This window comes from Micromonospora sp. NPDC049257, from assembly GCF_040678915.1.
GTDB classification, from domain to species: Bacteria; Actinomycetota; Actinomycetes; order Mycobacteriales; family Micromonosporaceae; genus Micromonospora; species Micromonospora antibiotica.
Map to the genome: position 1 here is coordinate 306017 of NZ_JBFAQU010000005.1, position 47482 is coordinate 353498.

The window sequence follows — 47482 nt, forward strand, 5'->3', positions numbered from 1 at the left end:
CAGCGGCAGGTAGAGCAGTTGCCAGGTGACCAGGGCCAGCAGGAAACTGGACAGCACGAACCAGGCCGGGGTGAGATCCGCCCAGCGGACGAAGAGCGGGCGGCGGACGGTGGGCGGCATCCGTTCGACGCTGACCCGCAGCACCGCGCCGAGGGCGAAGACCGCGACCAGGCTGGTGGAGAGCAGCCGGGCGGCGGTGGTCAGGAAGCCGGCCAGCAGGTTGACCGGCCCGACGTTCGCCACCAGCAACAACGTGGTCTGGAGTTCGCCGCCCGCCTCGACGCCGAGGCGCAGCACGGAGAAGATGGCGGGGACGCCCACCACCGCCGTCCAGAACGACTGGCTGGCCCGTGTCCGCCGCTCCACCGCCGGGTCCCAGCCGTCGCGTACCGGGACGGTGGTGGCGCCCAGATCCTGCGGTACGGCCGGGGCGGTCACCGCGTCGGCGCCTTGTCGTCGAAGTCGACCAGCGCCGGCACGTTGAGCGGTTGGGGCTGTGCCTTCTCCGCTTTCAGATACGGTGCGAGGGACCTGGTGTAGGCGGTGATCCACGGACTGCTGATCCCGTTGCGACCCTGGAGGTAGCTCTTCTGCAGGGCGAAGGCGACCAGGTCGCGCAGGGCGGGGTCGCCGATCGGCACCCCGATGCCGAGCAGTTCGCTGGTGCCGAAGGGCATGTCGACGATCTCGAACTCGGTCGGATAGAGGGAGAGGAAGCCGGCGAGGATCGTCTCGTCGGAGCTGACCGCGTCGTAACGACCTTCCCGGATGCCCTTGACGCAGTCGCCGACCTCCTTGACCACGAGCACCTTGACGTCGTGTTTGGCCAGCTCGGCCTCGGTGGTGGAGCCACCACTGGTGCAGACCTTGTAGGCCGGTTCACGGAGGTCCTCGATGGTGCGGATCTTGTCCCTGAGCCGGGTCGGCACCATCACCTCCTGGGTGGTGACGAAGTACGGCCCGGCGAAGCTGACCAGCTTCTCCCGCTCCTCGGTGATGGAGAAGCTGGAGACCACCAGGTCGACCACGCCACCCTGGAGGGCGGGGATGCGATCCTCGGTGGTCACCGAGACCCACTCGATGCGCTGGTCGCCCTCGTAGCCGAGGTAGGAGGCGACGTAGCGGGCGATCTCCACGTCGAAGCCGGAGTGCTTGCCGTTGCGCAGCTCGCCCATCAGCGGCTCGGTGGTGGCCACCCCGATCTTGATCTTCGCCTGACCGTCGATGTGCGACTCGCGCAGCTTGTCGCGGACCGAGGGCAGCGAGGGTTCGCGGCGGTTCTCGCAGCCGGCGGCGGCGGCCAGGGTGAGGGTCAGGGCCACCGCCAGGGTGGTGGTGACCGAACGGACCCGGTGGCGGGCGGACGTGTCGTTCATCGGCGCACCTCGCTGACGGACAGCCTGGGGGACACCGAGGGTAGCCGTTCCGGTCCATCTCGGTCGCGCCGCACCGGTGGCGGGTCGTCCGCCGCGACACCCGCCCGACCGGAAGGCGGGAGCAGGGCGGAGGGCGGGGACCGTCTTCCGGCGTTTCGTCACTCTAGGCAGAACGGTCAACCACACCGAGCCGTATGGTTTGACAGCGCGCCCGTTCAGGCCATGCTTGTCAGGTGAGCCGATTCCTGAAGCCGGACGCGCGGACCGTGGCGGTGGTCGCGGGGCTGGCGACCGGCGCGGTGCTGGTGGCGTTGGTGTTCCGGCATCCCGCCGGCATCCTGACGGTGGGGCTGGCCCTGCTCGGGGTCCTCTTCGCGACGGTGACCGGCACCGCGCTGGCCGCGTTGCGCGAACGCGACCACGAGGAGACACCGGCCGTGCCGCCCTCGCCGGGGCACCTGGAACCGGGATCGTTCCTCGACGCGGACACCCTCGACGCGTTGGACAGCGCGGCGGTGCTGAGCCGGCTGCACCGGATGCGCGAGGTCAGCGACCAGTGAGGGTGGGGGCGACCAGGGCGTCGACCCCCCGGCCGGCGAGGCAGCGGTAGGTCCGGTCGAGATCCGTCTCGCCGGGCGGCAGCACCTCCAGCCGCCAGCCGTTGGCGTAGTCGATCCCACTGGTCAGCCGGAACGTGCGGGCGTTGCACACCGACCGGACTGTCGGGTCCGCGCTGATCGTGGCGTGTCCGGCCCCGGCCAGCGCGGCCGGCAACTGGCCCTCCACGTACGTTTCCCAGGTGTGCCGCCCCTCGCAGGAGACCTGCGGCGCCTCCGCCCGGTCGCCGCGTAGCCGTACCGGGCCGAAGCACTCCAGCACGGGGGCGCACCGGGCACCGGGCGGCAGGGTCGCGGCCGTGCCGTCGGCCGCGCAGCCGGGCAGGGTGCCCCAGCGGGCGGCCGGGCTGGACGAGCCCACGGTCGACGGGGCGGCGGTCGGCCCGGCCACCGGTGGCGCACCGCCGGCGACCCACGCCCCGGCGCTCGCCGAGGCGGCCAGGGCGAGCACCCCGGCCCCGCCGAAGAACCAGCGTCGCCGCCGCCGCTCGCCGTGCGGAACGGTCGGATGGTCGTCCTGGGCCGGCGGGCGGGGGGCGGGCTGGCCGGTGATCCGCCCCGGTTGACCGGTGGTCCACCCGAGGGTGTACGGCCCGGTGCCGCCGGACCCGCCGGTGGAGGGCCCGCCGGAGACCGGCGCACCGCTGACCGGGGCGGGGGCCGGGTCGACGGGCAGCGCGGTGAGCAGGTCGCGCAGTTCGAGCGCGGAGGGGCGGGCGTCGGGGTCGTTGGACATCCCGGCGCGGAGCACGTCGACCAGTTCGGTGGGCACCCCGGGCAGGTCGGGGATCGGGTGGTGGAACAACTCCAGCACGGTGACCAGGCTCGGGTTGCGCTCGGACTGCCAGCGTGGGGGCCGGCCGGTCATCACCGCGTAGAGGGTGGCGCAGAGGGCGTACACGTCGACGGCAGGTGACGGCGGGCTGTGGTTGAACATCTCCGGCGGCGCGTAGGCCGGGGTGAGCACCTCCAGGGTGACCGAGGCGTCCCGCGCCTCGGCCAGCACGGCCAGCCCGAAGTCGGCCAGCACCGCCGAGTTGAAGTGCGAGTGCAGGATGTTGGCCGGCTTGACGTCGCGGTGCAGCACCCCGGCCGCGTGCGAGTGGGCCAACGCGTCGGCGATCTTGATGCCGAGGTCACGGGTCTCGGACGCGTCGAGCGGCGAGGTCCGCATCCGTTCGGCGTACGACCCGTCGCACAGCTCCATGATCAGGTAGGGGTGCTGGTCGACGGTCACCCCGACGTCGAAGAGGTCCACCACGTGCGGATGGGAGGACATCCGGCCGGCGGCCCGCGCCTCGCGCAGGAACCGGGCCTGGTCTCGTTCGTTGTCCAGGGTGCGGTTCTCCACCTTGACGGCGACCTCCCGACCGACGGAGATCTGGGTGGCCCGGTAGACGGTGGCGTAGCCGCCCCGGGCAAAGACCTGCAAGTCGGTCAGACCGGGCACATTGGGCAGCCGGGAGGCGCCGGGCGGGGTCTCGGTCACGGCTCGAAAATACCCGTTCCGCCGGGGCGCTCAGCGGTCCGTACCGGCGGCAGCGGCCGGGCCGGCGGCGACCGACCCGCTCGACGCACCCCCGGAGACCCCACTGACCTGGGACACTGTCGAGATGGGAGCGTTTCCGCCCGCACCAGCGGATCGACGGGCGTCCCAGCGCAGGCCGAGCGCCGTCGCCACCGCACCCACCCCCTCCCACAGCGCCACCCCGATGAACCGGTCCGGAGCCACGTCGGCCAGCACGGTCAGCGTGAAGACGGTGAAGGTGACCAGCCGGAAGACCACCGTGAACCGGTAGAACGCCCGCCACTCGGTCGCCACCGCCAGCAGGTAGTAGACGCCCATGTTGAACGACGCCATCGAGGACGCGGTGAGGAACGTGCCCGTGTAGTCGCCGGCCGCCCGGGTCTGCGGCACCTCGAAGCCGAGCATCCGCAACTGCGCCTCCGGCCACACCAGCCCGAACGCGCCGAGCAGCACCGCCAGCACACCGAAGACCGCGATCGTCCAACCGGCGCCCGAACGCGGCAACCTCATCTAGATCCCCCACCTGACGGCGCGACCGGCACCGAGGGGCGGTCGCGTGAAGTGACACGCTAACCGTCCCCGCCGATGCGCGCACATCCCCGTAACCGACAGACCTACCGTTTCGACGCCGGACCCCGCCGCCGACGGCGCGACGCGGGGCCGGTCAGACCCCGCCGGCCAGCCGGGCCGCCAGGGCGTCGGCGCTGGCCCGCTCGCTGCGCTGCTCGGTCGCGTACGCCAGCCGGACCGCCTCCTGCGCGCTGGCCGCCGCCTCCACCGGGTGCCCGCAGGCCGCCAACGCCTCGGCCAGCACCCCCGCGCCGATCACCTGACTGCGGACGTCCTCCGCCGGTGCGGCGACCGCCCGCCGGGCCCAGTCCAACGCCTGCTCCGACTGACCGTGGGCGAGCAGCGCGGAAGCGTACCGGGCCAGGGTCTGCCGGCGGGAGAAGAGCAGCGTCGGTGTCTTCGCGGCGGTCGTCGCCACCGGGGCGAGCAACCCGACCGCGGTGGCCGGGTCCCCGGCGGCGAGCCGGGCGGTGGCGAGCAGCACCCGGGGCGCGGCCTGCGCCGGGGCCTGCGGGTTGTGCGGTTCGACGGCGGTCAGCACCGCACGGGCGTCCCGCTCGGCGGTCTCGCAGTCGCCCATGTCCAACGCCACGAACCCGCGCAGCGTGCCGGCCATCCCGGTCAGCAGCGGATGCGACGTCCGACCGGCGTACGCCAGGGCGTCGGTGAACAGGTCGGCGGCGTGCTCCGGCTCGCCCAGCCCCCGCGCCACCACCCCCCGGACGACCAGCGCGAACCCGCGCCCCCAGTCGTCGGATACCGCCGCGAAGTCCCGGTATGCCCGGCGGGCCGACCGGTCCGCCTCGGCAACCTCGCCCAACTCGGCCGCAGCGAACGCCTCGACCGCGCGCAACGTGCCCACCGCCCACGCCTCACCGACGCGTTCCCCGAACGGCAGGAAGATCCCGGCCAGCCGGCAGGCTTCCCCCAACCGGCCGGCCAGCAGCCGGGCGAAGGCGGTGGTGCCGCGCAGCCAGGCCCGCCCGTACGGGTCCTTCAACTCGGCGAAGAGCCGGGCGGCCCGACCGAGCACCGCGTCGGTGCCGGCGAAGTCCCCCCGGGTGGTGGTGACCCAGGCCAGGTTCTGCAACGCCCAGGCCTGCCCCCGCAGGTCCTTCGCGGCGAGGCTGATCTGGTAGGACGCGGCGAGCCGGCTGCTCGCCTGACCGAGTCGACCGGCGACGAAGTCGGCCATCCCGAGCCGGCGCATGGCCGAGGCCCGCAGGTTGGTCACCTCCCCGGCGGTGGCCACCTGCAACGCCTCCTCCCAGCAGGCCACCGCGCGCCCCTGGTCGCCCTGCGTCTGGTGGGCCTGGCCGGCGAGCAGCAGGGCGCTGGCCCGGGTGCCGGCGTCGTCACCGGCGTTGGCGGCGATCTTCTCGGCGAAGGCCAGCGCGTCGCCGACCCGGCCGACCTGGAGCAGCGCCCGGGCGTGCGCGACCCGGTCGGCCGGGGGCACCCCCTCGCGGGCCAGGTCGGTGGCGCGTTCGGCGTGTTCGACGGCCAGTGCCGGCTCACCGGCCTGCAACGCCCGGCGGGCGGCCCGGCCCAGCGCGGCCACCCCCAGCCCGGCGACCGTCCGGGCCGGCGAGTCGGGGCGGAGCTTGACCGCGTCGGCGAGGGCGGCGGCCCGCTCGACCTGCTCGGCCACGAAGTCGTCCCGGGCGGCGTCGGTGAACCCGCCGGGTGCGGCGACCGACGCCGCCGGGTCACCGGTGGCCCAGCGGGCCAGTGCGGCGTGCCGTTCGGCCAGCTCCGCCTTGCTCACCCCGGCGTAGGCGGCCTCGCGCATCAGCGGGGTGGCGAACGCGAAACCGGTCCGGGTGCGGTGCAGCATCCGGCGTTGCAGCAACTCCTCGACGGCCCGTTCCAGCTCGACGGCGGCCACCGCGGCGGGCCGGCCGTCCCGCCCGGCCCGCTGCTCGCGCAGCGCCTCCAACGCGCCGGTGGGCACCGCGTCACCGACCACGGCGGCGTCGCGCAGCGCCGAACGGGCCTCCGGTGGGAGGGCGTCGATGCGGGCGGCGAGCACGGCGGCGAGGTCCCGGGAGAGCAGCCGGCTGCCCAGCGAGCCGGGCACCAACCGCCAGCCGCCGTCCGGGCCTGCGGTCAGCGCTCCCCGCTCCCGCAGCAGGGTGACCAGTTCGGCCAGGTAGAAGGCGTTGCCCTGGGCGGTGGCGAGCAACCGGTCGGCGTCGGACTGGGGCAGCCTGCCGCCGTTGAGATAGCTGGTGAGCAGGCGGGAGGCGTCCGCGCCGCGCAGCGGCGGCAACGGTTGCACCTCGGCGTCGGCGATCCAGGTCAACGTCCCGGCGGTCCGGACCAGCTCCGGTCGACCCAGCAGCATCACCAGCACCGGGCCGGTGAGCCGGGACAGGGTCGCGCCGAGGGCGGCGATCGTCTCGCCGGTGGCGTCGTGCAGGTCGTCGACCACGATCACCAGCGGCGCCTCGGCGGCCAGCGCGCTGAGCAGCCCGGCCACCGCGACCGGCACCGCCTCGGCGTCGGCGGCCGGCGGGGTCGCCCCCCAGCCGCCCTGGTCACCCGCGTTGCCGGGCAGTTCGGCGTAACCCAGCAGCGCCAGCAGCTGGTCAGCGGCGATCGGCGGTACCTCGGTACGCAGCCGGCCGAGCCGTTGACCGAGCCGGCGCAGCCGCTCCTCGACGGCCGGCCGGGTGAGCGCGGTGGAGGTGTCGCTGGGCAGGCCGACGGCGGCCCGGACCAGGTCGGCCAGCGGGGCCAGCCGACGCCGCTCACCGAAGGCGGCGCAGCGGACCGAGAGCACCCGGGCCCCGCTGTGCGCGGCGTACCGGCCGGCGCCGACGTCGTAGCCGGCGGCGAGGCGTTCCACCTCGGCGGCGAACCGGGACTTGCCGATCCCCGCCTCGGCGGTCATCAGCAGCACCCGGGGTTCGCCCCGGTCGATCACCTCGGCGAGCCGGCCGGCGACCCGGCCGATCTCGGTCTCCCGCCCGACGAAGGGGGCCTCGTCGCCCAGCCCCGACCGGGTGCCCGGGGCGTCCAGCAGACCCAGCAGCTCGTACGCCTCGACCGGCTCGCGCTTGCCCTTGAGCCGCAGCGGGCGCAGCACCCGCCAGGAGGCGACGTGCCGGGTGGCCGAGGACGTCCGGGCACCGGCGTAGATCGCGCCGACGGCGGCGGCGTCGGCGAGCCGGGCGGCGGTGTTCACCGTGTCCCCGATGACCGTGTACTCGATGGCGGCCTGGATGCCGGCGATCACGTCGCCGGTGTTCAGCCCGACCCGCAGGCCGAGCGGTGCGCCGCCGCCGCGTTCGTCGTCGAGGACCCGGCGCACGGCCCGCTGCATCGACAGGGCCGCCCGGACGGCCCGCTCGGCGTCGTCCTCGTGGGCCACCGGGGCACCGAAGACCGCCATGATCCCGTCGCCGGTGAGTTTGTCGACGTGCCCACCGAACGTCTTCACCGCACCGGCGAGCGCGGCCAGCACCCGGTCGGTGACGGCACCGACACGTTCCGGGTCGAGGTCCTCCGACCACGAGGTGAACTCGGACAGGTCACCGAAGAGCACGGTGACCACCCGGCGCTCGGCGGTCGGCAGGGTGGCGGCGGCCGGCAGTGCCGCCCCGCAGTTGTGGCAGAACCGCGCGCCCGGGACGGCGAGCGTGCCGCACACCGGGCAGGTCACGGCTGCTCCACTCCGAGGTGTTCGAGTTGCGCGCGGACCGACCACTCGGCGGCCCACCACAGCGACCGGTCCACGTCGGCGTAGACCGTCGCCACCACCTCGGCCGCGGTGCGCGCGCCCGCGTCGACGGCGGCCCGCACCTGGTCGAGGCGGGCCTGGCGGTGGGCCAGGTAGAAGTCGGCCGCCGCACCGCAGTCGGCCAGCGCCGGGCCGTGCCCGGGCAGCGCCGGGATCCCCTGGTACGCCGAGAGCCGCTCCAGGCTGGTCAGGTAGTCGCCGAGGTGGCCGTCGGGGTGGGCGACGACGGTGGTGCCCCGGCCGAGGATGGTGTCCCCGGTCAGCACCACCTGCTCGGTGCCGTACGACACCCGGAAGCAGACCGAGTCGGCGGTGTGCCCGGGGGTGTCGACCAGGTCGATGTCCAGCCCGGTCCCGCCGAGCTGCGTACCCGCCCCGGTCAGTGGCGGGCCGCCGATGGTGTGCGCGGGGTCGACGGCGAGCACGGGTGCCCCGCCGAGCAGTTCACTCAGCCGGGGGGCGCCCTCGGTGTGGTCGGGGTGCCCGTGGGTGATCAGCACGAACCCGATCGGTCCCGACGCCGCCACGGCGGCCAGGTGCGCCTCGTCGGCCGGGCCGGGGTCGACGACGACCGCGTGCGGCGCACCCGGGGCGCGTAGCACCCAGGTGTTGGTGCCCTCCAGGGTCATCGGCCCAGGGTTGGGGGCGCGCAGCAACGTCACCCAGTCCGGCAGCCGGTCGGCCAGCGCGGCCGGTGGTGCCGTCACATGCCCGGTCATGGCTGCGATCGTACGACCCCGCGCGCCACTCCCCACGATCTTGCGGAACCGGCGTACCCGGTTCGTGGCCGTTCGCGGCTTTCCGCCGGCCGACCGGCCCGGATCGTGGTGCGCGCCGGGCCGGCGGGCGGCGGTGGGGCGGTGCGGTCAGCCGACCTCGACGATCAGTTCGACCTCGACCGGGGAGTCCAGCGGCAGCTCCGCCACCCCGACGGCGGAGCGGGCGTGCCGGCCGGCCTCCCCGAAGACCGCGCCGAGCAGGTCGGAGGCCCCGTTGATCACGGCCGGCTGGCCGTGGAAGCCCGGTGCCGAGGCCACGAAGCCGGTCAGCTTCACGATCTTGACGATGTTCTCCAGGCCGACCAGCGAATCGACGGCGGCGAGGGCGTTCAGCGCGCACCGCTCGGCGAGATCCTTGGCCTGCTCGGGCGAGACACCCGCGCCGACCTGGCCGGTGGCGAGCAGCTTGCCCTCGACCACCGGCAGCTGACCGGAGACGTAGACGTGCTGGCCGGACTGCACCGCCGGGACGTAACTGGCCACCGGCGGCACCACGTCGGGCAGGGCCAGGCCCAGCTCGGCGAGCTTGGCGTGGGGTCCGTTGCTCATCGTCGGGCCCTCAGCCCTTGGGGCGCTTGAGGTACGCGACCAACTGGTCCGGGTTCGGGCCGGGGATCACGGCGACGAGTTCCCAGCCGTCCTCACCCCAGTTGTCGAGGATCTGCTTGGTCGCGTGGACCAGCAGCGGGACCGTGGCGTATTCCCACTTCTGCATCGGTGGAAGGCTCCCTTGCCTGACGTGGATGTTCCGCCGACAGCCTACGGTCCGGGTGCGGGTCGGGGCGCGGGACGCTGCTCCGGGGCGGCGGGCAGCTCGCCGCACTGCCCGGTGTGGTCGTACGGCTGGGGGCAGCGCGACCGGTCGGGCAGCAGCAGGTCGCAGAAGACCCGGTGCCGGTTGTTCTGGTCGTCGACGGTGGAGACGGTGGTCTCGCCGGCGTCCAGTTCGACCAGGAAGCCGAGCGAGGTGGCCACGGTGCCGGCCAGGGCGGTGGCCGCCGTCAGGTCGGCCACCCGGATCGGCAGGTGGATGACGTAGCCGGGCTCCTCGTCGTCCCGGCCCCGGTCACCGGGGCGGCCGAGGATCCGCAGCACCTCGGACGGTTCGGCGCAGCGCCGGTAGGACCGCTCGTTCATCGGCAGTGAACCACCCGACCCGTCCGCGTCTCCGGGCGAACCGCCCCGCCTCCCCCGGTCTCCTGGTGAGAAGTGGGCCCGGGAGATGTTCTCCGCGTCGCGCATGTACCTGCCTCCGGCCTCGTACCGTGAATGACCGCCGTCCGGACCGGGCGCCGACCCGAACCGCTCCCCCACACCCGGACGAACGTAGGACCCGGCCGGGGCGGGGGACAACGGGACGCGCGCAATCGCTCACCCAAAGTCACATATGCGACAGACGCTTGGTCTGAAAGGTGATCGCGACCCACCGCAGGTCGTGAGCAGTCCGCCACGCGCCGCCCATCGACCGTTACCCTTGCGCCTCGGACGGGCGATCAGGGGTCGCCCGCCGCGCCCGTACCCGCGTCGTCGCCAGGGGCGGCGACGGCGCCCCATCCCCCGGGGGACCACATGACCCATCCACCGTTCGGTGGCGCGAGCGGATCGCCGGGCGTGCCGACGCCACGGCAGGACCAACCCGACCCGGGCGGTACCACCGCCCCCGGCACCTCCACGCCCGGCACCTCCCCGTCCGGCGCCGCCACGCCGTCACCGGCGGGCTACCCGGCGTACCGGACACCGGCCCCCACGCGACGGCGGGGCGTGCTGGTCGCCTCGCTCGCGCTGCTCGCGGCCGTCGTGCTCTGCGGTGGTGGCGGAACGCTCGCCTACCTGACCCTGCGCGACGCCGAGGGCGGCGAGGGCGCCCGGGAGCCGACGGTGGCGGTGGACGGTTTCCTCACCGCCGTCTACCAGGACCGGGACGCCGGCAGGGCGGCCAACTTCGTCTGCGCGGAGTCGCGCGACCAACAGAAGATCAGCGCGAAGGTCGCCGAGGTGCAGAAGTACGCCACCCTCTACACCAACCCACGGTTCCGCTGGTCCAGCCCGACCGTCGACAGCCAGAACGGTGACCGGGCCACCGTCTCCACCAAGCTCACCCTGACCACCGCCGACGAGAAGATCGCCGAGCAGCCGTTGCGGTTCACGGTGGTACGGAAGACGGGTTGGTGGGTCTGCGAGGTCGGCTGACCACGTGGGGTGGATAGGCTCGACCGGTGCGAGCAGCTGAGCGGCCGGCCGACCCGGCCGGCACCGGATGGCCGTCCCGCCTGCACGTGGTGACCGGCAAGGGCGGCACGGGCAAGACGAGCGTGGCGGCGGCGCTGGCGCTCGCCCTGGCCGCCGGGGGCCGACGCACCCTGCTGGTCGAGGTGGAGGGCCGGCAGGGCATCGCCCAGCTCTTCGGCGTCGATCCCCTCCCGTACACCGAGCGGCACCTCGCCGACGCCCCGGGCGGCGGCGAGGTGCGCGCCCTGGCGGTGGACGCCGAGGAGGCGTTGCTGGAGTACCTCGACATGTTCTACAAGCTCGGCGCGGCCGGCCGGGCGCTGCGCAAGCTCGGCGCGATCGACTTCGCCACCACCATCGCCCCCGGCCTGCGTGACGTGCTGCTCACCGGCAAGGTCAAGGAGGCCACCACCCGCACCGCCGGGCAACGCCGGGTGTACGACGCGGTGGTGCTGGACGCCCCGCCGACCGGCCGGATCGGCCGCTTCCTCAACGTCACCGCCGAGACCGCCCGGCTGGCGAAGGTCGGCCCGATCAAGACCCAGAGCGAGGGGGTCTCGGCGCTGCTGCGCTCCCCGATGACCGCGGTGCACGTGGTGACGCTGTTGGAGGAGATGCCGGTCCAGGAGACGGTGGACGCGATCACCGAGCTGACCCAGCTCGGCTTCCCGGTGGGCCGGGTGATCGTCAACGCCGCCCGCCCGCCGCTGGCCACCGGCCGGGAGTTGACCCGGGCGGAGCTGAAGCGGGGGCTGGCCGCCGCCGGCTTGCCCACCGACGCGGCGACCGTGGCCGGGCTGGCCGGCGAGGCCCGGGACCAGCAGGTACGCCGGGAGCTGGAGGATTCGCTGCGGACCGACCTGGCGGAGCTGGGGCGACCGGTGACCGAGCTGCCGTTGCTGCCCGACGGGGTGGACCCGGCAGGGCTGGCGGCGTTCGCCGAGCTGCTCCGCCGGGCGGATTGACGCGCAGCTCACGTCGGCCCGGGCGCACGGACCCCACCGGCCCGATACGCTCGAATGGTGCCTTCCGAAGACGCGGCGCCCGTGCTGGACGTCGACCAGATCCTCGCCGACCCCGGCGTGCGCATCGTGGTCTGCTGTGGCGCCGGTGGGGTCGGCAAGACGACCACCGCGGCGGCGCTGGCGCTGCGGGCGGCCGAGCGGCACGGCCGGCGCACGGTGGTGCTCACCATCGACCCGGCCCGCCGGTTGGCCCAGTCGCTCGGCCTGACCGAGCTGGACAACACCCCCCGCCGGGTCAAGGGGATCGACGTCGAGGCCGGTGGCGGTGAGCTGCACGCCATGATGCTGGACATGAAGCGCACCTTCGACGACGTGGTGCTCCAGCACACCGACCCGGCGAAGGCGGCAGAGATCTTCGCCAACCCGTTCTACCAGGCCATGAGCTCCACCTTCGCCGGCACCCAGGAGTACATGGCGATGGAGAAGCTGGGCCAGCTGCACGCCCGGGGCGAGTGGGACCTGATCGTGGTGGACACCCCGCCGTCCCGCTCCGCGCTGGACTTCCTCGACGCCCCGGCCCGGCTGTCCCGCTTCCTGGACGGCCGGATGCTGCGGTTGCTGCTCGCCCCGGCGCGCAGCGGGGGCCGGAGCATGTTCAGCTTCGTCACCGCGAGCTTCGGGATGTTCTCCCGGGTCGTGCAGAAGGTGCTCGGGGCGCAACTGTTGACCGATCTCTCCGGCTTCGTCGCCGCCCTCGACTCGATGTTCGGCGGGTTCCGGCAGCGGGCCGAGCAGACCTACCGGATCCTGCAGGCAGGGGAGACGGCGTTCCTGCTGGTGGCGACACCGGAGCCGGACGCGGTCCGGGAGGCGGCCTACTTCGCCGGGCGGTTGGGTGAGGAGCGGATGCCGCTGGCCGGGCTGGTGCTCAACCGGGTGCACCGGCCGGCGGTGGCCCTGGGCGCGGTGCAGAGCCGGGCGGCGGCCGACCGGCTGGCCGACCTGGGTGGGCACGACGCCACGGTCGACGTGCTGCGCGCGCACGCCGCGCTGGCGCAGCAGGCGGTCCGCGAGGAGCAGGTCGCCCGGCGGTTCACCGAGGCGTTCCCGGCGGTGCCGACGGTGTCGGTCACGGCGCAGCCCGCCGACGTGCACGACGTCGACGGGCTCCGGACGATCGGGGCGGCGATCAGCCGTCCCTGACCGGCGTCAGCCGGCGGCGGTGACCAGGATCTTGTCCTTGCCGGTGCGGTCCTTGGCGTTCTTCTTCATCGCCGCCTCGAACATCTTGCGCCAGCTCGCCACCTGCGGGTGCCGGCGCAGCAGGGCACGGCGTTCCCGCTCGGTCATGCCACCCCACACGCCGAACTCGATGCGGTTGTCGAGCGCGTCGGCCAGGCACTCGTAGCGCACCGGGCAGCTGCGGCAGATCCGCTTGGCCACGTTCTGCTCGGCGCCCTGTACGAACAACGCGTCCGGGTCCCCGTTCTGACACGCCGCCAGCGACGGCCAGTCAGTGATCATCCCCATCTGTACACGTCCCCCCTTGCAGTACCTACCGACCTCGTGCGACCAGCCGTCGTTCCCCCGGTCGTCCGGCCCGTTCCTTCCCCCAGGGGGCACGGACGACGTGTGGCTCGGGTCGCCGCCACCATCATGCTCTGTAGTCGCATGATTACGCAACGTTGTCGGCGAAATCCAGCATTACGGACAGTCCCGGCTTACCGGGCCTTCGATCGCCGCTTACCCCGCCGGAGTACGTGAAAACGCTGCGCGGGCTCCACCGATCGGTGGAGACTCGGCGCGGGTCACACGCAACCCCACACCGGGGGTCGTGCGTTTAGCACAACGAGGTCGGCGCGCGCAGGAAATGGGGAAAGAACGCCCCGGCGCCCCTCGTTCCCTACTCGCGTACCCTGTCGAGGTGACCTGGATGCGGAAACGTGACCACAATGTCTTCACCAACGCCGCATCGCTACTGATCTGCGGCCTGCTGGCCGGTGTGGTGGTGGCGGCGGCGGCCTTCCCCGCGGTGGCGATGTCCGGCCTGGCGGCCAAGGCCGGAGCCGAGACCTTCGGGGCGTTGCCCAAGGAGCTGACGGTGGCCCGCGCGCCACAGATCAGTTACCTGCTCGCCAGCGACGGCAAGACCCCCCTGGCGACCATGTACGACGAGAACCGGCGCGACGTCAAGCTCGCGGACATCTCCCCGTACATGCAGAAGGCGATCATCGCCGCCGAGGACCACGACTTCTACAAGCACAACGGCGTGGACATCAACGGCGTGGCCCGGGCGTTCGTCAACAACCAGTCCGGCACCAACTCCCAGCAGGGCGCCTCCACCCTGACCATGCAGTACGTCCGGCTGGCCATCGCCTACTCGGCCACCCACCCGGCCGACGTGGTCGCCGCGACCGAGGACACCAGCGCCCGCAAGCTCCGCGAGATGCGGCTGGCCCTCCAGGTCGACAAGGAGTTCTCGAAGGACGAGATCCTCACCCGCTACCTGAACCTCGCCTCCTTCGGCAACGGCGCGTACGGCGTGTTCGCCGCCAGCCAGGTGTACTTCGGCAAGTCGCCCAAGAACCTCAAGATCGAGGAGGCGGCGCTGCTGGCCGGCATGGTCAAGGCGCCCACCACCAACGACCCGACCACCCGCAGCGGCTACCCGCTCGCGCTCGACCGGCGTAACTACGTCATCGACAACATGGTCAAGACGAAGGCCATCACCCAGCAGGAGGCGGACGCCGCCAAGGCGGTCAAGCTGGCGGTGAAGGACAAGCGCACCCCGAACGGCTGCGTCGCCACCAACCAGAAGGACTGGGGCTTCTTCTGCGACTACTTCTACCGCTGGTGGCTCGGGCAGGAGACCTTCGGCTCCACCACGTACGACCGGGAGCGGCGGCTCAAGAGCGGTGGCTACACCATCACCACCACGCTCGACGTGCAGGCGCAGAACGGTGCCGACCGGGCCGTCCGCAAGAACCTCGGGGTGAACAGCAAGGCCGCCCGGATGGTCGCCGCGATCGAGCCGGGCACCGGCCGGGTACGCGCACTGTCGGTGAACCGGAACTTCAAGATCGATGACCCGAAGAAGCCGCAGAACAAGTACTCCAGCGACCCCAAGAAGGCCAAGAAGAAGATCCGGGGCAACTACCCCAACACGGTGAACCCGCTGCTCAGCGGCGGCCAGGGCATCACCGGCTACCAGGCCGGCTCGACGTTCAAGATGTTCACCCTCGTGGCCGCGCTGGAGAAGGGCATCCCGCTCGCCTACCAGATCAACTCGCCGCCGGTGTTCAAGTCGGAGTACATCGTCCAGCAGAACTCCCCGGCCGCCTGCTCGGGGACGCACTTCTACTGCCCCAAGAACGCCTCGGCGAGCATGGCCGGCGTGCACAACATGTGGACGGCGTTCGGCAGCTCGGTCAACACCTACTTCGTCCCGCTGGAGCAGCAGGTCGGCGCGGAGAACGTGATCAAGGCGGCGCAGAAGCTCGGCATCACCTTCCGCAGCAGCGACGACGCCCGCCGGGCCACCAAGGAGGGCGGCGCCAACCAGTGGGGCGCCTTCACCCTGGGTGTCTCCTCGACCACCCCGCTGGAGCTGGCCAACGCCTACGCCACCCTGGCGGCCGACGGGAAGTTCTGCGAGCCGATCCCGGTGCAGCAGATCAAGGACCCGGAGGGCAACAAGCTCGACGTCGCCAACCCGCGCTGCGAGCAACGGATCAGCACCGAGGTGGCCCGGGCCGCCGTGGACGCGGCCCGCTGCCCGGTCGGTGACCGGTCGTCGGTCTCCAAGTGTGTCGGGGCGACCGCCCGCAACGTCCGGGGCATCGTCGGCAAGCCGGTGGCCGGCAAGTCCGGCACCACCGACGGTGACAAGACCTCGGCCCTGGTGGCGATGACCAAGCAGTTCGCGGTAGCCGGCATCATGGCCGACCCGGACTGGCCGCAGACCAACCAGAAGATGGGGCACGACGAGACGCCGACCGGCATCAACCCGGCGGTCTACCAGACGCTGCGCGACGCCATGAAGGGCAAGCCCGGCATCGAGTTCACCCCACCCAACGGCAAGATCATCAATGGTGACCAGCGGTCCATCCCGAACGTGAAGTGCCAGTCGGTGGACAGCGCCCGGAGCAGGCTCAAGGACGCCGGCTTCTCCGTCGTCGTCTCCGACAACAAGATCGCCTCGGACTGCCCGGCCGGCTCCGTCGCCGGCACCAGCCCCGACGGCCGCACCATCAAGGGCGGCGTGGTCACCATCGAGGTGAGCAGCGGCGGCGGCAGCACCCCCAACCAGGCCGGTAACACGCCGGGTAACACCGGCAACACACCGGGCCGTCCACCCGGCAACAACTGACGCCTCTGTCGACGCCAGTGGGCGGGCACCCGGTCGGGTGCCCGCCCACTGGCGTCGAGGCTCTCGGAGCCCGATCAGGTGTAGATGGGATCGGCGGCCTTGTCGCACCGGTTGCCCACCGAGCGCCACGTCAGGCTCAGCCGGGTCTGCGGTCCATAGACGCCGTCTGCGGTGATGCCCTCCCGCTTCTGAGCGGAGACAAGGGCGGACTTGGTCGCCGGGCCGAAATCGTTGTCCACGGTGATGCCGGCGCCATAGCAGTATTTCAACGCCCGTTGCAGGGCACCGACAGCGCTGCTGTTGGCGCCCTGCGCCATTCCACAGCTCGTGCTCGACGCGGTGCTGCCGGTCGACGGCATGGCGATGGGATCGACCGTGCTGTAGGCACTGCTAGCCACGTTGACCGTGCGGGAACACGTGGCCTGGATGGAGATGTCAGCGGACGCCGCCGACGGCACGACGACAACGGCACCCATACACGTCGAAATGAATAGGGAAGCAACAGCCAACGGCTTCATAGTCACCTCAAGTGGTCGAGGCAACGAGGGTCATGTCCTCAAACCGGTGTCGAACACGCCCCCGTTGCATGTCAAGCCGGCCAAACGAGCCTTCCACGAATCAGCCGTCACCGCAACAGCCAATTGCAGGCACTCTCGGTAATCAAAATTGAATTGACAAACCGGTGACCGGGGAAACGACCAGAGTTGATATGGGTCAGAGGCCGAGCTGTCGGCGTACCTCGGCGGCGACGCGACCACCCTCGGCCCGGCCGGCCACCGCGGCCTGCGCCGCCTTCATCGCCGGGCCCATCTGGGACTTCTCGGTGAAGCCGCCCGCGGCCAGCGCCCCCGCGACCAGCTCCGCCAACTCCTGCTCGGCGAGCTGCTTGGGCAGGTAGCGGTCCAGCACCGCGCCCTCGGCGGTCTCCTTGTCGGCCTGCTCGGCGCGGCCGGCGTCGGCGAACGCGGCAGCCGCCTCCCGGCGCTTCTTCGCCTCCTTGGTCAGCACCGCGAGCACCTCGTCGTCGGAGAGCTCGCGCTTGGCCTTGCCGGCGACCTCGGCGTTGCCGACGGCGGCCAGCGCCATCCGCAACGTGGAGGTGGTCAGCTCGTCGCGCGCCTTGAGGGCGGCGCGCATGTCTGCGGTCAGGCGGTCCTTCAGCGTGCTCATGGACGGTCAAACTACCCTGGTCGGCATGCGAAAGCGCACACTATTCGGCCTCGCCGCCGGGACCGTCGCCGCCGGGGCGGCCACCCTGGCGTACGCGTCCCTCGTCGAACGCAACATGTTCACCCTGCGCCGGTACGACGTGCCGGTGCTCCCGGCCGACGCCGAGCCACTGCGCGTGCTGCACCTGTCGGACCTGCACATGATGCCCGACCAGCGACGCAAGCAGCAGTGGGTGGCGTCGCTGGCCGCCCTCGACCCGGACCTGGTGGTGGTCACCGGGGACAACATGGCCCACCCCGACGCGGTACCCGGGGTGCTGCGCGCCCTGCAACCACTGCTCGACTACCCCGGCGCGTTCGTCTTCGGCTCCAACGACTACACCGGGCCGGTCTGGAAGAACCCGTTCACCTACTTCCTGCCCAACCGGGAGTACACCGAGGGTGCCGCCCTGCCGTACCAGGAACTGCGGGACGTCCTCACCGGGGCCGGCTGGGCGGACCTCAACAACGCGCGTACCTCGGTCAAGGCCGGTGGCCGCCTCGTCGAGCTGGTCGGCGTGGACGACCCGCACATCGGGCAGGACGACTACCCGGCCGTCGCCGGCCCGGTCACCCCCGCCGCCGACCTGTCCATCGCGCTCGCCCACGCCCCGGAACCGGCCCTACTCGACCAGATGGCCGCCGACGGCTTCGGGCTGCTGCTGGCCGGGCACACCCACGGCGGTCAGGTCTGCGTACCCGGCTACGGCGCGCTGGTCACCAACTGCGGCCTGCCCAGGGCGATGGCGAAGGGCCTGCACCGCTGGCCCGGCTCCGACTCCTGGCTGCACGTGTCGGCGGGCCTCGGCACCCACCCCACCGCCCCGGTCCGCTTCGCCTGCCCGCCCGAGGCCAGCATCCTCACCCTCACCCCCCGCTGATCCACCCGCACACCGCTCTGCTGCCCACGCTCCGCTGCTGCCCCGCTCTGCTGCCCACCCCGCTGGCCTCGCCCCATCCCCCGTTCCATGATCAGATTGCGAAAATGGAGACGACACGCCGTCAAACTTGCGCAAAAACGCAATCTGATCATGGAGGCGGCAGACGGCGAGCCGGTCGACGGCGGGGTGGAGCCGGGCAGCGGAGGATCATCGGGTCCCCCTGGCCACCGAGCGACCGGGGCCGGGGGGTACCGAGTTTGCTCGGCGGAGCGGGTGGGCTACTATTTCACCGCACGCCTCGGGGTGTGGCGCAGCTTGGTAGCGCGCTTCGTTCGGGACGAAGAGGTCGTCGGTTCGAATCCGGCCACCCCGACAGAGGTAAGAGGGCACATCCGATCCATGGATGTGCCCTCTAGTGCTTCTGTACAGCAGCGAAGTACAGCAGCGGTCACCGCAGACTCTCGCCGAGGCGTTTGAGGGCGTCGCGGGTGGCGTCCGAGGACGCCTGCGAATAGATCTCCATCGTCACCGACACCTCGGCGTGCCGGAGCACCTGCATGATGACGCGCGGGTGCACGTCCAGGTCGACGAGCAGGGTCGCACAGGTACGCCGGGCATCATGCACGGTGATCTTCCGAACTCCGGCGCGGGCGCAGCGGGCGTCCCAGGAGCGGTTGACGTTGCGCGGCTCGACGGGCGTTCCGTAGCGGGTGGTGAACAGCAGCGGCGAGCCCTGCCAGGCGATCCCCGCCTCGTCGCGGTCGGCCTTCCTCGCCTGCTGGCGGAGGTCGAGTGCCGCCGCGCAGATGTCCGGCAGCGGGAGGGTGGCGTCCGAGGTCTGCGTCTTGGTCTCCCGGTGCAGCAGTTGGCCGCCGACCCGCTGCAACTGCCAGCCGATCGACAGCTCGCCCACCGCCAGGTCGACGGCGTCCCCGGTGAGGCCGAGCACCTCACCCTTGCGCAGGCCGAGCACCAGGATCAGCACGTACGCGGCGTACAGCGGATCGCGGTCGGCCCGCGCGGACTCCAGGAACCGACGCGCCTCGTCGCTGGTCCACGCCCGGCCCCGACGGCGACGGACCGGTGGGAGCTTGACCAGGGCGGCGGCGTTGCGGGTGACCAACTCCTCGGTGGCGGCGTGGTTGAGCGCCGAGAGCAGCACGGCGGCCCCAACGGTTCGCTGAGTCTGACGGATGCCCGGCGTGCCTACGCCGAACGGCCGGTCAGCCTGGCAGATGCGCGGCGTGCCTATGCCAGACGACAAGCCCGTTGGGAGGAGCGCAGACGCCGATCGGCGACCCGAGACGACTTGACGTGATTGGATCGCACGCCGATCGCTTCGGCGCTCTCGCGGAGTGTCACCCAGGTCCTGATACCGATCTGTCACGGAGGTCCTGGGACCGGACAGCCGGCTGCCGGCCGGTGTGGGAGGACTTTCTGTACGTCTATCAAGGCGGCCCTGAGCGGGCCGCACGCGCCGCCGCCTGGGCGCGCGTCCGTCGCTCCGCTGGCGCTCCGACTCCGGCCACGCAACACGCCCGGCGGCTGGCGCGGAGGGCGGGTAGCCCGGTGGACCGCCGGATGACGACAGGTCGCTTCCCGGTGGGTGGTAGGCCGGCAGCCGGCCTGCCGCGCGGCGAGCACCGCGTGGTGTAGGGGAGCGGACGCCGGTTCCGTCGGCGGGTGCCGGGACGGGTGCGGGGTTGCGGTTACTGCGCCTCCGGCGGGGGCGCTCCGGCTCCAGGATGGCCGGGGGCCGTCGGCGGCTTGCGGTCCGTGGGTGGTTGCGGTAGATCATCCCGCCTGCCATCGACCCGGGCGAGCCGAGCAGACCACCGCCCGACCCGCCAGCGTCCGTACGAGCCGTCAAGGCCGTCTTGACGTGGCGGGCCGGGCGGCGGCCCGCTCCCCAGGAGGGCGGGTCGAGGGCAGACGGGATGGCGTCAACCAGCGCTAGTGGTCTAGCCACCTTGCAAGAGCCGCGATCGCCACGACCACGCGGGCGACAAATGTTACGGCCTTGATGACGCTCTTCAGCTCATCACGCAGCTGTCGTCGCCGGGAGCGTTGCACGACGTGTTTCTGCTGATCATCGCTCTGCCTTACCATGCGGTTGTTCCCCTTCTAGGTCTCTCACCAGGCACTACTTGGGGCGCTGGGGTGGATGGTCCGGGCAGACCATCCACCCCCTCTTCTGTTCTGGAGGCCCCGGGCGCTCGCACGCGGCTCACCCGCCTTCATGCTTAAGTTCGATGATCCGCAAGGCATAACTGCAGGTCAAGCAGGGTCAATTGGCCCTAGCTGCGGGGGAACAACCGGAGTTGCACCCGGTACTGCACCCCAAATGAAGCGGGGATACTCAGAGGTGGTGCCAGGGGTACCCGACCTTTGCGCCAGGAAGTTATAAGGTAGGAATAGCTAGTACCCCCAGCACACCCTGCACCCCTGCTACCACTGGTCTCTCCTTCACGAAGGCATGGCAGTGTCCACACCGTCGACGAATGCGCCTACCCCCGAAGGCCGCCGGCTACTCAAGAGGGCGATCGAGAGATCGCAGAGGCGGCAGGTCCAATTCCCGCCTGAGTTCCTGCGTGACGACAGCCTGAGTTCGGTTCCACCCCTGGCCCAGATGCTGCAAGGCGGCCGCGGCGGAGAGGTCAGGTTGAAGCTCTACCTGACAATGACGATGCTGGCCGTGGGGGCACCCCATGACATCAAGAACGTGCCCGCCCGCCGGTGGGCTGAGATGCTTGCCTTGCCCGACCCGGTGGGTAACGGCGCTCGCCGCGTTGCCGATGCCCACAGTTGGCTCGAAGAGGCGGCCCTGATCAAGCTGGATCGCCGGCCTGGGGTGCCACCGCACGTCACACTCCGCAGCCCTTCAGGAAACGGTAAACCGTACGGGTGGCGGGGGCGGTGGTGGATCAACATGCCGATTGGCTTTTGGGAAAACGAGTGGGTCTATCGGCTACCTGCGATCGCGGTAGCTTTCTTGCTCGTATTTCGAGACATGCGAAGCAACAGAGTGGAGGCGAATCCGCCATGGCTGACCAGTCATCAGAAGGAGAGGTACGGTTTCTCTGAAGACAGCTGGACCAGGGCGCGCGCCGAACTCGAAGCCCATTCCCTGCTAACTGTTCGTCGTACCCCGCAGGGCAGGGACTTCGATTTCACCCGCCTCCGGAATACCTACTGGGTTCACACTGATAAGCTTGGCTAGATAGTCTTGCGCCGGGGTAAGGAAAAACCTTTACTTACCCCGGAACCTCTTCATTCCTTGTACACGTCCGCCGGCTCGTCTGATCGCGGTTCAAGAGTGTCAAGCTCAATGAGTCCAAGGACGGCGGGAGGGGCTCAGGGTTCAAACCCCACCGTGACTGAGTGAGGCCCGTTGAACTGCCGTAGCGGCGGTGGCGCAAGCCCGGGCGCTGCCGGGAGACTGGTCGGATGGACGATCCCTTCGCCGCAGCTTCCCCGGACCTACCGGCCTCCAGATGGGCAGGAATCGACAATGGCGCTGAGGTGCTTGCCGTGACTCGTCATCCTGTCTACGGCGCGACCTACCAGTGCCGCCCGTGGATGACGATCTACCCGTGGACGGCGCAAGTTCGCGATGCGGTTGTGGTGTTCTGCGGTCCCGAAACCACCGCGTGCTTAATCGGCAGGCACGCGTGTTGCAGCTACGCCGCAACGGCGCGCAGGTCAGGCGCGTCGGCGCCGGCTGGGGCTGCGAGGATGAGCGGTTCAATGACCAGCCTGAGTTCGAGCTGATACTCGACCGACCCTGGCGGTTTGAAATCGGGGAATCGGCCGCGTTCCACGTCGGCCGAGAACGTCAAGGAAGAGTAAGTTCAGGCAAGAGCCGGAGGCAGCAATGAAGCAGTAAGCCTTTGATCCAGGTGGGCACGAGGCAGCAGAGGACGCCTAGCGTCAGCTGCTCGCGCAGCGGTCGGCAACGATTGGCACGAGCCGACAAGGAGTGTCCGGCTCCCCCGGGGGCCGATGTGGGGTGCTCGTCGGCTGGGCGGCGGCCCGAGCAGTGCGCCCAAGAGCCGTTGCCTGCGGCGCGTGGTGAGGGTTCGGCGCGGATACTGGCGGGATGGTTGAGGAGGAGGCGACGGAGTTGACCCGGTGGACCATCCACGGCGAGCGGGTCGTGGACGACACCCGCCGAGCGCGCCTGAGCATCGCCGAGGTGGAGCTGCCCGACGGGGTTCGGTTCGAGCAGTACGTGATCCGTGCTCCCCGGTCAGCCATGGTCGCCGTACTCGACGACCGGGAGCGCCTGTTGCTGATGCGGCGGCACCGGTTCGTGTTCGACCGGTGGGTGTGGGAGTTGCCCGGTGGCTACGTCGACGACCAGGAGCAGCCGGCGCAGTGCGCCGTGCGGGAGGTCGAGGAAGAAACCGGCTGGCGACCCCAGGCGGTGGAGCCGTTGCTGTCCTTCCAACCGTGGGTCGGCACCGCCGACGCCGAGAACCTGCTCTTCCTCGCCCGGCACGCCGAGCACATCGGCACGCCCGTGGACGTGAACGAGGCCGAGCAGGTCGCCTGGATTCCGCTCGAAGAGGCGTACGAGCTGGTGTCCCGGGGTGAGATCGTCGGTGCCGGCACGGTTATCGCGGTGCTGGAGCTGGTGGCGCGCAGGGCCCGGGGAGAGCTGTGACGGTCAGCGTCGAGGGCCGAGGGTGGCGTCAACGCGGCCGGTGAAGTGCCGGACGGCCGGTAGCCGCCGGTGTGGGGCGAGCTGCGCTTGCAGGTCGCGGACATAGCGAACGGCCCTGGCCGAACGGAGCTGGTTAGTCAGAGTGAGGGCTTCCGCGCCGATGACACAGGCCCGGTCGGGTTCACCCTGCTGGGCGTGGACGCTGGCGAGCAGGGCGAGGTTGAACGCTCTGCCGCGAACGTACCGGTTGTCCATCCGTAGGGATCGGGCGGCGAAGCGTTCGGCGTGGGTGTTGCGGCCGAGGGCGTGGAAGCAGTGGCCGAACTTGGCCGATAGGTACGCCTCGTCGAAGTAGCTGAGCCATTGCGGGTCGCTACTGCGGTCGGCCCGGTCAAGGGCCTGTTCCGCCTGATGCAGGGCGGCAGCGCAGGCCCGTTCGTCGTTGGCCTTGGCCAGGGCGTGGGCTTCCATGACGTGGGCTTCGGCGGTCAGGACGGGGACCCCAGCGCGGCGAGCGGTTTGACCGGCGGCACGGGCGAGATCGAGGCCGGTGGCGGTGTGGCCGAGGTAGGTGGCCTGGTGGCTCATCGCGGCGAGGATCTCCGCGCCGAGGCCGTCGTCTCCGGCGGCATGGGCGAAGTCCAGGGCGAGGGTCAGGTACCGCTGGGCGATGCCGTGCTCAGCCGTGTCGTACGCCTGCCACCCGGCGAGTTGGGCCAGTTCGGCGGCGGCACTGAGCAGCCGTTGACCGGTGGCGTGGTCGTACCGGCCGTCGGTGAGCAGCGGGGTCACCTCCTGGTGGAGGTATCGGGCGACGGTGTCGCGGGCGTGCCCGCCGCCGTACTGGTTGTCCAACTGCCGGTAGGTCGCCGTCATCGCCCGGATGGTGTCAATCTCGGGTTGACCGACCGCGCTGCGTCCGGGTTGGGTGACCGGGGCCGGGTCGGGGGCGGTGAACCAGCGCAACGCCGGCAGGGTGTAGCCGGCGGAGCTGAAGGCCACCTGCCGGAGTACGTCTCGACGGTTCACGTCACCTCGCCAAAGCTCTGCGGCACTGCTTACGTCGTCGCGCCAGGTCCGCTGCAAAGGCGGCCCGTCAGGAACGCGCCGACTGGGGGCGGCGGCCGGTGGTGCGGCCTGTCGGGGTGCCAGGCCCATCGTGGTCCGCGCCTGGTCGGGCATCCGGCATCCGTCGGCGATCCGTTCCAGGACGTCAATGGAGGTGACCTTGCGTCCGGCCATGATCCGGCTGACGTAGCCCTGTTCCAGCCCGACAGCGGCCCCGATCCGGCTCTGACTCGCCCCGGTGAGACTCGTGATCCAGCGGAACAGCCCGCCGATGTCGCGGGCGGCCAGGACGGCCAGCACCTCGCCGTGCGACCACGCATCCTCCGGTATTCGCAGCGGATCGAGCAGCACGGCAGCTCCCAGCGTCGCGTTCCGACTACTCAAGGTGTGCAGAGCGAAAGCCTAGGGCGACCATTCACGCCGGTCGAGCCGCCCCATGTCACCGTGACATGACCGCTGGCCATGGAACCGCCCAGCGCCGGACGCGATGGTCGGCGCATGTCCTTCGATATCGACAACCCGCCCGTGGAACCACCCGCAGACTGCCGGCACCGCCTACTGTGGCGACTGGCCCGCGCCCTCTGGGAAACCCACCGACCCGACAGCACCAGCTTCTGCATGGCCACCGGCACCTGGCACCCGAACCAACGCGAACCCTGCCAACCGGCCAGACTCGCCCAGGAGGGGATGCGCACAGCCTGCGGCGAATCCACCCCGACCTCACCACCCTGGCTCACCGTCACCCGTGAACGCCTGGCCACCGGCGAGATCGACCCCATGGACGCCGTCGCCGAAGCCCTCTGGCACCGCCGCCACACCCCCAGGGCGGGGCGGTGACCGATGGGAGCCCTCTACACCTCGGCAGCCTTCCAGGAGTACGCCAAAGCCCAGGTGGCCTACGCGGACATCCTGCTGACCAAACACGCCGAGTCGACCCTGAACCTGTGCCGCTGCGGCCGACTCCACCCCTGCGACGAACACCAACACTGGCTGGAGATGCGAACCCACTTCCGACAGTTCCTCGTCGACGAGCAGTACAGCAACGAAGTACAGCAGCCCCACCCACCGAACCCGACCCAGCGCAACCCCAGCAGGCCGGATGACCTCGGATGACACCCGATCCGACCGGCTCGCCGCCAGTTCGGGACGAAGAGGTCGTCGGTTCCGGCCACCCCGACAGAGGTAAGAGGGCACATCCAATCGGTGGATGTGCCCTCTGGTGCTTCTGTACAGCAGTGACGTACAAGCGGGTCCGGGCGGCTGCGCGGGGTCGACGTGGTGCTGGACGCGGTCGGCAGGCAAGGGCTGCGCGTGTGTTGCTGCGGCGGCGAGCCGGTGTCAGCCGGCAACCGCCGCGCGGACGAAGGCGGCGACCTCGCGCGACGTGCTGGTCTGCGACCAGGCGAGGACCAGGGTGGCCGGGTCGGCGTCCAGGACGGGGCGGCTGATCAGGCCCGGGGGCAGGTACTCGCCTACCGATTCCGGGACGACCGCGATCAGGCGGCCGAGCTGGATCAGGTGCAGCAGCTGGTTGCTGTCGGCGACCGGGTGGCCGGTGACGCCGGGTCGGGCTTCGGGCCAGCGGGGCATCGGCTCGCCGTGCAGGTCGGCCATCGTCACGGTGGCGCGTTCGGCGAGCCGGTGGCCCTCGGGCAGCAGCACGACTTGGCCCTCTGTGTGCAGGTCGTCGCTGTCCAGGCCGGTCAGGTCGTTCTGCGGCCGGTGCAGCAGGGCGAGGTCGGCGCGGCCGTCGCGGACCATGGCGGCGCGTTCGCCGACCCGGAAGGCGAGGTCGACCGGAACGGCGCCGGGAGATGCCGCGTAGCGGTCGAGGATGGTGCGCAGCAGTCCGGCGTCGCCGCCGGGCTTGAGGGCCAGGGTGAGGTGCGGGGTGGTTCGGGCGGCTTTTCGGGTACGCCGGATCGCCGTCTCGACCGCGTCGAGCGCGCCGCGGGCCTCGGTGAGCAGCACCTCGCCGGGCGGGGTGAGGTGGACCGCGCGGCTGGTGCGTTCCAGCAGCGTGACGCCCATCCGGCGTTCGAGCAGGCGGATCGCTCGGGACAGGGGTGGCTGGGCGATGCCGAGGCGCTGTGCGGCGCGGCCGAAGTGGAGTTCCTCGGCGACCGCGACGAAGTAACGCAGTTCGCGCGTCTCGACGTCATCCATACCGCCAAGGTATCGCCACGGACCGGTTCGGTCCTGGTCCGCAGGCGCTGCCGGTGATGGGCTCGGGGCATGAGTGGAGCACGCATCGCGCTGGTGACCGGGGCGAACAAGGGGATCGGGCGGGCCGTCGCGGAAGGCCTCGCCGAGTTGGGGATCACGGTGCTGGTCGGTGCCCGGGACCCGGAGCGGGGAGCTGAGGCGGCGGCGAGGATCGAGGGCGCGTCGGCGATCCGGCTGGACGTGACCGATCCGGCCGGGGTCGCCGCTGCCGCCGAGGAGATCGGGGCCCGGTTCGGCCGGCTGGACATCCTGGTCAACAACGCGGGGATCGGCGGTGACCTGGCGGCGCAGGCACCGGGGGCGGCCCGGCTGGACGGCATCCGGGAGGTGTTCGAGACGAACCTGTTCGGGGTGGTGACGGTGACCGAGGCGATGCTGCCGCTGCTGCGCCGCTCGGCCGGGGCACGGATCGTGAACGTGTCCAGTGGCACGTCGTCGATGGCGTGGATGACCGACGCGACCCATTATTTGAGCCGGATGCCGGCGTCGCTGGGTTATCCGGTGTCCAAGGCGGCGCTGAACATGCTGACCGTGCAGTATGCGAAGGCGCTGGCCGGGGACGGGATCCTGGTGAACGCGATCGCGCCGGGCGCGTGTGACACGGATTTCGCCAAGGGTTTGCCCTTCCAGCTGTCCCGGACGCCGGCCGAGGGCGCGGCGGTGGTGGTGCGGCTGGCCACGTTGGGGCGGGAGTGCCCCAGCGGCGGGTTCTTCGACGACGGCGGGAAGGTGCCGTGGTGAGACGGCTCGACCGGGGCGGGGCACCGATCACCCACGAACCAGTATGACTGTCAGGCATGAATATGCCTGGGGGGCATGGAGCCCTCACCCGAAGACCGTCCCTCCGGGTCGACCACGACGCGCCCGCGTGGGGCGGGGAGTAGGAGGCGAGCGCGACGGTCCTAGAGTCGGTGGCCGGGAGACCGGGAAGGAGCCCGATGTCGATCCCCGATCCGGTCGTGCTCGCCCTGCCGTTCCGGGGCACCTGGCTGGTCCGCAACAGCCCCGCCCGGCGGGTGCCCAGCCACGGCACCGACCTCTTCGCCACCACGTACGCGATCGATTTCGTGGCGGTGCGGGGACGACGGACGGCGACCGTCCGGGACTGGCGGACGCTGCTGGCGACCGAGCCGCCGCAGCGGTTCCTGGCCTTCGGGCGGCCGATCCTCGCCCCCGCCGCCGGGCGGGTGCTGGCGGTGCACGACGGGGAGGTCGACCACGAGGCCCGCCGGTCGCCGACGACGCTGCTGGGCTACGCGCTGACCCAGGCGGCCCGGGTCCGCCGGGGCGCGGGCGCCGTCGCCGGCAACCACGTGATCGTCGAGCTGGCCGGCGGCCGGGGGTACGTCCTGCTCGCCCACCTGCGCGCCGGGTCGGTCCGGGTGGCGGTGGGTGACCCGGTCGACGTCGGGCAGGAGTTGGGCGACTGCGGCAACTCGGGGAACTCCACCCAGCCGCACCTGCACCTACAGGTGATGGATGCCGCCGACCCGTACGCCGCCCGGGGTTTGCCGATGGCCTTCCGGCACTACCGGTCGTGGCGGCGGCCGGGTGACCCGCCGGTCGAGGTCGACCGGGGCGTCCCGGGCGAGGCTGCGGTGGTCGAGCCGGCGCGGTGACCACCCCGGGCGCGGGGGCGTCCGCCGCCCGGCGCGACACGACGACCCGGTCTTCCTGGCAGGGTGTACGGCAGGGCTGCGCTGCGCCGCGCCCGGATGTCCGACTGGACGATCGTGGTACCCGTCCTCGCGGTGTTGCTGCTCGTCACCTGGAACCGCGAGCTGCCGGGTCTGCTGGTGGCGGTGGTGGCCCTGCTGCTGGCGGACGCAGCCCTGAGCTGCCCACCCTGCCCGGCGGGCGGGCGGGCGGCGTCGTGCCCGCCGGCAGGCTCAGTCGTCGTGACGTTCGGTGCGGGCGACCTCGGCGAACGCCGCCTCCAGGCACCCGGCGAACGGGGCCCCGGTCACCGTGAGCAGGTCGACCACCAGCAGCGGCGCGTGGGCGGCGACGGCGGCCGGGTCGGGCGGGGTGTCGTCGTCGCCCGGGTCGTAGACGCCGAGCGCCCCGGCCAGCAGGACCAGCACCACCTGCGGGTCGACGTCGGGTCGCCAGGTGGCGGCGGACCGGACGCAGCGTTCCAGCACCTGCCGCACGTCGTCGCTGTCGAGCCCGTCGGGGTGGGCCTGCTCCAGCAGGAGCCGGACCACCCCACCGACGACCAGCCCGGCACGGTCGGCACCGGCGAGCCGGACCACCGCCCGGTCGTACGCCGCGCCGTCGCGGGCCTGGGCGGCGTCCACCGCCTCGGTGGCGGCCACCGCGATCTCGCGGGCCGGGGCGGGCAGGTGTCGCCAGGTCACCGTCACCGGGCCAGCATGGCAGAGCCGACCGACACCGCACCCGCCCGGACCACCCACCGCCCGCCGGCCACCTGTCGATCCGAGACGGCCCGGGGTCGGAGCCGGATCCCGGATCACGAGGCGGACCCAGGGTCGGCGGCGGAAGGGGGTCCGCGGCGGGAGCGGGACGGAACCGGGTCGGGGTGGAAACGGGTCGACCGCCCCGGGGTGGGACGGCGGCTCCCGGTGCGAGGAGTCGCCGGCCGTTCACCCGGGACGGTCGGACGGTGGCCGGCGATCGCCCCTCCGCGCGCCGGTCACCGTGGGTGCTCCCGTACGGACCGTCACCAGGCCCCCGGTGATCGGCGGGTACGTGTAGCTGCCCTTGCTCCCGTCGGTGACGCCGTCATGAGGACGTCGACCACGGAGAGTGTGCGCCGAGGCTATAGGTGCCGGACGACAACTGTTAACTCGAAAAGCGCCGCGCCGGCAAACAGATCCGCCAGTCCCGGCAGTGGGGTCCTAATGGCGATCATGGGTGGCGCGATGGTCCGACGGGGGCGTCCCTTCCACCGATCCACACTCGTCCGCCGGGTGGATCAGGGCGACCAGTCGGTGCCGGGTCCAGTGCCCGGCCACCCCCGGTCGGGCGGCCAGGTAGTCGATCGTCTCGGCCGGCGACCAGCCGTGCGCCTCCCGCAGCCCGTCGGCGATCATCCGCAGGTAGACGGGGGCGGGCGGGGTCCATGCCACGTCGGCGGCCCGCCACGGGGCGGTGAAGGTGAGCATCGGCAGCCCGTCGGCGGTGCCGACCCGCAGCAGGGTCTCGTACCGGCCCGGGCCGAGGGTGGCCCGGCCGGCGGCGACCGCCTCGTCGAGGGCGGGCAGGTCGTCGCCAGGCGGGCGGTACATCTCCTGCGCCGCGAGGTCGGCGAACTGCGCCCGGGTGAGCAGGTAGCCCCGGGCCGCCGCGACGCCGGGCAACTCCGGGTCGTAGAAGGCCATCCCGCCGGTCCAGGCCCGGGACTCCCCGGCGAAGTAGATGCCACCCGGGATCAGCACCGGTCGCGTCCGGCGCGGTGGTCGGCAGTCCCGACAGCCGGGGTACGACCGCAGCCCGCCGGGCGGCCGGCCCCCGGCGAGGTACCAGCCGAGCCGGGCGGCGTGCAGGTTCGACCCGTAGGCGACGTACCAGAGCAGCTCCACCCGGCCCCTTCCGCCGCCTCCGGGCCTCCCACGCTATCGCCCACAGGCCCTGTCCACACCCTGTGGATGAAACATGTGTACGAACGAAGTGATCTTAGTGTGACCGGCTCCTTCCCGCTGAGTACGCTTGATTGCAGCCCCCGGCACCCGTCGGGCCTTCTCACCTGGAAAAACGTGGATCACGAGCGAGTCGTCCGGGACGTCACGGTCCGCCTGCCGATGGCGTCGACCGCTGCCGAGGCGTGCCGGTGGACGGTGACCGCGCTCGCCCGGTACGTCCCCGCCACGATCTCCGTCCTGCTCCAGGCGCACGACCGGCTCCGTTGCATCGCCGCGACCGGCGCCTGGCAGGTGTTCTCCACCGTCGCACCCAAGTCGGGCATCGTCGGCCGGGTGTACGCCTCCGGCGGGGGCGCCACCGTCGACGACGTCACCACCGACCCCGACTACCTGCCGTTACGCCCCGACGTCACGGCCGAGGTCTGCGTACCGGTGCGGGACCCGGCGGGGCGGGTGATCGGCGTGCTCGACCTCCAGTGGAGCGGGCCGGTCGAGCTGGCCCCGTGGCGGGAGACGGCCGAACGCCTCGCTGAACGCCTCGGGGCCCGGATCGCGGCGCTGGGCGGGCCGCCCGCCGAGAGCCGCAGCGAGAAACTGCTCCGGCACGCCACCGCGATGACCTCGGCCCCCACCGACTGGGATCTGATGGCCGCCGCGCTCACCGCCGCCCGGGAGGTCTCCACCCTCTCCACCGCCGTGCTGGTGCTCGCCGGTCGGCACGGCCCCCGGGTCGGCGCACCCACGACGGTCCCCACCGAGTGGGAGTCGCGGATCCGGGCCGCTCTCGCCGACGCCCCGCCCGCGCAACTCGACCGGCTCGTCGCGCGGGCCCACCGGTACGGCGCGGCGTACACGCTGGGTGAGGCGGGGTGCCCGCCCACCGAGGAACATCTCGCGCTGGCCCGTGCCGGGGTGCGCACCCTGGTGTCGGTGCCGGTCGGTCCGCCGGACGACGGTGGGGTGCTGCTGGTCGCCGACGAACGGCTGCTGCGCCCCGACCCGACCACGGTCAACCTGATGGAGCTGCTCGCCGGGCAGGCGTGGGCCGCCCTGGAGCGGCTGCGCACCCTGGCCCAGCTGCGGGAACAGGCAAGCCTGGACCCGCTCACCGGGCTGCGGCACACCGGCACGTTCGGGCGGCGGATCGCGGCGGCCGCCCCCGGGCGTACCGCACTGCTCGCCATCGACGTGGACGGTTTCAAGACCGTCAACGACACCTACGGTCATCAGGCCGGGGACCGGTTGCTGGTGGGGCTGGCCCGGGCCCTGGAGGCGGCGCTGCGGCACGGCGACGAGCTGTACCGCACCGGCGGCGACGAGTTCGTCGCGGTGATCGAGGTGGCGCACCCGGACGAGGCGGTCCGGATCGCCGAGCGGCTCACCGAGGCGGCCCGGCGCACCGGCCGTACGATCAGCGTCGGTGTGGCCCTCCCCCACCCCGGCGAGGCGGCCGACCGCACCCTGCACCGCGCCGACCAGGCCCTCTATGCCGCCAAGCACCGGGGCCGGGACCGCGTGCACCTGTCCACCGGCTGACCGACCGGTCGGTCAGGGGCGGGAGCGGGGTTTGACCACGAGTTCGGCGACCTGCGCGGTGTTGAGGGCGGCGCCCTTGCGGAGGTTGTCGCCGGTGACGAAGAAGTCAAGGGCGCGCGGGTCGTCGACGGCCCGGCGGATCCGGCCGACCCAGGAGGGGTCGGTGCCGACCGCGTCGATGGGCATCGGGAACTCACCAGCGGCCGGGTCGTCGACCAGGATCACGCCGGGGGCGTTGCGCAGCGCCTCCCGGGCCCCCTCGGCGTCGACCTCGGTGGCGAAGACCGCGTGCACCGCGACCGAGTGGCCGGTCACCACCGGCACCCGTACGCAGGTGGCGGAGACCTTCAGGTCGGGCAGACCGAGGATCTTGCGGGACTCGTTGCGGACCTTCATCTCCTCGGAGGACCACCCGTCGTCGGCCAGCGATCCCGCCCACGGCACCACGTTCAACGCCAGCGGCGCCGGGAAGGGCCCCAGGTCGTCGCCGACCGCCTGCCGGACGTCACCGGGCCGGCAGCCGAGCACCCGGTCCCCGGCGATCTTGCCGAGTTGCCGGTGCAGCGCGTCCACCCCGGCCTGGCCCGCCCCCGACACCGCCTGGTAGGACGCGAGCACCAACTCCCGTAGGCCGTACTCGCGGTGCAGTGGGGCGATCGCCACGATCATGGTCAGCGTGGTGCAGTTGGCGTTGGCGATGATCCCCCGGGGGCGGTGGTCCACCTGTTCCGGGTTGATCTCGGGCACCACCAGCGGGACGTCCGGGTCCATCCGGAACGCGGCGGAGTTGTCGACGACCACCGCTCCCCGGTCGACCGCGATCGGTGCCCACCGTGCCGACACCTCGTCGGGCACGTCGAAGACCGCCACGTCGACCCCGTCGAACGCCTCCGGGGTGAGTGCGCCGACGGTCAACTCCTCACCCCGGCAGCGCACCTTCCGCCCGACCGAGCGGGCCGAGGCGAGCAGCCGGATCTCTCCCCAGACGTTGCGCCGGGCGGAGAGCAGGTCACACAGCACGGTGCCGACAGCCCCCGTCGCCCCGACCACGGCCAGGGTGGGCTGCGGTGCCACCGGGGCTACCGTCCTGTTCCCGCGTACACCACGGCTTCGGAGTCGCCGCCCAACTCGAACTGGTCGTGGATGGCCCGGACCGCCCGGTCGAGGTCGGTGTCCCGGCAGACCACGGAGACCCGGATCTCCGAGGTGGAGATCATCTCGATGTTGACGCCGGCCGCGCCGAGGGCGGCGAAGAACCCGGCCGCCACGCCCGGGTGCGACCGCATGCCCGCGCCGATCAGCGACACCTTGCCGACGTGGTCGTCGTAGAGCAGGCCCTTGAACTTGACCGGCTCCTGGATCTTGCTGAGCGCGGCCATCGCCGTCGGGCCGTCGGCCTTGGGCAGGGTGAACGAGATGTCGGTACGCCCGGTGCCCTCGGTGGAGACGTTCTGCACGATCATGTCGATGTTGATCTCGGCACCGGCCACGGTGTCGAAGATGCTGGCGGCCGCGCCCGGCTCGTCGGGCACCCCGACGATCGTGATCTTCGCCTCGCTGCGGTCGTGGGCGACCCCGGTGATCAGTGCCTGTTCCACGGGAAGGTCCTCCATCGATCCGGTGACCATGGTGCCGGTGTTGGTCGAGTATGACGAACGGACGTGGATCGGCAACCCCGCCCGGCGGGCGTACTCCACGCTGCGCAGGTGCAGCACCTTGGCGCCGCAGGCGGCCAGCTCCAGCATCTCCTCGTAGGTGATGTGCCGGATGTGCCGGGCGTTGGGCACGATCCGCGGGTCGGCGGTGAATACGCCGTCCACGTCGGTGTAGATCTCGCAGACGTCGGCGTACAACGCGGCGGCGAGCGCCACGGCGGTGGTGTCCGAACCACCCCGGCCCAGGGTGGTGACGTCCTTGGTGTCCTGCGAGACGCCCTGGAAGCCGGCCACGATCACCACCGCCCCCTCGTCGAGCGCGCCCTTGAGCCGCCCGGGGGTGACGTCGATGATCCGCGCCCGACCGTGCGCCGAGGTGGTGATCACCCCGGCCTGCGAACCGGTGAACGAGCGGGCCTCGTACCCCAGGTTGTGGATCGCCATGGCGAGCAGCGCCATCGAGATCCGCTCCCCGGCGGTGAGCAGCATGTCCAGCTCACGCCCCGGCGGCAGCGGGCTGATCTGGTTGGCCAGGTCGAGCAGCTCGTCGGTGGTGTCGCCCATGGCGGAGACCACCACCACGACGTCGTCACCGGCCTTGCGGGCGGCGACGATCCGCTCGGCGACCCGCTTGATCCGCTCGGCGTTGGCGACGGAGGACCCGCCGTACTTCTGCACCACGAGTGCCACGACGGCGCACTCCCTCCCAGCGACGACCCTGAGCGTGCCGACGCCGCCGGCTGAAGTCCGGCGGCGCGTGTCAGACCTCCCCAGGGTATCGGGCGGTACGCGAGAGCGGGTCAGGTGATCCCACCATCCGGCGCGGGCGGCCGATCCGGACGGGCATTTCCCGTGCGGCGGCGCCGACACGCCGACCCGGCGACCCGTGGGCGCGGGGCTGCCCGCGACGGCCGCCCGGCGCAGAATGACCCGGTGCAAGCCCACCCCCGCACGGCCCGCCGGTCGATCGTCGTCCCGGCCCCGTCCCGGCCGACACTGCCGGCTCCGCTGCTGCTGGTGCTGCCCGTGTTGCTGGCGTTGCCGGCCGGCTGCGCCGCCGACGGCCCGGCCGCACCGCCGACCGCGGCCCCCTCCGATCCCGCGCCGGCCGTGGCGGACACCGCCCGGGACGAGCTGGCCGCGTTGGCCGCCGCCGCCCGGGACCGGCACCTGACCGCCCGCTACACCCTGTCCGGCACCGACGGCCCGACCCGTGACATCACGGTGGTCAGCGCCGCCGACGGCAGCTGGCGGGTGGACGTGCCGGGAGGCGCACTCGGCGGTACGGCCGACGTCGCGCTCGCCGCCACCCCGGACGGGCTCTTCCAGTGCGGGCTGCCGTCGGCCGGCCGTCCCGGGCCGGCGAGCTGTGTGCGGCTCGGCGGACGCGACGACGCGGTGCCGCGCCCGCTGGACCCCCGGGTGCAGCACCCGTTCACCGACTGGTTGGCGGTGCTCACCGACCGGCGTAGCGCACTGTCGGTCTCGGTGGCGACGGCCCCGCCCGGGGTGCCCGGGAGCTGCTACGCGGTGGAGAGCACCGCCGCCTCGCTGACCCCACCGCTGGACGTGGGGATCTACTGCTACCAGCCGGACGGCACGCCCACCTTCGTCCGGGCGGCGCTGGGCACGTTGACCCTGGCCGGCCCGCCCGGTCCGGCGCCGGACACGGTGCCGCTGGCGGGGCCGGTGGTGACCGGAGAGCCGCTGGGGCAGCAGGCGGAGCAGTCCTCCCCGAGCCCGGGAACGTCCTGACCCGTCAAGGCGTTACGGGTGCTCTTGACCACATTTGCCTGGGTAACGAAAATGGTCAAAAAGCTCATACGGGATTCTCTTCGCATGGCTGATCTCACTCCGCTGCTCGCCTACCGGTGGAGCCCTCGGGCGTTCCACCCGACCGCCGAGCTGACCGGCGACGAGGCCGCGTCCCTGCTGGAGGCCGCCCGCTGGGCCCCGTCGGCCGGGAACGCCCAGCCGTGGCGGTTCGCCCTCGGCCACCGCGACGACGAGACCTGGAAACGCATCCTGGTCAGCCTCACCGAGGCCGACCAGGGCTGGGCCCGGCACGCCGCCGCGCTGGTGGTGGGCGCGCACACCGGCGGCGACCCGGAACGGCACGCGTACGACCTGGGCCAGTCGATCGCCCACCTGACCGTCCAGGCCACCGCGCTCGGCCTGTACACGCGCCAGATCCGCGACCTCGACCGGGCCGCGCTCGCCGCCGACCTGGACCTGCCGCCGGGGGTCCGCCCCCTGGTGGTGACCGCCGTCGGCCGGCTCGGCGACCCGTCCACGCTGCCCGAGGAGTTGCTGCGCCGGGAGACCGCCCTGCGGCACCGGCACCCCGTCCACGCCCTGCTGCTGGGTTGACGGGTCACCGCCGAACCGACGCCGATCCCGGCGGGTGCGATGCGGATCTCAGAGTCCGGACCGACCTTCCCACCCCCCGTCTCATCACGTAGGGTCACTCTGTCATGTGGCAGGCGTACCTTCTCCTTGGTCGCCGCGACGGGGCCTGACCGGCCGGCACCCCGTCGCGGAGTCGAACCGCGCCGTCCAGCAGATCCGAACTTCTTTCGGCACCCGTCCGGGCATCGCCGCCCGACCCCTGCCGACATCATTCGCAATGCTGACGCCACCTGACCCACGGGAGCACTCCGTCATGGCTCAACCTGTCACCACCGACGCCGAAGCCGATCAGATCGCCCGGCAACGTCCCAGCCGGATGCCGTACCAGCGCTACGAGCCCTACCACCAGCAGTTCCGGATCGACCTGCCGGACCGCACCTGGCCGACCCGGCACGTCGAGGCCGCCCCCCGCTGGTGCGCGGTCGACCTGCGCGACGGCAACCAGGCCCTGATCGACCCGATGTCGCCGGAACGCAAGCGCCGGATGTTCCAGCTGCTGGTGCAGATGGGCTACAAGGAGATCGAGGTCGGCTTCCCGTCGGCCAGCCAGACCGACTTCGACTTCGTCCGGCAGCTCATCGAGCAGGACCTGATCCCCGAAGACGTCACCATCCAGGTGCTCACCCAGTGCCGGGAACACCTGATCGAGCGGACCTTTGAGTCGCTGCGCGGCGCGCGCCGGGCCATCGTGCACTTCTACAACTCCACCTCCACCCTCCAGCGTCGGGTGGTCTTCGGCCTGGACCGCGACGGCATCGCCGACATCGCCACCCAGGGCGCCCGGTTGTGCCGCAAGTACGCCGAGATCCACACCCCGGACACCGACATCTACTACGAGTACTCGCCCGAGTCGTACACCGGCACGGAGCTGGAGTACGCGGTGGAGGTGTGCGCCAAGGTCATCGAGGTGATCGACCCCACCCCGGACCGCAAGCTGATCATCAACCTGCCGGCCACCGTCGAGATGGCCACCCCCAACGTCTACGCCGACTCGATCGAGTGGATGCACCGGCACCTGCCCCGCCGGGACAGCCTGGTGCTGAGCCTGCACCCGCACAACGACCGGGGCACCGGGGTCGCCGCCGCCGAGCTGGGCCTGCTGGCCGGCGCGGACCGGATCGAGGGCTGCCTGTTCGGCAACGGCGAGCGCACCGGCAACGTCGACCTGGTGACGCTGGGGCTGAACCTGTTCTCCCAGGGCATCGACCCGATGATCGACTTCTCCAACATCGACGAGGTCAAGCGGGCCGTCGAATACTGCAACCAGCTGCCCGTACACGAGCGCCACCCGTACGCCGGCGACCTGGTCTACACCGCCTTCTCCGGCTCCCACCAGGACGCCATCAAGAAGGGCTTCGACGCGCTGCACCGCGACGCCGAGGCGGCCGGGGTGCCGATCGACGAGTTCACCTGGGCGGTGCCCTACCTGCCGATCGACCCCAAGGACCTGGGCCGCACCTACGAGGCGGTCATCCGGGTCAACTCGCAGTCCGGCAAGGGCGGCGTCGCGTACGTCATGAAGACCGAGCACCAGCTGGACCTGCCGCGCCGGCTCCAGATCGAGTTCTCGGGCGTCGTCCAGCAGGTCACCGACCACGATGGCGGCGAGGTCGAGCCGGGCACCATGTGGCAGATCTTCGCCCGCAACTACCTGCTCGACCACCAGGTCGACCCGGCCGTCACGCTGACCGGCTACACGATCGGCACCGTCGACGGCAAGGTCGAGATCGAGGCCCAGGTGGTCGTCGACGGCGCGGCGCGCACCCTCACCGCCGTCGGCAACGGCCCCATCGACGCGTACGTCAACGCGCTCCAGTCGGTGGGCGTGGCCGTACGCGTGCTGGACTACCACGAGCACGCCCTCTCCTCCGGTGGCGACGCCCAGGCCGCCGCCTACGTGGAGTGCGACATCAACGGCCAGACCGTGTGGGGCGTCGGCACCGACCCCAACATCGTCACCGCCTCCATCAAGGCCGTCACCAGCGCCGCCAACCGCACCCGGTCCTGATCGCCGCCGTCCGGGCTGGTGGTCGTCACCGGACGATCCCGGATCACGACCACCAGCCCCGGGCCGGCTGCCGGTCCGGGGCGGCACGGCCGGCCGAGCCCACCCCGCCACCGGCCGGCCACCCCGGCGCGTCCATCCCGCTACGTGCCCCGGGTCGACGGCGCGGCCCGACCCGGGGCGCGGTCCGGGGACGGGGGACGGCGGACCAGCAGGGCGGCCAGCAGCGCGCCGCCGAGCAACAACCCGGCGCACCAGGCCATCGCCCCCCGGAACGCGTCGGTCAGCGCGCCGGCCTGCTCGTAGCCGGTACCGGACAGACCCACCAGCAGCGGCAACGCGGCCACCGCGAGCAGACCGCCGGTGCGCGACGCGGCGTTGTTGAAGCCGCTGGCCACCCCGGCGAACCGGTCCGCCACGGCGGCCAGCACCGACGCGGTCAACGGCGCCACCACCAGGGTCAGCCCGATCCCGAACAGCAGCACCCCGGGCAGCACGTCCCACCAGTACGACGCGCCCGGCCCGACCCGGCGCAGCAGCAACAACCCGCCGGCGGCGACGACCGGGCCGACGGTCAGCAGCAGCCGGGGGCCGATCCGCGCCGACAACGCCCCGGCCCGCGCCGAGCCGAGCAGCAGCAGCACCGTCATCGGTACGGTGGCCAGCCCGGTCCGCAGCGCCGACCAGCCGACGACGTTCTGCAGGTAGACGGAGAGGAAGAAGGTGAACCCGCTCAGCGCGGCGTAGACCAGCACGGTGAAGACGTTCAGCACCGAGAAGAGCCGACTGCCGAAGATCGTGGTGGGCAGCATCGCCCCCTCGCCCCGGTGCCGTTCCAGCAGCACGAAGGAGACCGCGGCGAGGACACCGGCACCGGCGGCGAGCAGCACCGGCCAGGAGCCGACCCCGCGTACCGGGGCGTCGATCAGGGCGTAGGTGAGCCCGCCCAGCGCCAGCGCGCCGAGCAGCGCACCGGCGATGTCGAACCGTCGGCCGGCACTGCGGGAGACGTTCTCGTCTCGGCTCTCCGGCACCCAGCGCATCGCGGCCAGCAGCACGCCGACCGCGAGCGGCAGGTTGATGAAGAAGATCCACCGCCAGGAGAGCGCGTCGATCAGCCAACCCCCGACGAACGGGCCGAGCGCGGTGGACACGCCGGACAGCCCCGACCAGGTGCCGATCGCCCGGCCCCGGTCGTCCGGGTGGAAGCTCGCCTGGAGCACCGACAGCGACCCGGGGGTGAGCAGCGCCCCGCCCGCCCCCTGGAGGAACCGGGCGGCGATCAACTGGTTGGTGTCCTGGGCGAGCCCGCACAGTACGGAGGCGACCGCGAACCAGACCACCCCGATCAGGAAGATCCGCCGCCGGCCGAACCGGTCCCCGAGCGACCCGCCGAGCAGGACGAACGCCGCCAGCATCAGCGCGTACCCGTTGACCGTCCACTGGAGACCGGCCACGGTGGCGTCGAGGTCCGCACCCAGGCGGGGTAGTGCCACGTTGACCACGGTGCTGTCCAGGAACACCATGCCGGAGGCGAGGATCGCGGCGAGCAGCGTCCCCCGCCCGGCTGTGGTACGGATACGGAGCGCGTGAGCCGGTGCCGTCATGGGTACCAATCTGCACGCCCACATCCGGAGACGCCACGAAATGCGGAAACCGTGCTTGGGTACTGTGCGGGATCGCCGGAAGCCCGCAAGCTGGAAAGGTGTCGTCTGTGCGTACCAGATCAGGAGGCCGCGCGGCGGTGGCGGCGGCCCTTGCCGCGCTGCTCGCCCTCGGCGCGGGTGGTTGTGACGTCTCGGTGGCCGAGCCGGAGGCGCCACCCGGCAACTCCGGCAACGTCGGTGAGCAGCTCGCGGAGCTGACCGTCGCCGAGGCCGGTTCGATGAAGGGCTACAGCCGCGACCGCTTCCCGCACTGGCGGGACACCGGCAAGAACTGCGACGTCCGCGACAGCGTGCTCCAGCGGGACGGGAAGGACATCCGCCTCTCCGGCTGCAACGTGGTCGGCGGGCGGTGGGAGAGCGTCTACGACGGTCGGACCTTCACCGACCCCTCCGACGTGGACATCGACCACATGGTGCCGTTGGCCAACGCGTGGCGTTCCGGCGCCGACGAGTGGGACGACGCCAAGCGAGGTGACTTCGCCAACGACCTGACCCGGCCGCAGCTCTTCGCGGTCTCCGCCAGCTCCAACCGGTCCAAGGGTGACCAGGACCCGTCGCAGTGGAAACCGCCGAACCGCGCCTACTGGTGCACGTACGCGGAACACTGGGTAGAGGTCAAGCACCACTGGAAGTTGACGGTGACCAGCGCCGAGAAGGCCGCCATCACCGACATGTTGGGAGGGTGCACATGGGCGGGCAAGCGCTGACACCGACCGGCCCGGGCGGTGCCGACGCCGGGGCCGACCCGGCCGGGGCGGCAACGACCGGAGCAGGGGCGGCACCCGAGGGGGCGGCACCGGCCGGCGACGGGGTCGACGGGGGCGGGGCCGCAACGGCGGCCACCGCCGGGATGACCGCCGACGGCCGGGCCGCCGGCTCGGCCGAGGTGCCCGGCGCAGGGATGACCGCCGACGCGGGCGGCGACGGTACGCCCCGCGAGCTGACCGCCGACCTGGTCGCCGGCCCCGGTGGGGTGATGACCGACGAGGTCGGTGTGGTGACCGGCGAGCTGACCCTGAAGTCCCGGTACGCCGACGGCCAGGTCACCCTCGCCGTCCAGTACAAGGACGCCGACGAGTGGTACGCGGTGACGGGCGGGACCGCCAAGCTGGCCGACCCGGCCGGCCTGGACGCCGTACACACCATCGCGGTGGCCCTGCTGCACCGCCCCGAGGGCTGACCCGGCACCGCAGCGGTCCGGTCGGCGTCGCCCGGGATCACCGCCGCTGCGGCCGCACCCGTCCCGCCGGCCGCCCGATCGGCGTGGCACACGACGAGGGCCCCTTCCCGTACCCCGGAAGGGGCCCTCGTCGTGTGCTCACAGGGTGGGGATCAGCTCACCGGTGTCGCCCGGCGCCCCGCCGTCGTCCGGTCGGACCAGCTCCGGCGCCACGTCGTGCGGGCGGAGCCGCCCGGCGGCGATGTCCTCGGCGAAGTGGCAGGCCACCCGGTGCCCGCCCACGACGTCCCGCAGCGCCGGCCGCTCGTCGGCGCAGCGGGTCGGCTGCGCCCACGGGCACCGGGTGTGGAACCGGCAGCCGGCCGGCGGGTTGGTGGGCGACGGCAGGTCACCGGCGAGCAGGATCCGCTCCCGCCGGTCCTCCACCAGCGGGTCCGGCACCGGCACCGCCGACATCAACGCCCTGGTGTACGGGTGCATCGGCTCCCGGTAGAGGTCGTCGCTGGACGCCTCCTCCACCAGCCCACCCAGGTACATCACCCCGACCGTGTCGGCGATGTGCCGGACCACCGCCAGGTCGTGCGCGATGATCAGGTACGTCAGCCCGCGCTCGTTCTGGAGGTCCTCCAGCAGGTTGAGCACCTGGGCCTGGATCGACACGTCCAGGGCGGAGACGGGTTCGTCGGCGACGATCAGATCCGGGTCGAGGACCAGCGCGCGGGCGATACCGATGCGCTGGCGCTGCCCGCCGGAGAACTCGTGCGGGTACTTGCTCAACGCCGAGGCGGGCAGCCCGACCGCCTTCAGGGTGTCCCGCAGCCGCCGGTTCGTCGCCTCCTTGTCGTCGGCCAGCCCATGCGCCTTGAGCCCCTCCACCAGCAGCGACTCCACCGACTGCCGGGGGTCCAGGCTGGACAACGGGTCCTGGAAGATCATCTGCATCCGGCGGCGGGCCTTGCGCATCGACTCGCCCTTGAGCGCGCGCACGTCGGCACCGTCGAAGACGATCTCACCGTCGGTCGGCTCGACCAGCCGCAGCAGGCCCCGGCCGAGCGTCGACTTGCCGCACCCCGACTCGCCCACCAGGCCGTACGTCTCACCCGCGTTGATCGACAGTGAGACGCCGTCGACCGCGTAGACGTAGCCGACGGTACGGTCGAAGAGCAGGCCACTCTTGATCGGGAAGTGCACCTTGACGTCGCGCAGCTCGATCAGCGGCCGCCCCTGCCCGGTGGCGTCCCCCGGCCCGGGCTGCCCGGCCCCGGCGTCGCCCGGCGCGGTGGTCGTCCCGGCCCCCGTTCCCGGCAGCCCGGTCGCGGCGTCGTCCGTCCCCACCCGCCCGGTCGCGGCGTCGTCCGTGGCCGACCGCTGGGTCGCGGCCTCGTTCTCCGGTCCGGTCCGTTCGGTCACGGCACCGCCACCTCCTCCGAAACAGGGTTGTTGCAGCGCAGGTCGCCGCCGGTGGCGGTGGGCTCCAACGGGGGCGGGCCGTCCAGGCAGGCGTCCACCACGTTGTCGCAGCGCGGCGCGAAGGCGCAGCCCTCGACCCACGGGATGTTGTCGGCCACCGAACCCCGGATGGCGTGCAGCCGCTCGCCCCGCGGCGAGTCGAGCCGGGGCACCGAGCTGAGCAACCCGTGCGTGTACGGGTGCCGGGGCCGGGCGAACAGCTCGTGCCGGGCGGCCCGCTCCACGACCCGGCCGCCGTAGAGCACGTTGACCGTGTCGCAGAGACCGGCCACCACCCCGAGATCGTGCGTGATCATGATGAGCGCGGTGCCGGTCTCGTCGACCAGTTGCTTGAGCAGGGTGAGGATCTGCGCCTGGATGGTGACGTCCAGCGCGGTCGTCGGCTCGTCCGCGATCAGCAACCGGGGCTTGCAGGCCAACGCGATGGCGATCAGGGCACGCTGCCGCATCCCACCGGAGATCTGGTGCGGGAACTCCGTCAGCCGGCGGTCCGGGTCGGGGATGCCGACCGCGTCGAGCAACTCCCGGGCCTCCCGCAGCGCCTTGCGCCGGTCCATCCCCCGGTGCCGCTCCAGCACCTCGGCGACCTGCACCCCGATCGGGATGACCGGGTTCAGCGAGGACAGCGGGTCCTGGAAGATCATGCCGATGTCCCGGCCCCGCCGGTCCCGCAGGTCGTCCGGGCGCAGCTTGAGCAGGTCGGTGCCCTCGAACAGCACCTCGCCGGTGACCCGGTTGCCCCGCTTCGGCAGCAGCCCCATGATGGCCAGGCTGGTCACGCTCTTGCCGCAGCCGGACTCGCCGACCAGGCCGACCGTCTGCCCCGGCTCCACCGTGAAGCTGACCTGGTCGACCGCCGCGAACGGCCGCTCGCCCCGGCGCTGGAACACCACGCTCAGATCGCGTACGTCGAGCAGGCTCATCGGGTCACTTCCTCACTGTGCTGGTCGTTCGCTCCCGGCTGCGGTCGCCGGCCCACCGGGTGCCCGCCCGGCCCGGGACCGCCGGCCCCCGGTCGGGCGGGTCGCACACCGACCTGCCGCACCGCCGTCACCGCCGGTTCTTCGGGTCGATCGCCTCACGCATCGCCTCACCGAGCAGGGTGAAACCGAGCGCGACCACGATGATCGCGAGCGCCGGATAGTAGGCCAGCTCGGGGCGGACCTCGAAGTAGCGCTGGCCGTCCACACCCAGCATCAGCCCCCACTCGGCCCGGTTGATGTCCGGGTCGCCGAGGCCGAGGAAGGACAACGCCGCCGCGTCCAGGATCGCCACCGCGAAGGTCAGGGTGGCCTGCACGATCACCGCGGTCAGCGAGTTGGGCAGCATGTGCCGCAGGACGATGTTGCGCTCCTTGACGCCCAACGCCCGCGCGGCGAGCACGTGGTCGCTCTCCCGCTGGGCGAGCATCGAGCCGCGCAGCAACCGGGCGAAGACCGGCACGCTGACGATCGCCACCGCGAAGATGACCGTCCACTGGCTCGACCGGCTGGCCATCGCGACCAGGGTGATCGCCAGCAGCAGGCTGGGCAGCGCCAGCATCACGTCGGTGAGGCGCATCAGCACCACGTCGACCCAGCCGCCGAAGGCACCGGCCACCGCACCGAGCAGTACGCCCAGGGTGAGGCCGATCAGGGTGGCGAGCACGCCGACGAAGAGGGTCTGCCGGCTGCCGTGGATCATGCGGGAGAAGAAGTCCCGACCGAGCGGGTCCGAGCCGAACGGGTGCCCGGCGGTGGCACCCGGGATGCTGTCCACGGTCAGGTCCCGGGTCAGCTCGTCGAACCGCTGCACCGGGTCGTGCGGGGCGATCAGCGGCGCGAAGATCGCCACCAGCACGAACAGTCCGACGATGACGGCACCGACGATGGCCACCGGGTTGCGGCGCAGCCGGCGCAGCGCGTCCCGGTAGAGGCTGACCCCGCCCGGGTCGGCGGTGGCCCGCGCCAGCTCGTCGAGCCGGGCCCGCTTACGGTCGCCGAGCCGACCGAGGCTGCGCTCCCGCCGCTGTGCCGGGGTGTCGCCGGGCTGGCCGGTCGGGTTCTCGCCGGCCTGCCCGTCGGCGGCCGGGCCCTCGGCGGGCTGGTCGGTGGGGGTGTCGCCGGTGCGGGGCTTGCCCACGCCGGGGCGGGTGGTCGGGTCACTCATCGCACACGCACCCTCGGGTCGATGAACGCGTAGGAGAGGTCGACCAGCAGGTTGACCAGCACGAAGACCAACGCGGCGAGCAGGATGATCGCCTGGAGCACCGGATAGTCCCGGCCGCCGCTGATCGAGTCGGTGATCAGGGTGCCGAGGCCGCCCCAGTTGTAGACCTTCTCGGTGAGCACCGCGCCGGAGAGCAGCGCGCCCGTCTGGAGGCCGATGGTGGTGACCACGGGAAGCAGGGCGTTGCGCAGGATGTGCCGGCCCCGGATGGTGCGGTGCCGCAGGCCCTTCGCCTCGGCGGTCCGCACGTAGTCCTCGTTGAGCACGTCGAGCACGCTGGCCCGGGTGATCCGGACGATCACCGCGAGCGGGATCGTGGCCAGCGTGACCGCCGGCAGGATCAGGTGCCAGAGCGCGTCGGCGCTGGCGTCGAACTCCCGGGTGAGCAGGCCGTCCAGGACGTAGAACCCGGTCACGGTGGTGTTGTCCATCCCGGTGCTGATCCGCCCGGACGGCGGGAACCAGTGGATGTCCTGGGTGAGGACGTCCTTGAGCAGATAGCCCAGGAAGAAGATCGGGATCGAGATGCCGAGCAGGGTGCCGGCGATGGTCAGGTTGTCGAGGAGTCGGCCCCGGTAACGGGCGGCGAGGTAGCCCAGCGGCACGCCCAGACCGACCGCGATGATCATGGCGGCGACGGCCAGTTCGATGGTGGCCGGGAAGGCACGGGCGATGACGTCGGTGACCGGGTCACCGGAGCGGATCGAGTTGCCCAGGTCCCCGGTGATGACCCGCTGCATGAACTTGCCGTACTGCACGAGGATCGGCTGGTCGTAGCCGAGGGCCTTGATCAGCAGCGCCCTTCGTTCCGGGGTGGCCCGCTCGCCGAGCAGCGCCTCGACCGGGCCGCCGGGCAGGTTGCGCAACCAGACGAAAATCAGCGCGGACAGCGCTATCAGCGTCACCACCAGCTGCAGCAGGCGGCGGACTATGACTCGCAACATCTCTCACACACCAGACTCTCGATGTTCGCGGCATCGGCCCGGGCCGGCACTTGCTCCCGACCCGGGCCGATGCACGCCTACGGCGTCAGCCGACGGACGTCACTTGCTGACGCTGACCGTGTTGAACCGCTCGTCGGTCAGCGGGCTGGCGACCAGCCCCTGCACGTCCTTGGTGACGACGATGGCCGGCGGGGCGTGCCAGACCGGCACGGCCGGCAGCCACTTGGCGGCGATGTCGCGGTTGACCTGCTCCCAGGCCGCCTTCTTGCCCGCCTCGTCGACGGTGCCGTCGGCCTTGGCGATGGCCTCGAACATCTCGGTCATGGCCTGGTCGCCGAACTCGACCTTGCCCCGGCCGAAGAAGGTGCCGACGAAGTTGCCCGGGTCGTTGTAGTCACCGGTCCAGCCGAGGATGTGCAGGTCCTGCTTGCCGAACTGCTGCACGTCGTCCTTGAAGCCACCGTTCCACGGACGCGGGACGCCGTTGACCTTGATGCCGACGGCCTGCAGGTCGTTGGCCAGGACGGTGAAGATCTCCTGCGGGTTCGGCATGTACGGCCGGGAGACGTCCGGCGGGTAGTAGAAGTTGAGGGTCAGCCCCTCGGCGCCGGCGTCCTTGAGCAGCTGCTTGGCCTTGTCCGGGTTGTACTCGTACTTCTGCACGTCCGGGGCGTAGCCGAGCACGGTGTCCGGCATGAACTCGTCGGCGACCTTGGTGCCACCCGGGCCCTTGGTCTGCACGAGCTGCTGACGGTTGAGGGCGTAGGCGATCGCCTGGCGTACCCGCAGGTCCTTCAGCTTGGGGTTCTTCTGGTTGATGCCCAGGTAGAGGATGTTGAACGCCGGGCGGTCGAGGACCTGGAAGCCCTCACCGGACAGCGCCTTGCGGTCGGCCGGGGCCGGGAAGTCGATGCCCTGGACGGTGCCCGCGCGCAGCTCCTGCTTACGGGTGTTCTCGTCCTTGATCACCTTGATGATGACCTTGTCGACCTTGGCCTTCTCGCCCCAGTAGTCGGGGTTGCGGTTCAGGGTGATCTCGTTCTTGGCCTTGTCCCAGCCGCCGAACGTGAACGGGCCGGTGCCGACCGGGGTGGTGGTCGCGAACGAGCTGTACTCGAAGGAGTCGCCGTTCTGCTTGACCGTGTCGGCGTCGCCCTTCTTGAGGGCCTCCGGGCTGGCGATCGAGAGCGCGGTCAGCGCGAACGCGCCGGGGAACGCACCCTTGTACTGGTTGAGGGTGACGACGGCGGTGCCCTCGTCCTTGGCCTCGCACTTGTTGTAGAGCGCCTGGCCGGCACCCTCGGCCTCGTTCTTGGCGAACCCGCCGAAGACGTCCTGGTAGTAGATCATCTGCGACTGGGCGGCGGCGCCCTTCATGTTGTACCAGCGGTCGAAGTTGTAGCAGACCGCGGCCGAGTTGAAGGGGGTGCCGTCGTGGAACTTCACGCCCTGACGCAGCTTGAAGGTCCAGACCTTGCCGTCGGGGTCGTGCTCCCAGCTCTCGGCCAGGCCACCCACCAGGTCAGCCGTGCCCGGCTTGTGCTGGATCAGCGTGTCGTACATCTGCCGGACCGGCCGGAACGACTCACCGTCGTCGTTGAAGATCGGGTCGAAGTTCTTCGGGTCACCGGCACCGGCGAAGATGAAGGTGCCGCCCGTCTTGGCCTCGCCACTGCTGTCATCGCCGCGGTCGCTCTCCGCACAGCCGGCCGCGCCGACCGCCAGGGCTGCAACGGCCACGAGGCTCACGGCCGTCCTTAGCCTTCTCGCCTGCATCTCTCACCTCTGTCATCCGCCTGAACAACGCCGGTCCATGGCTCGGTCCGTGAGCGGGAGGCTATGACACGTCACACCGAAGCGGAACGGCCGTTAGGCAATCGCTATCAAGCCGACACCAAGCGCAAGGTCTGACACCGCCGGATCTCCCGACAAACAGGACTGTCACAGCGGTACCTCGGAGATATGTCCGCAACCGCCCGGACCATCCGAGTCCGCGGTCGTTCCCGGTCACCCGCCGGCACCGGACCAACCGGCCGCCTCCCGCAGCCCGGTCGGCGGGGCACCGGTCGGGGACCGTAACGGCCGTCGTGCGCACCGTGTCCGGTTCCGGGAGTACGCTGCCGCGCCCGCCCGGGCGGTCTGCGTGTCATGGGGTCGACGTCCCGTGACCGGCGGCACCCCCGGGCCGGAATCCGGGCCGGCCCGCAGGCGTTACACCCTGCGTACGACCGCAGCAGCACCCCCCGGCGGCCCGGCCGACGCCCCCCGGCGGAATGAGCGGGCACCGACGGTCGTTACACCTCCCACGAACGACCGCAGCAACACCCCCGACCGGCCCGCCTCCGCATCCGTGCGGGAATGGCCCCGGCACCCCGGTCGTTACACCTGACCCCGGCACGAGCGGCCCACCTCCCCGGCCGGGACCCCCGAACTCCCCCCACCTGAGCGCCCCGACGTGGTGCCCACGCCCGCTACGCCTGCCCCCCGGCAGGCACACCGACCCCCCGGTCGGTCCCCGGGCGTCAACCCCGAAGGAGCTACCCCCATGAACACCACCATCCTGCGTAAGACCGCCC

General features: G+C 71.8%; 42 protein-coding genes, 1 tRNA gene and 1 pseudogene (1 of these 44 only partly in view). 19 read left to right on the forward strand and 25 right to left on the reverse strand.

Going from position 1 to position 47482, the window contains the following annotated elements:
• A protein-coding gene (locus AB0K25_RS11545; protein ID WP_208567713.1) for a hypothetical protein crosses the window boundary here: on the reverse strand, window positions 1–438 show its start. Its footprint begins 603 nt before the window's first position; the window shows 438 of its 1041 coding nt (coding positions 1–438); it begins with the start codon at window positions 436–438; its stop codon lies off the left edge, out of view.
• Window positions 435–1376 (reverse strand): transporter substrate-binding domain-containing protein, encoded by a 942-nt coding sequence (locus AB0K25_RS11550; protein WP_208567712.1) that lies wholly within the window; start codon window positions 1374–1376, stop codon window positions 435–437. The genes AB0K25_RS11545 and AB0K25_RS11550 overlap by 4 nt, the downstream gene beginning before the upstream one ends.
• A gap of 233 nt (window positions 1377–1609) precedes the next feature.
• On the opposite strand from AB0K25_RS11550, the gene AB0K25_RS11555 reads away from it, so the two are divergent.
• Window positions 1610–1936 (forward strand): hypothetical protein, encoded by a 327-nt coding sequence (locus AB0K25_RS11555; protein WP_208567711.1) that lies wholly within the window; start codon window positions 1610–1612, stop codon window positions 1934–1936.
• Here AB0K25_RS11555 and AB0K25_RS11560 read toward each other — a convergent pair.
• The 7 genes from AB0K25_RS11560 to AB0K25_RS11590 form a co-directional block, all read right to left on the reverse strand.
• Entirely contained in the window at window positions 1923–3482 is a 1560-nt protein-coding gene (locus AB0K25_RS11560; protein ID WP_357536518.1) for a serine/threonine-protein kinase, read from the reverse strand. The genes AB0K25_RS11555 and AB0K25_RS11560 overlap by 14 nt on opposite strands.
• 30 nt (window positions 3483–3512) lie before the next feature.
• A complete protein-coding gene (locus tag AB0K25_RS11565) occupies window positions 3513–4031 on the reverse strand; it encodes a hypothetical protein (protein WP_219465108.1) in 519 nt (172 codons plus the stop codon).
• A gap of 154 nt (window positions 4032–4185) precedes the next feature.
• Entirely contained in the window at window positions 4186–7758 is a 3573-nt protein-coding gene (locus tag AB0K25_RS11570) for an adenylate/guanylate cyclase domain-containing protein (RefSeq protein ID WP_357536521.1), read from the reverse strand.
• Window positions 7755–8555, reverse strand: coding sequence for an MBL fold metallo-hydrolase (locus tag AB0K25_RS11575; RefSeq protein WP_357536522.1), 801 nt, complete (start codon window positions 8553–8555; stop codon window positions 7755–7757). Before AB0K25_RS11575 ends, AB0K25_RS11570 begins: the two co-directional genes overlap by 4 nt.
• Before the next feature lie 147 nt (window positions 8556–8702).
• Window positions 8703–9164, reverse strand: a complete 462-nt coding sequence (locus AB0K25_RS11580) for a RidA family protein (RefSeq protein ID WP_208567707.1) — start codon at window positions 9162–9164, stop codon at window positions 8703–8705.
• A 10-nt stretch (window positions 9165–9174) separates the two neighbouring features.
• Complete coding sequence (locus tag AB0K25_RS11585) at window positions 9175–9330, reverse strand: DUF4177 domain-containing protein (RefSeq protein WP_088643831.1); 156 nt, start codon at window positions 9328–9330, stop codon at window positions 9175–9177.
• Window positions 9331–9374: 44 nt separating this feature from the next.
• A complete protein-coding gene (locus tag AB0K25_RS11590; RefSeq protein WP_219465111.1) occupies window positions 9375–9857 on the reverse strand; it encodes a hypothetical protein in 483 nt (160 codons plus the stop codon).
• A 327-nt stretch (window positions 9858–10184) separates the two neighbouring features.
• Between AB0K25_RS11590 and AB0K25_RS11595 the strand changes: the two genes are divergently transcribed.
• Genes AB0K25_RS11595 through AB0K25_RS11605 form a run of 3 tightly spaced genes read left to right on the forward strand, consistent with a single transcriptional unit; the run spans window position 10185 to window position 13012 of the window.
• The gene (locus AB0K25_RS11595) at window positions 10185–10805 is read left to right on the forward strand and encodes a hypothetical protein (protein ID WP_219465112.1); all 621 of its coding nucleotides are present in this window, start codon (window positions 10185–10187) and stop codon (window positions 10803–10805) included.
• A gap of 26 nt (window positions 10806–10831) precedes the next feature.
• On the forward strand, window positions 10832–11809 hold the full coding sequence (locus AB0K25_RS11600; protein ID WP_357536525.1) for an ArsA-related P-loop ATPase: 978 nt from the start codon (window positions 10832–10834) through the stop codon (window positions 11807–11809).
• A 54-nt stretch (window positions 11810–11863) separates the two neighbouring features.
• A complete protein-coding gene (locus AB0K25_RS11605) occupies window positions 11864–13012 on the forward strand; it encodes an ArsA-related P-loop ATPase (RefSeq protein WP_208567703.1) in 1149 nt (382 codons plus the stop codon).
• Between the two features lie 6 nt (window positions 13013–13018).
• Here the strand turns inward: AB0K25_RS11605 and AB0K25_RS11610 are convergent, their stop codons facing one another.
• Window positions 13019–13339 (reverse strand): WhiB family transcriptional regulator, encoded by a 321-nt coding sequence (locus AB0K25_RS11610; protein ID WP_208567702.1) that lies wholly within the window; start codon window positions 13337–13339, stop codon window positions 13019–13021.
• A gap of 403 nt (window positions 13340–13742) precedes the next feature.
• On the opposite strand from AB0K25_RS11610, the gene AB0K25_RS11615 reads away from it, so the two are divergent.
• On the forward strand, window positions 13743–16178 hold the full coding sequence (locus tag AB0K25_RS11615) for a transglycosylase domain-containing protein (protein ID WP_219465115.1): 2436 nt from the start codon (window positions 13743–13745) through the stop codon (window positions 16176–16178).
• A 74-nt stretch (window positions 16179–16252) separates the two neighbouring features.
• Here AB0K25_RS11615 and AB0K25_RS11620 read toward each other — a convergent pair whose 3' ends face one another.
• Window positions 16253–16696, reverse strand: a complete 444-nt coding sequence (locus AB0K25_RS11620) for a peptidoglycan-binding domain-containing protein (protein WP_357021463.1) — start codon at window positions 16694–16696, stop codon at window positions 16253–16255.
• Window positions 16697–16892: 196 nt separating this feature from the next.
• Window positions 16893–17348: a GatB/YqeY domain-containing protein gene (locus AB0K25_RS11625; protein WP_357536527.1), complete on the reverse strand. Its 456-nt coding sequence runs from the start codon at window positions 17346–17348 to the stop codon at window positions 16893–16895.
• 25 nt (window positions 17349–17373) lie between these two features.
• Between AB0K25_RS11625 and AB0K25_RS11630 the strand changes: the two genes are divergently transcribed.
• Both AB0K25_RS11630 and AB0K25_RS11635 read left to right on the forward strand, forming a co-directional pair.
• On the forward strand, window positions 17374–18267 hold the full coding sequence (locus AB0K25_RS11630) for a metallophosphoesterase (RefSeq protein ID WP_357536529.1): 894 nt from the start codon (window positions 17374–17376) through the stop codon (window positions 18265–18267).
• 299 nt (window positions 18268–18566) lie between these two features.
• A tRNA-Pro gene (locus tag AB0K25_RS11635) sits at window positions 18567–18640 on the forward strand.
• A gap of 75 nt (window positions 18641–18715) precedes the next feature.
• Here AB0K25_RS11635 and AB0K25_RS11640 read toward each other — a convergent pair.
• Window positions 18716–19441 (reverse strand): annotated as a pseudogene (locus tag AB0K25_RS11640) (site-specific integrase); the annotation flags it as partial.
• 1488 nt (window positions 19442–20929) lie between these two features.
• On the opposite strand from AB0K25_RS11640, the gene AB0K25_RS11645 reads away from it, so the two are divergent.
• Both AB0K25_RS11645 and AB0K25_RS11650 read left to right on the forward strand, forming a co-directional pair.
• Window positions 20930–21487, forward strand: a complete 558-nt coding sequence (locus AB0K25_RS11645; RefSeq protein WP_357536531.1) for a hypothetical protein — start codon at window positions 20930–20932, stop codon at window positions 21485–21487.
• Between the two features lie 879 nt (window positions 21488–22366).
• Window positions 22367–22933 (forward strand): NUDIX hydrolase, encoded by a 567-nt coding sequence (locus AB0K25_RS11650; protein WP_357536533.1) that lies wholly within the window; start codon window positions 22367–22369, stop codon window positions 22931–22933.
• Window positions 22934–22936: 3 nt separating this feature from the next.
• On the opposite strand, the gene AB0K25_RS11655 is transcribed toward AB0K25_RS11650, so the two are convergent.
• The gene (locus AB0K25_RS11655) at window positions 22937–24352 is read right to left on the reverse strand and encodes a helix-turn-helix domain-containing protein (protein WP_357536609.1); all 1416 of its coding nucleotides are present in this window, start codon (window positions 24350–24352) and stop codon (window positions 22937–22939) included.
• A gap of 147 nt (window positions 24353–24499) precedes the next feature.
• On the opposite strand from AB0K25_RS11655, the gene AB0K25_RS11660 reads away from it, so the two are divergent.
• Window positions 24500–24838: a hypothetical protein gene (locus AB0K25_RS11660; protein WP_357536535.1), complete on the forward strand. Its 339-nt coding sequence runs from the start codon at window positions 24500–24502 to the stop codon at window positions 24836–24838.
• Between the two features lie 3 nt (window positions 24839–24841).
• Window positions 24842–25114, forward strand: coding sequence for a hypothetical protein (locus AB0K25_RS11665; protein ID WP_357536537.1), 273 nt, complete (start codon window positions 24842–24844; stop codon window positions 25112–25114).
• Between the two features lie 225 nt (window positions 25115–25339).
• Here AB0K25_RS11665 and AB0K25_RS11670 read toward each other — a convergent pair whose 3' ends face one another.
• Window positions 25340–26167, reverse strand: coding sequence for a LysR family transcriptional regulator (locus AB0K25_RS11670; RefSeq protein WP_357536539.1), 828 nt, complete (start codon window positions 26165–26167; stop codon window positions 25340–25342).
• A 69-nt stretch (window positions 26168–26236) separates the two neighbouring features.
• Between AB0K25_RS11670 and AB0K25_RS11675 the strand changes: the two genes are divergently transcribed.
• On the forward strand, window positions 26237–26968 hold the full coding sequence (locus AB0K25_RS11675; RefSeq protein WP_357536541.1) for an SDR family oxidoreductase: 732 nt from the start codon (window positions 26237–26239) through the stop codon (window positions 26966–26968).
• Between the two features lie 197 nt (window positions 26969–27165).
• Window positions 27166–27846, forward strand: coding sequence for a M23 family metallopeptidase (locus AB0K25_RS11680; RefSeq protein ID WP_357536543.1), 681 nt, complete (start codon window positions 27166–27168; stop codon window positions 27844–27846).
• Between the two features lie 270 nt (window positions 27847–28116).
• Here the strand turns inward: AB0K25_RS11680 and AB0K25_RS11685 are convergent, their stop codons facing one another.
• Entirely contained in the window at window positions 28117–28593 is a 477-nt protein-coding gene (locus AB0K25_RS11685; protein WP_357536545.1) for a hypothetical protein, read from the reverse strand.
• Between the two features lie 495 nt (window positions 28594–29088).
• A complete protein-coding gene (locus AB0K25_RS11690; RefSeq protein WP_357536547.1) occupies window positions 29089–29772 on the reverse strand; it encodes a histone deacetylase in 684 nt (227 codons plus the stop codon).
• Between the two features lie 174 nt (window positions 29773–29946).
• On the opposite strand from AB0K25_RS11690, the gene AB0K25_RS11695 reads away from it, so the two are divergent.
• Window positions 29947–31368 (forward strand): diguanylate cyclase, encoded by a 1422-nt coding sequence (locus AB0K25_RS11695; protein ID WP_308290930.1) that lies wholly within the window; start codon window positions 29947–29949, stop codon window positions 31366–31368.
• A 12-nt stretch (window positions 31369–31380) separates the two neighbouring features.
• Here AB0K25_RS11695 and AB0K25_RS11700 read toward each other — a convergent pair whose 3' ends face one another.
• Complete coding sequence (locus AB0K25_RS11700) at window positions 31381–32442, reverse strand: aspartate-semialdehyde dehydrogenase (protein WP_208567686.1); 1062 nt, start codon at window positions 32440–32442, stop codon at window positions 31381–31383.
• 5 nt (window positions 32443–32447) lie between these two features.
• On the reverse strand, window positions 32448–33713 hold the full coding sequence (locus AB0K25_RS11705; RefSeq protein WP_208567685.1) for an aspartate kinase: 1266 nt from the start codon (window positions 33711–33713) through the stop codon (window positions 32448–32450).
• 243 nt (window positions 33714–33956) lie between these two features.
• On the opposite strand from AB0K25_RS11705, the gene AB0K25_RS11710 reads away from it, so the two are divergent.
• The 3 genes from AB0K25_RS11710 (at window position 33957) to leuA (ending at window position 37440) form a co-directional block, all read left to right on the forward strand.
• Window positions 33957–34778, forward strand: a complete 822-nt coding sequence (locus AB0K25_RS11710; protein ID WP_357536551.1) for a hypothetical protein — start codon at window positions 33957–33959, stop codon at window positions 34776–34778.
• Between the two features lie 84 nt (window positions 34779–34862).
• The gene (locus tag AB0K25_RS11715; RefSeq protein WP_219465130.1) at window positions 34863–35393 is read left to right on the forward strand and encodes a nitroreductase family protein; all 531 of its coding nucleotides are present in this window, start codon (window positions 34863–34865) and stop codon (window positions 35391–35393) included.
• A gap of 292 nt (window positions 35394–35685) precedes the next feature.
• Window positions 35686–37440, forward strand: a complete 1755-nt coding sequence (gene leuA / locus AB0K25_RS11720; protein ID WP_219465131.1) for a 2-isopropylmalate synthase — start codon at window positions 35686–35688, stop codon at window positions 37438–37440.
• A gap of 140 nt (window positions 37441–37580) precedes the next feature.
• On the opposite strand, the gene AB0K25_RS11725 is transcribed toward leuA, so the two are convergent.
• The gene (locus tag AB0K25_RS11725; RefSeq protein WP_363819875.1) at window positions 37581–39044 is read right to left on the reverse strand and encodes an MFS transporter; all 1464 of its coding nucleotides are present in this window, start codon (window positions 39042–39044) and stop codon (window positions 37581–37583) included.
• Window positions 39045–39151: 107 nt separating this feature from the next.
• On the opposite strand from AB0K25_RS11725, the gene AB0K25_RS11730 reads away from it, so the two are divergent.
• On the forward strand, window positions 39152–39811 hold the full coding sequence (locus tag AB0K25_RS11730; protein WP_219465133.1) for an HNH endonuclease family protein: 660 nt from the start codon (window positions 39152–39154) through the stop codon (window positions 39809–39811).
• Window positions 39793–40284, forward strand: coding sequence for a hypothetical protein (locus tag AB0K25_RS11735; RefSeq protein WP_219465134.1), 492 nt, complete (start codon window positions 39793–39795; stop codon window positions 40282–40284). Before AB0K25_RS11730 ends, AB0K25_RS11735 begins: the two co-directional genes overlap by 19 nt.
• Window positions 40285–40422: 138 nt before the next feature.
• On the opposite strand, the gene AB0K25_RS11740 is transcribed toward AB0K25_RS11735, so the two are convergent.
• From AB0K25_RS11740 to AB0K25_RS11760, 5 genes are all read right to left on the reverse strand, one after another.
• Window positions 40423–41499: an oligopeptide/dipeptide ABC transporter ATP-binding protein gene (locus AB0K25_RS11740; protein WP_219470434.1), complete on the reverse strand. Its 1077-nt coding sequence runs from the start codon at window positions 41497–41499 to the stop codon at window positions 40423–40425.
• 191 nt (window positions 41500–41690) lie between these two features.
• Entirely contained in the window at window positions 41691–42677 is a 987-nt protein-coding gene (locus AB0K25_RS11745; protein WP_208567679.1) for an ABC transporter ATP-binding protein, read from the reverse strand.
• A gap of 127 nt (window positions 42678–42804) precedes the next feature.
• Window positions 42805–43902, reverse strand: coding sequence for an ABC transporter permease (locus AB0K25_RS11750; protein ID WP_219465136.1), 1098 nt, complete (start codon window positions 43900–43902; stop codon window positions 42805–42807).
• Window positions 43899–44906, reverse strand: coding sequence for an ABC transporter permease (locus tag AB0K25_RS11755; RefSeq protein ID WP_208567678.1), 1008 nt, complete (start codon window positions 44904–44906; stop codon window positions 43899–43901). Before AB0K25_RS11755 ends, AB0K25_RS11750 begins: the two co-directional genes overlap by 4 nt.
• Window positions 44907–45005: 99 nt before the next feature.
• The gene (locus AB0K25_RS11760; protein ID WP_219465137.1) at window positions 45006–46682 is read right to left on the reverse strand and encodes an ABC transporter substrate-binding protein; all 1677 of its coding nucleotides are present in this window, start codon (window positions 46680–46682) and stop codon (window positions 45006–45008) included.
• Window positions 46683–47482 lie beyond the last annotated feature (800 nt).

Excerpts from the sequence above, each read along its gene's own strand:
- AB0K25_RS11665 (WP_357536537.1), top strand. The coding sequence starts at position 24,842 with ATGGGAGCCCTCTACACCTCGGCAGCCTTCCAGGAGTACGCCAAAGCC.
- AB0K25_RS11675 (WP_357536541.1), top strand. The coding sequence starts at position 26,237 with ATGAGTGGAGCACGCATCGCGCTGGTGACCGGGGCGAACAAGGGGATC.
- AB0K25_RS11590 (WP_219465111.1), bottom strand. The coding sequence starts at position 9,857 with ATGCGCGACGCGGAGAACATCTCCCGGGCCCACTTCTCACCAGGAGAC.
- AB0K25_RS11750 (WP_219465136.1), bottom strand. The coding sequence starts at position 43,902 with ATGAGTGACCCGACCACCCGCCCCGGCGTGGGCAAGCCCCGCACCGGC.
- AB0K25_RS11575 (WP_357536522.1), bottom strand. The coding sequence starts at position 8,555 with ATGACCGGGCATGTGACGGCACCACCGGCCGCGCTGGCCGACCGGCTG.
- AB0K25_RS11580 (WP_208567707.1), bottom strand. The coding sequence starts at position 9,164 with ATGAGCAACGGACCCCACGCCAAGCTCGCCGAGCTGGGCCTGGCCCTG.
- AB0K25_RS11625 (WP_357536527.1), bottom strand. The coding sequence starts at position 17,348 with ATGAGCACGCTGAAGGACCGCCTGACCGCAGACATGCGCGCCGCCCTC.
- AB0K25_RS11650 (WP_357536533.1), top strand. The coding sequence starts at position 22,367 with ATGGTTGAGGAGGAGGCGACGGAGTTGACCCGGTGGACCATCCACGGC.
- AB0K25_RS11585 (WP_088643831.1), bottom strand. The coding sequence starts at position 9,330 with ATGCAGAAGTGGGAATACGCCACGGTCCCGCTGCTGGTCCACGCGACC.
- AB0K25_RS11595 (WP_219465112.1), top strand. The coding sequence starts at position 10,185 with ATGACCCATCCACCGTTCGGTGGCGCGAGCGGATCGCCGGGCGTGCCG.
- AB0K25_RS11725 (WP_363819875.1), bottom strand. The coding sequence starts at position 39,044 with ATGACGGCACCGGCTCACGCGCTCCGTATCCGTACCACAGCCGGGCGG.
- AB0K25_RS11760 (WP_219465137.1), bottom strand. The coding sequence starts at position 46,682 with ATGCAGGCGAGAAGGCTAAGGACGGCCGTGAGCCTCGTGGCCGTTGCA.
- AB0K25_RS11605 (WP_208567703.1), top strand. The coding sequence starts at position 11,864 with ATGGTGCCTTCCGAAGACGCGGCGCCCGTGCTGGACGTCGACCAGATC.
- AB0K25_RS11745 (WP_208567679.1), bottom strand. The coding sequence starts at position 42,677 with ATGAGCCTGCTCGACGTACGCGATCTGAGCGTGGTGTTCCAGCGCCGG.
- AB0K25_RS11630 (WP_357536529.1), top strand. The coding sequence starts at position 17,374 with ATGCGAAAGCGCACACTATTCGGCCTCGCCGCCGGGACCGTCGCCGCC.
- AB0K25_RS11715 (WP_219465130.1), top strand. The coding sequence starts at position 34,863 with ATGGCTGATCTCACTCCGCTGCTCGCCTACCGGTGGAGCCCTCGGGCG.
- AB0K25_RS11735 (WP_219465134.1), top strand. The coding sequence starts at position 39,793 with ATGGGCGGGCAAGCGCTGACACCGACCGGCCCGGGCGGTGCCGACGCC.
- AB0K25_RS11615 (WP_219465115.1), top strand. The coding sequence starts at position 13,743 with ATGCGGAAACGTGACCACAATGTCTTCACCAACGCCGCATCGCTACTG.
- AB0K25_RS11610 (WP_208567702.1), bottom strand. The coding sequence starts at position 13,339 with ATGGGGATGATCACTGACTGGCCGTCGCTGGCGGCGTGTCAGAACGGG.
- AB0K25_RS11680 (WP_357536543.1), top strand. The coding sequence starts at position 27,166 with ATGTCGATCCCCGATCCGGTCGTGCTCGCCCTGCCGTTCCGGGGCACC.
- AB0K25_RS11550 (WP_208567712.1), bottom strand. The coding sequence starts at position 1,376 with ATGAACGACACGTCCGCCCGCCACCGGGTCCGTTCGGTCACCACCACC.
- AB0K25_RS11660 (WP_357536535.1), top strand. The coding sequence starts at position 24,500 with ATGTCCTTCGATATCGACAACCCGCCCGTGGAACCACCCGCAGACTGC.
- AB0K25_RS11565 (WP_219465108.1), bottom strand. The coding sequence starts at position 4,031 with ATGAGGTTGCCGCGTTCGGGCGCCGGTTGGACGATCGCGGTCTTCGGT.
- AB0K25_RS11755 (WP_208567678.1), bottom strand. The coding sequence starts at position 44,906 with ATGTTGCGAGTCATAGTCCGCCGCCTGCTGCAGCTGGTGGTGACGCTG.
- leuA (WP_219465131.1), top strand. The coding sequence starts at position 35,686 with ATGGCTCAACCTGTCACCACCGACGCCGAAGCCGATCAGATCGCCCGG.
- AB0K25_RS11670 (WP_357536539.1), bottom strand. The coding sequence starts at position 26,167 with ATGGATGACGTCGAGACGCGCGAACTGCGTTACTTCGTCGCGGTCGCC.
- AB0K25_RS11620 (WP_357021463.1), bottom strand. The coding sequence starts at position 16,696 with ATGAAGCCGTTGGCTGTTGCTTCCCTATTCATTTCGACGTGTATGGGT.